General features: G+C 61.2%; 38 protein-coding genes (1 of these 38 running past the window's edge). 21 read left to right on the top strand and 17 right to left on the bottom strand.

The genetic code is table 11. The features are described 5' to 3' along the window. The first annotated feature begins 712 nt into the window (after positions 1–712). Entirely contained in the window at positions 713–1,645 is a 933-nt protein-coding gene (locus JJB74_RS23950; RefSeq protein ID WP_200596167.1) for an oxygenase MpaB family protein, read from the top strand. Between the two features lie 38 nt (positions 1,646–1,683). Here JJB74_RS23950 and JJB74_RS23945 read toward each other — a convergent pair whose 3' ends face one another. Next, the gene (locus JJB74_RS23945; protein ID WP_200596165.1) at positions 1,684–2,265 is read right to left on the bottom strand and encodes a hypothetical protein; all 582 of its coding nucleotides are present in this window, start codon (positions 2,263–2,265) and stop codon (positions 1,684–1,686) included. A gap of 1 nt (position 2,266) precedes the next feature. After that, complete coding sequence (locus JJB74_RS23940; RefSeq protein WP_200596163.1) at positions 2,267–2,512, bottom strand: hypothetical protein; 246 nt, start codon at positions 2,510–2,512, stop codon at positions 2,267–2,269. A 313-nt stretch (positions 2,513–2,825) separates the two neighbouring features. Here JJB74_RS23940 and JJB74_RS23935 point away from each other — a divergent pair, with 313 nt between their 5' ends. After that, on the top strand, positions 2,826–3,284 hold the full coding sequence (locus JJB74_RS23935; RefSeq protein ID WP_200596161.1) for a hypothetical protein: 459 nt from the start codon (positions 2,826–2,828) through the stop codon (positions 3,282–3,284). A 170-nt stretch (positions 3,285–3,454) separates the two neighbouring features. Here the strand turns inward: JJB74_RS23935 and JJB74_RS23930 are convergent, their stop codons facing one another. Both JJB74_RS23930 and JJB74_RS23925 read right to left on the bottom strand, forming a co-directional pair. Continuing rightward, the gene (locus JJB74_RS23930) at positions 3,455–3,709 is read right to left on the bottom strand and encodes a YciI family protein (protein ID WP_200596160.1); all 255 of its coding nucleotides are present in this window, start codon (positions 3,707–3,709) and stop codon (positions 3,455–3,457) included. Positions 3,710–3,914: 205 nt separating this feature from the next. After that, complete coding sequence (locus JJB74_RS23925; RefSeq protein ID WP_200596158.1) at positions 3,915–4,064, bottom strand: hypothetical protein; 150 nt, start codon at positions 4,062–4,064, stop codon at positions 3,915–3,917. Positions 4,065–4,386: 322 nt separating this feature from the next. On the opposite strand from JJB74_RS23925, the gene JJB74_RS23920 reads away from it, so the two are divergent. Continuing rightward, positions 4,387–5,079: a class I SAM-dependent methyltransferase gene (locus JJB74_RS23920; protein WP_200596156.1), complete on the top strand. Its 693-nt coding sequence runs from the start codon at positions 4,387–4,389 to the stop codon at positions 5,077–5,079. An 88-nt stretch (positions 5,080–5,167) separates the two neighbouring features. Here the strand turns inward: JJB74_RS23920 and pyk are convergent, their stop codons facing one another. Further along, positions 5,168–6,580, bottom strand: coding sequence for a pyruvate kinase (pyk, locus tag JJB74_RS23915; protein ID WP_200596154.1), 1,413 nt, complete (start codon positions 6,578–6,580; stop codon positions 5,168–5,170). Positions 6,581–7,079: 499 nt separating this feature from the next. Next, positions 7,080–9,602 (bottom strand): cation-translocating P-type ATPase, encoded by a 2,523-nt coding sequence (locus JJB74_RS23910; protein ID WP_200596152.1) that lies wholly within the window; start codon positions 9,600–9,602, stop codon positions 7,080–7,082. A 233-nt stretch (positions 9,603–9,835) separates the two neighbouring features. On the opposite strand from JJB74_RS23910, the gene JJB74_RS23905 reads away from it, so the two are divergent. Genes JJB74_RS23905 through JJB74_RS23895 form a run of 3 tightly spaced genes read left to right on the top strand, consistent with a single transcriptional unit; the run spans position 9,836 to position 12,607 of the window. Beyond that, positions 9,836–10,597 (top strand): cytochrome b/b6 domain-containing protein, encoded by a 762-nt coding sequence (locus tag JJB74_RS23905; protein ID WP_200596150.1) that lies wholly within the window; start codon positions 9,836–9,838, stop codon positions 10,595–10,597. Then, positions 10,578–11,246: a response regulator gene (locus JJB74_RS23900; protein WP_200596148.1), complete on the top strand. Its 669-nt coding sequence runs from the start codon at positions 10,578–10,580 to the stop codon at positions 11,244–11,246. Before JJB74_RS23905 ends, JJB74_RS23900 begins: the two co-directional genes overlap by 20 nt. Next, complete coding sequence (locus tag JJB74_RS23895; protein ID WP_234484799.1) at positions 11,243–12,607, top strand: ATP-binding protein; 1,365 nt, start codon at positions 11,243–11,245, stop codon at positions 12,605–12,607. The genes JJB74_RS23900 and JJB74_RS23895 overlap by 4 nt, the downstream gene beginning before the upstream one ends. A 290-nt stretch (positions 12,608–12,897) precedes the next feature. Here the strand turns inward: JJB74_RS23895 and JJB74_RS23890 are convergent, their stop codons facing one another. After that, positions 12,898–13,314 (bottom strand): hypothetical protein, encoded by a 417-nt coding sequence (locus JJB74_RS23890; protein WP_200596146.1) that lies wholly within the window; start codon positions 13,312–13,314, stop codon positions 12,898–12,900. A gap of 378 nt (positions 13,315–13,692) precedes the next feature. Here JJB74_RS23890 and JJB74_RS23885 point away from each other — a divergent pair, with 378 nt between their 5' ends. From JJB74_RS23885 to JJB74_RS23870, 4 genes are all read left to right on the top strand, one after another. Beyond that, positions 13,693–14,484 (top strand): enoyl-CoA hydratase/isomerase family protein, encoded by a 792-nt coding sequence (locus JJB74_RS23885; RefSeq protein ID WP_200596144.1) that lies wholly within the window; start codon positions 13,693–13,695, stop codon positions 14,482–14,484. A gap of 56 nt (positions 14,485–14,540) precedes the next feature. Continuing rightward, complete coding sequence (locus JJB74_RS23880; protein ID WP_200596142.1) at positions 14,541–16,106, top strand: acyl-CoA synthetase; 1,566 nt, start codon at positions 14,541–14,543, stop codon at positions 16,104–16,106. A gap of 113 nt (positions 16,107–16,219) precedes the next feature. Then, entirely contained in the window at positions 16,220–16,831 is a 612-nt protein-coding gene (locus JJB74_RS23875) for an NnrU family protein (protein WP_200596140.1), read from the top strand. Positions 16,832–17,118: 287 nt separating this feature from the next. After that, on the top strand, positions 17,119–17,775 hold the full coding sequence (locus JJB74_RS23870; protein ID WP_200596138.1) for a YiiX/YebB-like N1pC/P60 family cysteine hydrolase: 657 nt from the start codon (positions 17,119–17,121) through the stop codon (positions 17,773–17,775). A gap of 198 nt (positions 17,776–17,973) precedes the next feature. On the opposite strand, the gene JJB74_RS23865 is transcribed toward JJB74_RS23870, so the two are convergent. From JJB74_RS23865 to JJB74_RS23850, 4 genes are all read right to left on the bottom strand, one after another. Then, a complete protein-coding gene (locus tag JJB74_RS23865) occupies positions 17,974–19,302 on the bottom strand; it encodes an amidohydrolase (RefSeq protein WP_200596136.1) in 1,329 nt (442 codons plus the stop codon). A 34-nt stretch (positions 19,303–19,336) separates the two neighbouring features. Next, positions 19,337–20,752 carry an MFS transporter gene (locus JJB74_RS23860; RefSeq protein ID WP_200596191.1) on the bottom strand — a complete coding sequence of 472 codons (1,416 nt, stop codon included), beginning with the start codon at positions 20,750–20,752 and terminating at the stop codon, positions 19,337–19,339. Positions 20,753–20,955: 203 nt separating this feature from the next. After that, positions 20,956–21,816, bottom strand: coding sequence for a BKACE family enzyme (locus JJB74_RS23855; RefSeq protein ID WP_325170165.1), 861 nt, complete (start codon positions 21,814–21,816; stop codon positions 20,956–20,958). Positions 21,817–22,181: 365 nt separating this feature from the next. Continuing rightward, a complete protein-coding gene (locus JJB74_RS23850) occupies positions 22,182–23,105 on the bottom strand; it encodes a LysR substrate-binding domain-containing protein (RefSeq protein WP_200596188.1) in 924 nt (307 codons plus the stop codon). Between the two features lie 122 nt (positions 23,106–23,227). Here JJB74_RS23850 and JJB74_RS23845 point away from each other — a divergent pair, with 122 nt between their 5' ends. The 8 genes from JJB74_RS23845 to JJB74_RS23810 are packed head-to-tail and all read left to right on the top strand — an operon-like array spanning position 23,228 to position 30,583. Then, positions 23,228–24,337, top strand: a complete 1,110-nt coding sequence (locus JJB74_RS23845) for a muconate/chloromuconate family cycloisomerase (protein ID WP_200596134.1) — start codon at positions 23,228–23,230, stop codon at positions 24,335–24,337. A gap of 34 nt (positions 24,338–24,371) precedes the next feature. Next, positions 24,372–24,662, top strand: coding sequence for a muconolactone Delta-isomerase (gene catC / locus JJB74_RS23840; RefSeq protein ID WP_200596132.1), 291 nt, complete (start codon positions 24,372–24,374; stop codon positions 24,660–24,662). Positions 24,663–24,704: 42 nt separating this feature from the next. Further along, positions 24,705–25,625, top strand: a complete 921-nt coding sequence (gene catA / locus JJB74_RS23835; protein ID WP_200596131.1) for a catechol 1,2-dioxygenase — start codon at positions 24,705–24,707, stop codon at positions 25,623–25,625. 34 nt (positions 25,626–25,659) lie between these two features. Next, a complete protein-coding gene (gene benA, locus JJB74_RS23830) occupies positions 25,660–27,054 on the top strand; it encodes a benzoate 1,2-dioxygenase large subunit (RefSeq protein WP_200596130.1) in 1,395 nt (464 codons plus the stop codon). Further along, the gene (benB, locus tag JJB74_RS23825) at positions 27,051–27,542 is read left to right on the top strand and encodes a benzoate 1,2-dioxygenase small subunit (RefSeq protein WP_200596128.1); all 492 of its coding nucleotides are present in this window, start codon (positions 27,051–27,053) and stop codon (positions 27,540–27,542) included. The genes benA and benB overlap by 4 nt, the downstream gene beginning before the upstream one ends. Positions 27,543–27,596: 54 nt before the next feature. Continuing rightward, positions 27,597–28,616 carry a benzoate 1,2-dioxygenase electron transfer component BenC gene (gene benC, locus JJB74_RS23820; protein ID WP_200596126.1) on the top strand — a complete coding sequence of 340 codons (1,020 nt, stop codon included), beginning with the start codon at positions 27,597–27,599 and terminating at the stop codon, positions 28,614–28,616. 5 nt (positions 28,617–28,621) lie between these two features. Next, a complete protein-coding gene (locus tag JJB74_RS23815) occupies positions 28,622–29,404 on the top strand; it encodes a 1,6-dihydroxycyclohexa-2,4-diene-1-carboxylate dehydrogenase (protein WP_200596187.1) in 783 nt (260 codons plus the stop codon). A 3-nt stretch (positions 29,405–29,407) separates the two neighbouring features. Next, on the top strand, positions 29,408–30,583 hold the full coding sequence (locus JJB74_RS23810; protein WP_200596124.1) for a benzoate/H(+) symporter BenE family transporter: 1,176 nt from the start codon (positions 29,408–29,410) through the stop codon (positions 30,581–30,583). Between the two features lie 32 nt (positions 30,584–30,615). On the opposite strand, the gene JJB74_RS23805 is transcribed toward JJB74_RS23810, so the two are convergent. The 5 genes from JJB74_RS23805 to JJB74_RS23785 all read right to left on the bottom strand — a co-directional run bounded on the left by JJB74_RS23805 (position 30,616) and on the right by JJB74_RS23785 (position 35,464). Then, positions 30,616–31,020, bottom strand: coding sequence for a response regulator (locus JJB74_RS23805; RefSeq protein ID WP_200596122.1), 405 nt, complete (start codon positions 31,018–31,020; stop codon positions 30,616–30,618). Positions 31,021–31,028: 8 nt separating this feature from the next. Beyond that, a complete protein-coding gene (locus JJB74_RS23800; RefSeq protein WP_200596121.1) occupies positions 31,029–32,720 on the bottom strand; it encodes a sensor histidine kinase in 1,692 nt (563 codons plus the stop codon). Beyond that, the gene (locus tag JJB74_RS33990; protein WP_325170164.1) at positions 32,717–34,327 is read right to left on the bottom strand and encodes a methyl-accepting chemotaxis protein; all 1,611 of its coding nucleotides are present in this window, start codon (positions 34,325–34,327) and stop codon (positions 32,717–32,719) included. Before JJB74_RS33990 ends, JJB74_RS23800 begins: the two co-directional genes overlap by 4 nt. A 69-nt stretch (positions 34,328–34,396) precedes the next feature. Then, complete coding sequence (gene cheY, locus JJB74_RS23790) at positions 34,397–34,792, bottom strand: chemotaxis response regulator CheY (protein WP_200596120.1); 396 nt, start codon at positions 34,790–34,792, stop codon at positions 34,397–34,399. A 21-nt stretch (positions 34,793–34,813) separates the two neighbouring features. Continuing rightward, complete coding sequence (locus tag JJB74_RS23785; protein ID WP_200596119.1) at positions 34,814–35,464, bottom strand: protein phosphatase CheZ; 651 nt, start codon at positions 35,462–35,464, stop codon at positions 34,814–34,816. Between the two features lie 519 nt (positions 35,465–35,983). Here JJB74_RS23785 and JJB74_RS23780 point away from each other — a divergent pair. The 3 genes from JJB74_RS23780 to JJB74_RS23770 are packed head-to-tail and all read left to right on the top strand — an operon-like array spanning position 35,984 to position 41,038. Continuing rightward, the gene (locus JJB74_RS23780) at positions 35,984–37,057 is read left to right on the top strand and encodes an HD domain-containing phosphohydrolase (protein WP_325170163.1); all 1,074 of its coding nucleotides are present in this window, start codon (positions 35,984–35,986) and stop codon (positions 37,055–37,057) included. 49 nt (positions 37,058–37,106) lie between these two features. Further along, positions 37,107–37,973 carry a phosphate/phosphite/phosphonate ABC transporter substrate-binding protein gene (locus tag JJB74_RS23775; protein ID WP_200596182.1) on the top strand — a complete coding sequence of 289 codons (867 nt, stop codon included), beginning with the start codon at positions 37,107–37,109 and terminating at the stop codon, positions 37,971–37,973. A gap of 17 nt (positions 37,974–37,990) precedes the next feature. Further along, positions 37,991–41,038, top strand: a complete 3,048-nt coding sequence (locus JJB74_RS23770; RefSeq protein WP_200596117.1) for a hybrid sensor histidine kinase/response regulator — start codon at positions 37,991–37,993, stop codon at positions 41,036–41,038. Positions 41,039–41,062: 24 nt separating this feature from the next. On the opposite strand, the gene JJB74_RS23765 is transcribed toward JJB74_RS23770, so the two are convergent. Beyond that, a protein-coding gene (locus tag JJB74_RS23765; RefSeq protein WP_200596115.1) for an NRAMP family divalent metal transporter crosses the window boundary here: on the bottom strand, positions 41,063–41,652 show its end. It continues 709 nt past the right edge of the window; only the last 590 of its 1,299 coding nucleotides appear in the window; the start codon falls outside the window, past its right edge; it ends in the stop codon at positions 41,063–41,065.

Raw genomic sequence — 41,652 nt, 5'->3', positions numbered from 1 at the left:
AAGCCCGCACGCGCACCGCCCTCGACGAGGCGCTCAAACAAGCTATTGACCACATTACCGAGTCCGATGCCAAAAGCTGGTTCCAGCTCTGCGGTTATACCCTACATTAATTCGACAACCGCGCTAGTACGAAGGAGAGTTGTTCAGGATCGAATGCCCATAAGAAAACGCACTAACGGCAAGGCTTAAATACATTTTTGGTTCACTTTTGGATATCGCGTGAGTTTAAGCCAACGTGTTTGCGCAATTGGTGTAGGTGAACGATAAGATATATGAAAGATTCCTCATTAGCTGTTAGTACGATTTCACGGCGGCGTCTTTTAGTTTTCGTGCTCGTGAATTAAAGAAAAAAGAGGTTCTCTTTTACCTCTTAATTCAGACCCCGCGAAAGGTTACGATTCGTTGGTATCGAGCTTGTTAAACGTCGAATGCACTCACGTTGCCTGCGAAGGGGGTTTGGACATTTTTGAACTAATGCCACTGCGATTTCTCGAGTGGTAAGAAATCCGTTAGATGAATTACATTTTTTCCGGGCTGATCTATGGTGTTAGCCGAAATGATGAATCGAAGGGCACACATTTTCTACATTTGCGGCCATAAAATGTAAAACGTCGTGGCTCGTTGCTGTCACGTCGGGGGATCAGACGTTTAGACATTGTCGAGACACTATGTGAATCTGGTTCTGATATCGCTTACCTCCGGGAAAAGTTGAGTGAATAATGATCGTACTGAGTTTCGACTTTTTTCGCCTCTCCAGCGAAGAGTTGAACACATTGGAACAACTTACTTATTTGAGAGTGCATCTCAGCGCATTGACTTCACACGACCTATCGGCGCACCGGCATTTCTCGAGCCAGACTCAGTTTCCTGGAATGTCTTTAAGAATCCTTTAAGCCTGTTCATTGGTGGTGTTGCCGCTGTGATCCTGGAGCTCGCAGAGCCCAAAGTGGGTACAGCAGTATGGCGGCATACCGGTTTTAAGGAGCATCCGCTTCGACGGCTACGGAATACTGGGCTTGCTGCGATGGCCACTGTTTATGCCGCCGAGAGCCAAGCCCGGAATCTGATTCAGCGAATCAATACCATGCACAGCCGGGTGTCCGGTGTAACTGCAGAAGGTTTGGCATACAGAGCCGATGATCCTAGATTGCTCGACTGGGTATACGCCACAGCGAGTTTTGGATTTATCCAGGCGCATCATGTTTACGCGCGACAGCTTAGCTCGGAAGACTGCGATCGCTATTACAGGGAGAGCACGCTAGCTGCACATCTCTACGGGGCTTACGGCGCTCCGAAGTCACGTAGGCAACTCGATGATTTGTTCGCCTTCACTGCGCCGACCCTGGTCCCATCCAGCGCGATGTTCGAGTTTTTAAAAATCATGTCGTCGCGCCCACTACTTCCAGCACAATTGCATCGTTTGCAACCGATGCTTGTAAGAGCGGCAATCGACATCATTCCTGACGATCTTCGTATCAGGCTCCGTCTGGACCATACGCAGTGCTTACGTCCTTGGGAACGGGCATTTCTACGGCGCGCTGGAGGATTTGCCGATAGATTGGTACTCGCTGGCATGCCTCCAGTACTGGCATGCCAGCGTATGGGTTTGCCGGACCACTATCTTTACCGTTCGCAAAAAGCTTGAATATGTTTCTGTTGCGCGCTTCGGCGACTTTCAGTTCGTCAAAGCCAGACAGACCGCCCAAACGCGGATGCTCTTTCAGCAGGATATATATTGGCCTTGCGCAAGAAGGCCTTCTCGGTGCTCGGATCCTGCAAATGCAGAAGCTGCGCAGCCATCACATCGTAAACCGGTACGCCACCGGCCGGTAACACGCACAGGCGGCACCGCACCGTGCCATCCGGTCTTAGCACGTCAATGTTCGCGTTAATTTCTACACGGATGCGGTACAGATCGCCGGTACTTCCTCCAGTCACCAGAACATACCCGAGTCTTCGAAATGTCTCGCGCTGCGCTTCAGTCAGCAGACCAAGCAACAGTGTCAATGCGCGACGTTTGGCCCGACGTTCATCGCGAATCGCGCGTTCCCAAGCTAGCCGGCTCTTGCGCTGTTGCTCCTGTAACTGTTCCTCCAGTCGGAGCTGCCATCCTTGAAAGGGGCGACTCAAGCGGTCAGTTGCCGCGTTCACGCCGCTTACCCATCGGTTGAGTCCGGGCGGCCCTTCATGCCGCTCGCTGGAAGCGGCGCCGGCATGTCGGACCAGCCTTACCAGGCTGCGCCATGCATGCTCAAGCGCCGACATGCTAGCCACCTACGGTCACCGGAACCATCACCACTTCTTTCATCGTGGGATCGAAATCTCGGATGAGATGTTTTGGCTCGTTTTCCCGCGAACCGAAAGCCGAGTATCCGCGCGACACCAGCTTGTCAAAAGTCTTACGCGCTACCGCGATATCTTCCAGCTCTTCAACATTCCAATGCAATTGCTTGTGGCCGGAATGATCCATGATGTTCATCACGCCACTCGTGGTTTTGCCTGCCTTCATCATCGTCTGCTCCTTTTGTCCATCCGGACCGGTTGCCTGAAATGAGCCAGCCCCAACATCGCGGCCCAGGTATGCATAGCTGATAAATCATGCACCCATGGATTCAAAGAGTAGACCCGAGGTCCGGGCAATGCATGCGTATACCGACAACAAAGTTTGATTAGAACCAATCAGCGTGCGCCTTAAAGCGAAGGAAATCCATACCAACGACGATGTAAAGCGCTTTAGGAACCAGATGGCCTGTTGTCATATCTAAAAGTCGCCGGCGGCATGAATGAAGGTAAGAGCGTCGCCGAATCGTTGAGGAGAAAGCAAAATGAAAACGTCGTGCTGGATGCGCTGCGCTGCGCTTGTTCTGACGCTGGCTTCCTTGCATGCTGGCGCGGCCAGCGTCTACAAGTATCGGGAGCCGGGCGGGGGCATCCTGTATAGCCAAAAGCCGGTTGCCAATGCGAGATTGATCGCGGTGATGCAGGTTCAGAATCCGTCATCGGGCAGGCTTAGCGTGATGCGTGTTGAGCAGGAGCGCCAACATGCGCAACAGCTCTACCAGGAGATCATGGAAAGTCGACGTATCGAGCTTCTTGCCACGGCGTCTCGTGAATCCTCTGCTGAACGCTGCGACACATCGCAAATGTACACCTCGGTATTTGAGCCGCGGCCAGGGGAGAGAACCGGAACGGTGTCAGGCCATAGCCGCCTAAACCAGAATTATTGGAATCGTCTAGGCGTATATCCGTCACCGACAATCTGTTCCGTGCCATGTATTGATTGACGCCGAATGCGGCGTCAGGCCGGAAGCACGGTCGTGCCCGTGCCTATGTTACGTCTGGCGTCCTTAGTCATCTACGGCAATGTGAAAGCGGGTGCTTGCAGCTGTGCCTTTGAGCGGTGTGCATCGTCCGTATTCACGGGCGGGGAAACGGACGATGCGATTAGGCAATGTCAGCGCGCATCCCATTCATAAACCGTGACGGTCGCCGCGCCGAGCAAATGCATCGGATCGCGCGTTGCGATTGAACGGGCCTCATCGATGTTGCTCGCATTCAGCAGGTATGCTCCGCCACTGCCATCAGCGAAAGGGCCTGCCAAGTCGAGCAGGCCATCGGCGCGCAAGTCGCCGAGGAACGCGTAATGCTCGTCCAGCATGTCACGTTGGAAAGAGCGATTGCGTGTGGTAGTTACAAGGTACTTCGACATCACTACGAACTCCGAAAAACGAAAAAAAACGGTCGCATTTTCTCACAGAAATATGCTGACCGCAGGAAAGTCTCTGGTTTCTCGGAACGATGTGGTCCTGTACTGACACGATCTGGAACATCTTAAGGCTTACGCACAGTCCTGAAGACCAGTCCCATGCCATACCGTCCTATGTTCCGGCAGCGGTCCATGCTCCGTCTTTGCATCACGCCCCGGTGAGCGCCGCGATCACACGCAGAACCGCATTCATCGCCGCGCCTACGTCGACGAAACCGCCCACGATGGCGCCCAGCATGTCGAAAAGTGTAGTGAGGTTGGCGAATGCGTCCTGGATACCGTTGGTGATGTCGTTCATGGAAAATGGATATGCGCGGCGTGAGACCAGATGATACTTGGCTCTGCTGCAAGTAAGCGCTTCGCTTGTGCTGGAACGCAAGAAATACCATCCGCAGGAAGTGACGAGGGCATTGCCAACGGCTGATCGCTGCATTCCCAAAACCCGCCGGTTTCCGGTTATCGTTGCGCTTCCTCATCTCACTCGCGCAAGGAATACCATGCAAGCTCCCCGAGTCGCGCAACCACTGCGTGCTACGTTTTGCGCCGCGTGCCTAGTCGCCATGCTCGCCTCTTGTTCATCGGCGCCGCTGAACAGCAGCCAATCAGACAGCCCATCCGCCATGGAGAAAGGCGCAACGCTCTCGCATGCGCAGATCGACAGCCTGCTCGCCAACCCGGACCGCAAACCCTCGGACCGGGCCATGGATGCGCGGCGCAAGCCGGCCGAACTGCTGAGCTTCGTCGGCGCCAGGTCCGGCATGATTGCACTGGATCTGTCCGCGGGCGGCGGCTATACCAGCTCGCTACTGGCTCGCGCCGCTGGGCCGAGTGGCAAGGTCTATGCGCAGTCGGCGCCGCGTGGTGATGCTCCTCCACCATCTTTCCCGGTGCTCAGCGCACGCGTGGGTGCGGACGGGAACATCGTGCCGGCCCTTCGTCGCTTCGACGATCCTGTTCCGCCCGAGGTTGCGCATCAGGCGCTGGACCTTGTGACCTTCGTCGACAACTACCATGATCTCGGCCACCTCGGCGTTGATCGGGCCAAGTTGAATCGGGCCGTCCATGAAGCGCTGAAGCCGGGCGGTGTGTATGTCATCGTCGACCATGCCGGCCGGCCTGGCACCGGCATCTCGGAGTCGGCCACGCTGCACCGGGTCGAAGAAGCCTTCGTCAAACAGGAAGTTGAAAGCGCAGGATTCCGTTTCGTCGGTTCCGGCGACTTCCTGCGCAACCCGAATGATCCACGCGACAGGAATGCGCCCGAAGGCGGTCAAGCCAAGGACGGCTTTGCACTGAAGTTCGTCAAGCGCTGATTGATCAGGCCACACGGAGCGCGGAAGCAGGGTGCATACACACCATGCATACCATCATCGTGACTACATCCACCGGAACATCGTCGATTTACAGGCTGGCCAGGCGCAATAAATTCGTCGTGCCCGCCTGCCCAAACGGCATGCCGGCAGCGATCGCTATGCTTTCGCCTGGCCGGCCATACTCTTCAGCCAGCGCGGTCCTGCGGGCCGCTTCCACCATCGCATCGACGTCACTGATGTCGGGCCCCACGGTCGAATGCACACCCCAGACCACAGCAAGGCGCCTCGCGGTCGACACGTTCGGAGTAATGCTGAGTATTGGCGCCAGCGGACGCTCGCGGGCCGCACGGAGACTGGTATGACCGGAACTCGTATAGGTAACAGTCGCGACCGCGCCGATGATGCGCGTGACTTCGCGCAATGCGTGGCAGATCGCGTCGCCGCTGTTGCGCTGCGGTTCGCCCTGTGACAACTCGGCCGGTTCGAAGAAGGAAGGATCGCGTTCGGCCTGCTCGATGATTCGCGACATCATCGCCACCGCCTGTGTCGGATAGGCGCCGTTGGCCGACTCGGCCGAAAGCATCACCGCATCAGCCCCGTCATAAATCGCGCTCGCGACGTCGGAAGCCTCGGCTCTGGTTGGTACCGGCGCCACCGTCATCGACTCCAGCATCTGAGTTGCGATCACCACCGGTTTGCCACGCCGGCGGCAGGATCGCACGATGCGTTTCTGCAGCCCAGGCACGCATTCCGGCGGCAGTTCCACGCCGAGGTCGCCACGCGCAACCATGATCGAATCCGAGACTTCGACGATGTCATCGAGACGTTTCAATGCCGCCGGCTTTTCCAGCTTCGACATCAGCAGCGCGCGGGACCCAACGATTTCCCGCGCTTCAAGCACATCCTCGGGACGCTGCACAAAGGACAGGGCAACCCAGTCCGCGCCCATGTCAAGCGCGAAGGCCAGATCAGCGCGGTCCTTGGCGGTCAGGGCCGGAATTGGCAGCACGGCGTCCGGCACGTTGACGCCCTTGCGGTCGGAAAGCATGCCGCCGCTGATAACACGGGTATGGATCGCATGCTCGTCGCACTCGAGCACTTCCAGCCTGAGCTTGCCGTCGTCGAGCAGCAAGGACTGTCCGGGAGCCGTTACGGCAAACAGTTCGGGATGCGGCAAGCACACGCGAGTGGCATTGCCCGGCGCGGGATCGCGATCCAGCGTGAAACGCTCGCCAGCGCGAAGCTGTACACGCCCTTCAGCGAACTGACCGACGCGCAATTTCGGCCCTTGCAGATCGGCCAGCACCGCAATCGGCCTGCCGTGGCTGCGTTCCAGATCGCGCACGATCTCATAGCGTGCGAGATGGTCCTGCTGCGTGCCGTGACTGAAGTTGAAGCGGAAGACATCGGCGCCCGCTTCGAACAGCGCAAGTATGCTTTCCCTGCTGCTGCTCGCCGGTCCGAGCGTGGCTACGATCTTGGCTTTGCGTTGCCGTCTCATGTTTCCTCCTTGTGTAAGGCGGATCCGCACCGTCGTCGGCGCTCTCCGCGTCACATCTACTGATGAAGGCGGCCGTCATGCACCTGCGGTGCATTTGCGACGCAGCGTCGCAAGTAGACGAGGACACGGTCGCCGGGCGACGTCTTTACGAACTCCAATTCCTGCAGGCCTGCTTACCATCTTCCAGGCGTATTGAAAGACAAGGTTCGCGGGCACCCGGCGCGCGACCTGAGACGCTACTGCAATGTCACCATAGTCAGGCATTCCCAATGGCCGCCAGAGCAGCACCTGCTATCGTGGCAGACACATCGCGCTGAACGCTTGTCGATACGTAGCGCATGGTATCGACAAAGCCTGATGACGATAAGACGACAAAACATCGTTGTAATCGATACTTCGGGTATTGAACATCTCCGGATGCTCGTGTCGAACAGGAGCCAATTCAACCGTATGGCCAGGCACAAACGGGCTTGCGACTTCCGCTCGCCATGACGATGCCTTACGGCTTTTGCAGCAGGATCTTCGCAGTCCCGAACCAGAGCCAGGCCAGCAGCGAAGCAGCCAGTGCCGCAATGGCCAGTGCTGGCGTGGGCAGCGCAAACGCGAAAAGATCGCGCGCCACGGGTATGGCCACAACTGCGAGCAGCATCGTCAGCGTCGCGAGCGCGATCCACAGGAAATACGGATTGCCACGGTGCCAGGACCAGAATGCAGCGGCGCGCCAATTGCGATTCGCGCCGATCAGGCCGAGGTTGCCAATCACCAGAGCCGAAAACATCAGCGTGCGCGCCGCCTCGTCGGATACGTCGAGCTGACGCGTCAACAGGAATAAGGCAAGCAGTATCGCCAGCAAGCCGCCGCCCTGGCACAAGCCCTGAATCAACACAGTCGAATCATAAAGACGCGCGTCGGGACGGCGCGGCTTCGCATGCATGGCTTCAGCCTCGAGCGGTTCCGCTTCGAACACCAGCGAGCAGCTTGGATCAATGATCAGCTGCAGGAACAGGATATGCACCGGCATGAGCAGCATCGGCCATCCCATCAGAACCGGCGCGATCGAGAGCCCGACGATGGGGACATGGACTGCGACGATGAAGACAATGGCCTTGCGCAGATTCGCAAATACCTGGCGTCCATAGCGCACCGCGGTGACAAGGGAGGTGAAATCATCATCGAGCAGGACCAGGTCCGCCGCTTCACGCGCGACATCGGTGCCGCGCGCGCCCATTGCCACGCCTATGTGCGCCGCCTTCAATGCCGGCGCGTCGTTGATGCCATCGCCGGTCATCGCGACAATTTCACCCATATCGCGGAAGGCCTGCACCAGTCGCAACTTGTGCTCGGGCTGCACCCGGCAAAACACATTGGCCTCGCGCAGCCGCCGGCGCAGCAGGTCCGGTTCACTGGCATCGATGTCCTTGCCTGTCAGCGCCTCGCCATCGACTTGCAGTCCGGCCTGGCGGGCGATCGACACAGCGGTATGCGGATGATCTCCGGTGATCATCACGACGCGGATACCGGCGGCATGGCATTCCGCGATCGCTTGCGGCACCTTGGGTCGCAACGGATCCTCGAAAGCCACGAGGCCGATGAAACGGAACGCGAAGTCATGCTGATTCTCCGGCAGGGCACGCGCTGCAAACGCCGCCTGCGCGACCCCTAGCACGCGCAAGCCCTCACGCGCCATCCGCTCCACCTGGGCCGCGATGATGCCGCTTCGCGCCGCGTCCAGATGGCAAAGATCCATGATTGCTTCAGGTGCGCCCTTGGCAGCGATAATGCGGTCTTCCAGGTCGGGCGACTGCCACACGCGCGACATCGCCAGCATGTGGCGCGACAGCGGATAATCGTCGACCAGCGTCCAGTCGCGATGCAGATGCTCGGTATTGGCAAGCAAAGCCTGCCCCGCAGCGCCGATGGCGGTCTCCATCGGATCGAAAGCGCGCCGGTGGCTCGCGAGCACCGCGTATTCAAGCACCGGATGAAGCGCTTCAGGCACTTGCGCAAGCTGCGCCAGATCCTGTTCGCATTCCTCGGACCATAGCTTGCGCAATTGCATGCGGTTCGCAGTCAGCGTCCCAGTCTTGTCGACGCAAAGGATGGTCGTTGCGCCCAGCAATTCCACCGCCGGAACGCTGCGCGCCAGCACCCGGGCTTGCGCCAGGCGCCAGGCGCCGAGCCCAAGAAAGATACTCAGGATCACTGGCAGCTCTTCCGGGACGACAGCCATCGCAAAAGTGACCCCTGCCAGCAATCCATGCAGCCAGTCATCACGCAGCAGGCCCCAGGCAACGGCCAGCGCTGCAGCCAGCGCCAGCCCGGCGACTGCAACGCCCTTTACCACCTGCCGGGTCTGCTCCTGGACCGGCGTGCGTTCATCTGCAAGCCCCTGCATCGATGCACCGATGCGTCCAAGCGCGCTACGCGTGCCTGTCGCCGTCACCCGGCCCCGACCAGCTCCCTGTATGACAAGCGTGCCGGAATAGGCCATGCTTGCGACATCGCCACTCTCGTGCGCGTCTGCAAGCTCGAGGCTCCCGTGCTTGACGACCGGCACGGATTCCCCGGTCAGCATGGATTCATCGATGGTGAGATTCGAGGCTTCCAGGATAGTCATGTCGGCCGGGACCCGATCGCCTTCGGCCAACAGAACGATGTCATCAACGACGAGATCACGGCCGGCGATGCGACAAGTCTGACCGTCGCGAATCACCAGTGCGCGCGGACTGGAAATGCTGCGCAATGCCGCCAGTGATCGCTCGGTACGGCCCTGTTGTACCAGACTGATGCCCATGACCATGAACACGAAGGCAAGCAGCATCAATGCTTCTGCCTTGTCACCCAGCAGCAGGTAGATCGCGCCGCAGGCCAGCAGCAACAGGAACATCGGCTCGAGCACCACATCGAGCGCCATGCGCCTCAGGCTTTTCGGCCCGTCGGAAGGCACTTCATTCGCGCCGTCAACGCTGAAGCGACGGCGCGCTTCTTCGCTGGAAAGACCATGATGAGGATCGGTATGCATCGGCGAGTTTGTATGAGCTCGGGTTTGCGTTAGGAAAGCACGGCGCCTTGACGGTCATCTCATCACGATTCTGTCATCTTCGGCAAGCAGTGCGCACGCTCTGGCGTACAGCAACGCTTCAGATTTCCTTAATCCTGCTGATCCACGATAAGGACAACGCAAACACTCGGCGCCCGTATCTGGTGCCACCGACTGCCTTGCGTATCAAGCGCGAATTCATTCAAGGATTTTCCATGAATACACTATCTGAACCCGGCATCGAAGCGGCGGTGCCGGGCACCGTACAAAGGGGCGTATTGATATGGGATGCGCCTGTGCGACTGTTTCACTGGCTGCTGGTTTTATGTTTTGCGGGCGCCTATCTGACCGCAGAAAGCGACAGCTTGCGACTTGTGCATGTGACGCTCGGCTATACGATGGCAGGCCTTGTCGCTTTCCGCATCCTGTGGGGATGCATGGGTACCCACCATGCGCGTTTCACCGCCTTCGTGCGTGGTCCGCGCGCCGTCCTGGCCTATACGCATTCGCTCCGGCATGGCAAACCGCAGCACCATGCCGGGCACAATCCTGCCGGCGCCGTGGCCATCCTGGGCCTGCTCAGCCTGGCCGCATTGCTTGCAGCCAGCGGCTGGGCAACCTATCAGGGCAGAGAATGGCTGGAAGATGTGCACGAGGGGTTGGCAAACGTGATGCTGGCCCTTGTGGCGATCCATGTCGCCGCAGTAGTGCTCTCAAGCTGGTTACATCATGAAAACCTGGTCGCAGCAATGATTCACGGCCGCAAGCCTGCGCCGGCTGCGGAGGGCATCCGCTCCTCGTGGCGCTCAGTCGCGGCACTGCTGCTGGCGGCGGTGCTCGCCTTCTGGTGGTGGCAATGGCGCACCGCGCCGGAAGCGCGTGTCGAGCGGCATGCCGTTGCAGCGCAGCGGATCGAACAAGGCGCGACCGGGCGCGTCGCCATGCGAGAATGCGGCCATGCGCATACTCCTTGCTGAAGATGATCCCCTGCTGGGCGACGGCCTGCGTGCCGGTTTGCGCCAGGCCGGATTCCAGGTGGACTGGGTACGCGACGGCGTTGCCGCCGTTTCCGAGCTGCGCGCCCAGCCCTATGCCGCAGCGGTGCTCGACCTTGGCCTGCCGCGCATGGATGGCATCGATGTGCTTGTCGCCGTTCGCCGCGCCGGGGTCAAGCTGCCCATCCTGGTACTGACTGCGCGCGATGCCATCGACGACCGGATACGTGGACTTGACGTCGGCGCGGATGATTATGTGATCAAGCCGGTGGACCTGCACGAGCTTGCGGCACGCTTGCGCGCCCTGATTCGCCGGGCCCATGGACAGCCGCAGGAAAGATTGACGGCGCAAGACGTGGAGCTCGATCCGGCCGCGCGCATGGTATGGAAAGCGGGAGAAACGGTGAACCTGTCGGCGCGCGAATTCGATTTGCTGCAGGCGCTGATGCTCAGCGCCGGCCGCGTGCTGAGTCGGGAACAGATCGAGCAGCAGGTATACGGCTGGGGGCAGGAGGTTGAAAGCAACGCGGTCGAAGTGCATGTGTCGAATCTGCGGCGCAAGCTTGGCAGCGGCCTGATACAGACCGTGCGCGGCGTCGGCTACCTGCTGCTGCGTGACGAAGCCGCATGAGCCGCATGGGCCACATCAACCCGCCTTCGCTGCAACGCCGCCTGCTGATCCTGGTGCTCTCCGTGGTGACGATCGGCTGGATCCTGGCCGGCGCTGCAACTTGGCTGGATGCGCGCCATGAGCTCGACGAACTGCTCGACAGCCATCTCGCCCAGGCCGCCGCGATACTGGTCGTGCAGCAGACGCATGAGATGGCCGAGCATGCCGGCATGCTCGATAACGCGCCGGTCGTTCATCGTTATGCGCCGAAGGTCGCCTTTCAGGTGTATCACCAGGGACGCCTCGTGCTGCGCTCGGAAAATGCGCCGGGACAACCTCTGTTGCCCGAGCCGTCGAGGCTGCGTACCGGCTTCGATACGGTGAGTGTCGATGGCGTCAGCTGGCGGCTATACGCGGATCATGGGCCGGAGGATATCCAGGTCTTCGTCGGGGAGCGCATGGCGTCGCGCTCGGAAATCTTGGCCGCGATCCTGCGCGGCTCGTTCATTCCGCTGATTGTGACCCTGCCGCTTCTTGCCTTTGCCATCTGGTGGGCCGTGCGTACCGGACTTGCGCCGCTGCGGCAATTTGGCGGCGCACTGGCCCGGCGCCGTCCGGAGGCACTGCATCCACTGGAAACGAAGGACATGCCGGAAGAAATGGTGGCGATGGTCATGGCCTTGAACGGCTTGTTTGCCCGCATCGGCGACCTGCTCGATTCCGAGCGCCGCTTCACCGCCGACGCCGCGCATGAATTGCGCACGCCGATTGCCGCGATCCGCACCCAGGCCCAGGTTGCGCTGCAGGAAAGCGATGATGGGATGCGCAATGCGGCGCTGAAACAGACCATGGCCGGATGCGACCGCGCAGCCAGGTTGATCGAGCAATTGCTTATTCTTGCGCGGCTGGAGGCACAGGCCGCGCCTTCGGAACGGCGTTGCGATCTGGCCGTGATCGTGCGGCAGGTAGTGGCCGATCTGGCGCCCAGGGCGATCGCAAGCGGGCAGGCGCTTGCCGTGCTTGGTAGCGCGCATTGTCCCGTGGCTGGCGATGAGACCCTGCTTGCAGTGCTGGTGCGCAACTTGCTGGAAAACGCTGTGCGCTACAGTCCGAACGGCGCGAGCATCGACATCGAAGTGAGCCAGGACGGCGACCGCTTCATGCTGGTCGTGGAGGACAGCGGTCCAGGCTTGCCCGCAGAGACGATAGGAAGGCTGGGCCAACGCTTCTTTCGCGCGGCAGGGCAATCGCAGAGTGGCAGCGGACTAGGCTGGTCCATCGTGCGACGCATCGCCCAAGTGCATGGCATGCGCATCGAGGTCATGCGCTCGCAGAAGCTTGGCGGGCTGCGGGTTTGCGTCACTGGCGTAGCGCAGACCTGATGCCGGGTAATAGGGGAGGGCGCAGGGCAGCGTAGGGTTGCACGCCACTCCAAGCGTATGGCAATCGTTGCACAAGCTTGCCAAGCGAGGGATCGAGGCTGCAAGCGCATGGCATCCAATCGCAGGCGATCCGGTTGCCACGCATTCTCGGAAAAATCGCAGCAAACTGCGCCTTCCCCGAGAATGCACACGGTCCGGCTCTCCACTTGCAGGCACACCGCAGTGCCGTGCTTCAACCGCCGGACGTCCGCAGCGAGACGTCGTATTTGGCGCGCACGGCGCCGATCAGATCAGGCGGTGACCCGGGCCGATTGCACAGCCGATTTGCCAGCGAACTGCACGGTCGCATCGACAAAGGCGCGCGCATCGAATTCCACGTCGCCCACTTCTTCATCGACGATCAGCGGAAGCGTAGCCGCTGCCTGCCACACCGGAAACGCGACGTCCACCGCGCCGCCATCAAGCACGGCAACCACATGTTCCGGCAAGGCGCCGGTAGCGACGATGTTGGCCATCGCGGTCAGCCGTGCTTCGACTGCTGCGCCTTTCTCTCGATGACCGCCGAATACTCCAGCCAATGTGTGCAAGCGTGCTTCCACCTCGGCCGACTTGGGGCAGACCCTGTGCACCTCGTGCACGGCGGCATGCAAATCATTGACAGTAACTGGAACGGCATTGAGCATGCCTTCGAAATCGAGAGTAGTCATGGTGTGCAGGTTGCCAGTGGCGTTGAGTAAGAGACGCAAGCATGATGACCAATGCATCCCCAGGCCGCAAGCCGGCTAACGTCGACACTTCGCCTAAGAGGAATCCTACAAGCCTGCCCCAACTCGGCAGTGGACAATCATTCGTGCTAACCGCCGCTGCGCCAACGGCTCGGCTGTTGCGACCGGCAAGGGGCATCGGTAGCAAAGCACGTTTGACTCCCGATACGCGTCCTTTTCCGCTCCTGAGTGGCGCCGCGGGATGCGATCCCTGGATGGCCCGGAAGCGTTACACTTCCCCGTGCTTGCGCTCAAGTCGTCTGGCGACACATTGCGCGATTAGCTCCATCAGCCCTGTCAGCTCATTCCCCGGGAGGAAACATGAGCGCTTCCGATACGGATACTCCGCTTCACTATTGGCGCGACGGCAGCGTGGCCCATATTCGCTTCAACCGTCCCTCGGTCCTGAACGCCATTGACATACCAACCGCTCACGCTTTCCTCGACGCCTGCCGATCTGCTCATGATGATGCCAGTGTAAGAGCCGTCGTAATCAGCGGGGAAGGGCGTGCCTTCGTCGCGGGTGGCGACCTTGCGGCACTTGCACATGATCCGGTCGAAACGGCACGCGAGATCATCGCCGCCATGCATGGCGGCATCGCGCTGCTTGCGGCAATGCAGGCGCCGGTGCTGGCGAGCCTCCATGGTGTGGTAGCCGGCGGAGGCCTGGGTATCGCACTGGCCTGCGATCTCGCCATCGCCGCCGAGGGAACGCGCTTCAAGCTTGCCTACGTGAATATCGGCGCAAGCGCCGACTGTGGCACCTCATGGGCCTTGCCGCGCCTGGTCGGCATGCGCAAGGCCATGGAGATCGCGCTGCTGGGGGAGACTTTCGATGCCGAGGAGGCGCTGCGTCTCGGGCTGGTGAACCGCGTGGTGCCAGCCGAGCGACTACAGGAAGAGACCGCCAGGCTCGTCCAGCGCCTGGCAGACGGCCCGACTCTGGCTCTGGGCCGGCTCAAGCACGCCATTCGCGCCTCGCACAATCGCGACCTGGAGGCGCAGCTCGACGCGGAAGCGGCCGATTTCATCGCTTGCGCATCAAGCCGCGATTTTGTCGAAGGCGTTTCCGCCTTCCGTGACAAGCGGTTGGCAGGTTTCGAAGGACGGTGAACGCGAAGCGAAGACAAGGCTCGGCCGAGCTCAACATAACTACAAGGAGACACGCCATGAACGAAACCGTCGATGCCATACGCCAGCACAGCCTCGGCGATGTGCTGCGACGAACCGCGCGACGCATGCCGAACAAGACCGCCATTGTCTGCGGCACGGTGGCCTGGACCTATGCCGAATTCGATGCCATCTGCTCCCGGCTCGCAGGGGCACTAATGGCGCGAGGCGTCGCCACAGGCGACCGGGTCGCGATCCTGTCGCGCAATTCACATGCCTTCGCGGCGATGCGCTTCGCGCTGGCGCGCACAGGCGCGGTAATGGTCCCGATCAACTTCATGCTCAATGCCGATGAGGTCGCCTACATACTCCGGAGCTCGGGCGCGGGCATGCTGCTCGTCGGCGAGGGACTGGAGGCGCTCGCAGCTGCTGCCGTGCAGAAGCAGACCGCCGTTACGGAGTGCATCTGGTTACCCGGTGAGGATGGCGGCACTGCCGCGCCGCAAGGCATGACCGGATTCGTCGACCTGCTCGATGCGCAAATCAAGGAGGCCACGCTGCCCGCAGTCGATGCGCGTACGCTGCTGCAGATCATCTATACCAGCGGCACCGAGTCGCTGCCCAAGGGCGCAATGCTCACGCATGAAGCGGTGCTGTGGGAATACGCCACCTGCATCATTGAAGGCAGCATGGCAGCGACCGATATCATGCTGCATGCCTTGCCGCTCTATCACTGCGCGCAGCTCGATGTATTTCTTGGGCCGGCAATCTACCTTGGCGCCACCAGCATCATCACTGGGCAACCGCGCCCGGACACCATCCTTCCGCTGATCGAGCGGCACAAGGTGAATTCCTTCTTCGCGCCGCCATCGGTCTGGATCGCGCTGCTGCGCTCGCCGCAATTCGACATGACGGATCTGTCATCGCTGGAGAAGGGATATTACGGCGCCTCCATCATGCCGGTCGAAGTGCTCAGGGAAATGCAGCAGCGCATGCCACGCGTGCGGCTGTGGAATTTCTATGGACAGACCGAGATCGCGCCGCTGGCCACGGTGCTTTATCCGGAAGACCAGCTGCGCAAGGCCGGATCGGCCGGCAAACCCGCGCTCAACGTCGAGACGCGTGTGGTGGATGAGAACATGAACGATGTCCCACCCGGGACGATTGGTGAGATCGTGCATCGTTCCCCGCAGCTGCTCACGGGTTATTACCAGGACCCCGAGAAGACAGCAGCAGCCTTCAGCGGCGGCTGGTTTCACAGTGGCGACCTGGCCATGCTTGACGAGGAGGGGTATATCACCGTCGTCGATCGCAAGAAGGACATGATCAAGAGCGGCGGTGAAAACGTCGCGAGCCGCGAGGTCGAAGAAGTGATATTTCGCATTGCTGCCGTGTCGGAAGTGGCGGTCATTGGCTTGCCGGATCCGTATTGGGTGGAGGCGGTCACCGCGGTCGTCGTGTTGCGCCACGGGCAGACGACGAGCGAGGAAGACGTGATTGCGTTCTGCAAGGCCAACATGGCGCACTTCAAGGTGCCCAAGCGAGTCATCTTTGCGGATGCCTTGCCCAAGAATCCGAGCGGCAAACTGCTGAAGCGTGAACTGCGCAAACGATATGCTGGCTGAGTCGCGCGCTCCTTCGGTCACTCCGGGCTGCACCTTCGTCGACATGAGCCTGCGCGGCTAACACGCCGTGATCTCCCATGCCACGCTGATCGCCGCCTGGGCGCGGCAATACAGTGGATCGCGAGTTGGAACATTCTGTTCAGTTAATGGAGCAAATCATGACGATGCTTGTTCTCGGTCTGCTGGCCTTTTTTGGCATACATCTTGTTCCGGTCTTGGATGGCATGCGAGGCGCACTGTTGCGCAGCCTCGGCGAGAAAGGCTACAAGGGAATGTTTTCACTCGTCTCCGCGCTCGGACTAGTCCTTATCGTAGTCGGCTATGCCCGCGCTCCCATGGGAACGCGTCTGTTCGATCCATTCCCGGGCGCGATAGCGATCGCGCCCTTTGCCATGATCGTCAGCTTCATATTGCTGGCGGCTGCGAACATGCGCACGCACATACGTCGGACTCTCAGGCATCCGATGCTGATCGGTATAGGCATCTGGGCCAGCGTGCATCTGCTTGCCAACGGGGATGCGAAGGGCAGCCTGCTGTTCGGGGCCTTCCTTGCCTATGCGGTCCTTGACATCCTCTCTGCAAGCAGCCGGCATGCGGTAAAGCGTTTCGTGCCCGTTGGCAGGCAGGATGTGATCGCTGTTCTCTCTGGAGCGTTACTTGCCATATTGGTGATGCTGTTTCATGGCCAACTGTTCGGCGTCAAGGCGGTGTCCTGGGGCCTTTAGCATGTTGTTGAAAGACCTGGGGCGATGGACACCGAGGGCAGGGTGCATTTCACGGTACCGCCAGCCTATTCGTCTGCCGGCGCCATATGCAACCGTTCTTCGAGGCTGTTCCAGGGATGGCACTGAACACCGTTTGACGTCCATCAACATGGCATGCGCCCGAACATTTTCACTTGTGGGTGAAGATCAGCCGATAAGGCTGTTCAGCTGAATTAGCTTATGGGGCTCCATGCAGAGTGACCGGCGTGCCCACATTCACACCAACCAAACGCTACTCAGGAACACCGATGCCCATTCAAACATTAGCTCCCGCAGAGCAGAAATTCGCCTCGGACCGTGTCACGCGGGACAGCTATTCAAACCTGAGAAGGCAGATACGGACCGGCGATCTGCTCTTTGCGGCGGGTAACTACCCGGTCAGCAGGATGATTGAACACTTCTCCAATTCCATGTTCAGTCACGTCGGATTCCTGTTTCGGTGGAACGATCGTGTGCTTCTCCTGGAAAGCGTAGAGGACGACGGAGTGCGCGCCGTGCCGCTGAGTCAATATGTGTCGGACTATGAAAACTCCGGTGAGCCCTATGATGGACGCCTGTTCCTGGCGCGCTATAACGGCGACATCGACGCACAAAAAGTAACGGCGATGCTTGGCGAGGCGGCGGATCTTCTCAACCGAAAGTACAACAAGGAAGAAGTGGGAATGATCCTGGCGCGCCTCACGATAGGCTTCGGACATCCCGTGGAAAACAATACCTATATCTGTTCAGAGTTCGTTGACGAATGCTTCAGGAAAATCGATATCGTGTTTCCGCGCGCGGAAAGCGGCTTCATTTTCCCGGAACAAATCGCAGCGGATCCCAGAGTCCAACCGATGTATGAGATTGCGTTGTCCACGCAGGATGTAGCCAGTACTCATCTCGGCGGTATGAACATGATCGGATAAGAAGGCGCGTTGGCAACCCTGAGCTCTTGCTGGAGATGCGACATTCAAAACATTTGCGGAAGGTAGCTAGCTCGGGACCTCGTTTGACATAAGGCAGATTATGCAGCTGCCGGCGGTGTGCGGCGGGCAGGGTGGCCATGCTCTGTCCATGGACGACCCCTCCCATCCACCCGGTTGTGCTGAGGTCCTGGCAGGAACTCAGTCGCGTCCCAGGTAGTCCAGCGCCAGCGCCGTCATGGTTCGCGCACCTACTGCAAGAGCCGCCTCGTCGATTTCGAATTTCGGCGAATGATTGGGCGCAGCGGTGGCCGGGTTCCTTCCCGGACCGGTCGCCCCCAGGAAGAAAAACATTCCCGGCACTTTCTTCTGGTACTCGGAAAAGTCCTCCGACGCGCTGAGCTTGGGCGCCAATACCGCCTTGCCATCAGTGACCCGTTTCAGCGTCGGCAGCATTTGAGCAGTCAGCGCTTCATCATTGATCGTCGGCGCATATCCGGGCTGCTGAAAGCGTACTTCGGCGCTTGCGCCACTGGCCCGCGCAATCGACTCGGCGGTCGTGCGCATGCGCTCGAGCGTGTCCGCCCGCATGCCGTCATCGAAGGTCCGCACCGTACCCAGCATCTCGACGCTGTCCGGGATGATGTTCTCCCGGTTGCCGCCTCGAATCGCGCCTATTGACAGCACTGCTGGCTCTCTGGACAGATCCAGCTGCCGGCTGACGATGGTCTGCATGCCCATCACGATCTGCGCAGCGCTCACGATCGGATCGATGCCATTCCACGGAAACCCGCCGTGCGTCTGCTTGCCGGACACCTTGATGCTGAAAGAGTCCCCCGATGCAAGTATCGGCCCCGGACGATAAGCCACCGTCCCCACCGGAAACCCGGGCATCAGATGCAAACCGAACACGGCGTCGACCCTGGGATTGTCGAGCACGCCGGCATCGACCATTGCCAATGCGCCGATGTGCTCGCCTTCGTGCTGCGAGGCTTCCGATGGCCCTTCTTCCGCGGGCTGAAAGATGAACTTGACCGTTCCATGTATCCGGTCCTTCATGCCCGACAACACCTCGGCGGTCGCCATCAGTATGGCCGTATGCCCGTCATGGCCGCAAGCATGCATGACATCGACTTCCCTGCCCATGTGCTTGCCCTTGGCCCTGGATGCGAACGGCAAGTCGACCAGTTCCTTCACCGGCAAGGCATCCATGTCCGCGCGCAGCGCAACGACCTTGCCGGGATGCGCGCCTCGGAGCACGCCCACGATGCCGGTGCCGCCGACATTGGTCCGTACTTCAAGACCCAGCCTGCGCAGATGCTCGGCGACCAGCGCCGCGGTGCGATGTTCCTGATTCGATAGTTCAGGGTGCTGGTGTATATCACGGCGCCAGCCGATCATCTTCGTTTCCATTGCGCCGACACGTGCCTGTATGTCCGCGAGCACAGGACTATCAATGGCATGCGCTGTGGTTGCGAGGGTCGCAAGAAGAAAGGCTGGCATGAGCAGCAGGGATTTCGAGTTCATCATTCGTCTCCATGTCGTGATTTTTTTGGGTTCGTATTCATCCATGTTCCGGCTCGGCTTGTGCAGGCTTTTCACGCACCATGCCTTGTCCGGAACGATCCGGTGCCGCGGAACCGGACGGTGCAGCACCCCTTCCATCGTGGTGCGCCGAAGCTGAGCGCTTGTGATCAATGAGAGAAACAGCGACCGTCGCTATGACGGCGGGAATGGCGATCGCCATGAAGTTCATTTCTAGCGGCAAGGCCATGCCGACCAGGGTGCCGATCAGGATCGGCGCGAGAATCGCTCCGCTGCGCCCAACGCCCGATGCCCAGCCTATGCCGGTCGAGCGCACCGCCATCGGATAGAACTGGCCGGCATAGGCATACGTGACGATCTGGGTGCCGATGGTCGAGGCGCCAGCCATGCCGACGAGCAGAAACAGCAGCGCCGTCGGCATCTCGTGGCCCAGCAGCGTGATCGACACCGCGGCCAGGGCATACATGCCGACCAGTACATGCTTGATATGAAAGTGGTCCGCCAGCCACCCGCCTCCGACGGCGCCGATCATTGCGCCGAAGTTCAGCACCAGCACAAAGGTGAGCGCCGACCCGAGGCTGTAGCCGGCGGCGGCCATCAGCTTGGTGAGCCAGGAGCTCAGCGCGTACACCATGAAGAGACACATGAAGAACGCGATCCAGAACATCACTGTGCTGAAGCCCCTGCCGTCCTGAAACAGCTTGCCGATCGGAGCGCTTGCCGCCGTGTCCGCGGCCGGCAGCGCAAAGCGGTCATTGGCATCGGCCCGGTAGCCTGGGTCGATGTGGGACACGATGCTCTTGAGCTCGGCGATCCGATTCTGCCTGATCAGAAACGGCATCGACTCTGGCATGGTTTTCAGGATGAACGGGATGAGAACCACCGGCGCCCCGGCAGCGAGGAACACCGAGGCCCAGCCATAGGTTTCAATCAGTCCCTTGCCCAGCAGCGCGGCAAGCATGCCACCGACCGCATAACCGCTGAACATCAGCGTGGTCAGCGTCGCGCGTATTCGCTTCGGCGCATATTCCGTCATTTGCGCCACCACATTCGGCATCACGCCGCCTATGCCCAGACCCGCCAGAAAGCGCATCGCGCTGAAGCTGTAAGGATCGCGGCACAAGCCTGCGGTGGCGGTGAATACGCTGAACAGGCCTATGCAAAGGGCGATGGTCTTGTTGCGGCCTATCCTGTCGGCAAGGGTGCCCAGGAAAATGGCGCCGAACATCATGCCGAACAGCGCTGAGCTGACCATGAAGCCGGCATTCTGCGCGGTGACGCCCATCTCCTTCATGATGGACGGCAGCGCAATGCCAGCCACCGCCAGGTCATAACCATCGAAGATGATGATCAGCGCGCACCACAACAGAATGCGGCGGTGGAACCCATTGAAGCGCGCCTCGTCGGCATGCTTGTGTATATCGATTTGTCGCATGGTCTTGTCTTCCTCTACAGATGGATCGTGGTCGGGCAGGATGTGACTGCCCTTTCTCATGTTTTTCTGAACGAACAAGCTCTTATGACGGGGCGGCTTGCTGCCCGCGCGGCTCGAGCGCGTGCGCCTCGAACGCGTGCGCCTCGAACCGTGCAAGGACGAAGGTGAGCAAGGTGTCGCCAGAGCGGCTTTGCCGCAGACTGCTAAGCGAAGCGCACGTCCGCTCTCGTATGTGTCACTGCCGGCAGGCCCAGCAGGTGTCTCGCTTCAGCGGCTGTTGCCGGGCGCGCGCCATGCCGGGCGCAAAGCTCTGCGGCAATGCGCACCAGTTCGGCATTGCTGCCGGCCAGCGTGTCGCGGTCGATGCGCACGTTGTCTTCGAGGCCGGTGCGCACTGCGTCGCCCTGTCTTTGCAGTACCCATTGGATGACGTCGTTCTGATGACGACCGATGCCGGCCGCGGTCCAGGTCGCCTTTGGCGCCACGCGACGCAACTCTGCCAGCAGCAGATCGAGCAGATGCTCCTGTACCGGCAAGGCATTCCTGATGCCCATGACAAATTGCACATGCGGCCTGTCGTTGATCAATCCGGCATCCATGAGCCTGCGCATGCCGTACAGATGCGACAGATCGAAGACCTCGATTTCCGGAAGCACCGCATGCTCTTTCATGGAAGCCGCCAATTGATCCACGAGCGCGGGCGCATTCTCGTAAATGATGCTGGGGAAATTGACGGTGCCGGTAGCCAGCGAGGCCATGTCCGGCTCCAGATGCAGCGCAGCGCCGCGGGCATTCTGGTCGCGGCCGCGCCCTCCGGTGGAGAACTGGACGATCATGCCCGGGCAGTGCCGACGTATGCCTTCCATGGCCGCGGCAAACAACTGCGGGGATGAGGAAGCGCTTTCATCGGGATTACGCACATGCAGATGGACCAGGCTGGCGCCCGCTTCATAGGCTTCATGGGTGGATTCGACTTGCTCAGCAACCGTGATCGGCACGGCGGGATTGTCTTTCTTGCGCGGAACGGATCCGGTAATGGCAACGGCAATGACCACGGGTCTCACGAACATCTCCTTGTTTATTGACATCGACTCGGCGCGCCACGCGCTGCTGCAGTCGTGACACGTGAATTTCGGCTCGATCAGGCGCCAGTGGTCCAGGCAGGTGCGGTATGAAGGCTCTTCCGACGCATGCGTAATCTGCGTCGAAGCGACGGAGCACTAACGAGGTTCCGGTTTCCGGGCGGCTGATACTTAAAGGTATCGCCAGCGATTAAAGGCGTCCAAGACCGATGAAGCATGGCTTCCATGCTTCAAAGGTATAAATCCGTGTTTCTGACGTCAGGAGTTTGCCGCGTGCTCGCGGTTTTCTGCACTAACAGGAGGACACGTGGCGGCGCGGCAGCTGGCAGGCCCGCCCCTGCGCAAAGTCATTGCGTGTAGAGGGATTCCTCGGTGTGCGGAATGCCTTCAGACCGATACAGCCCGTAAGTCAGCTCCAGGAACGACTTGATGTCCGCGGAATGGTCCTGCGCCCGTATGCTCATGATGATCGGCGACACCAGATTGACCTCGTCCAGTAACTTGTAGCAGACATCGGCCCGCTTCAGGCCGAGCACGCTTTTCGGAACGACGGTCACGCCCATTCCCGCGGCGACGAGCCCCATCGCCACCTGCAGTTCCCGCACCTCGATGATGGCCGCGGGTTCCAGCCCCCGGTCATGAAAACCGGACAGCACCTGGTCCGCGAAACTCGGACGCGGCGTCTTCGGGAATACGATCAGCGTTTCATTGACCAGCTCCCTCAGGTGCAAGCCGCGGTCGAGGAAAGCCAGCGGATGCCCCATGGGAAGGCCAGCAATCAGCTTTTCCTCGCGCAGCAGGATGCGCCGTATGTTCGGATCCTCCCGCCGGATGCGGCCGATGCCGACATCGATGACGCCATCCTTCAGTGCCTGGATCTGCTCGACCGTGGTCATCTCGTGCAGCGTCACCTCCATGTCCGGATGCTCGGCCTTGAATCGCCTTACGATTTCAGGCAACAAGCCGTACAGGGTCGAGCCGACAAAGCCGATGCCGAACTTGCGTTCGATCTTGGCAATGCGCCGTGTCATGGAAACGATGTCCGAGGATTGCGCCAGCAACTGGACCGCGTGGCCGTAGAAAAAGCGCCCGGCCTCGGTCAGCTCCAGGGAGCGCGTGGTGCGCTGCAGAAGCTCGACCTGCAGCAGCTCTTCCAGTTGCTGTATCTGCCTGCTCAGCGCCGGCTGCGCGATATGCAGACGCTCCGCCGCGCGACTGAAGTTGCGCTCCTCGGCAACCATCGCGAAATAGCGCAGGTGACGCAGCTCCAGGCTCATGTTTTCGAGTAATGCCTTAAAGGTATGAATCCGATGCTTAATCGGTCTTGGACCGGACTTAAGAAGATATCTATTGTGCGAATACCGGCTAATCACTTGCGTTATACCCGACTACCATGATTCAAGCAATCGAGACCTTTCTGGTCGATGTACCCACCATCCGAGCGCACAAGCTGTCCGTGGCGACGATGCAATCTCAAACCCTGGTCCTGGTGCGCATCCGCTGCGCCGATGACATCGAGGGATGGGGCGAAGCCACCACCATCGGCGGCCTGAGCTACGGCGAAGAGAGTCCGGAGAGCATCAAGGCCAATATCGAAGCCCATATCGCGCCGCAGCTGCTGCGCATGGATGCACGCAATCCCGCCGCCTGCATGGCGCGGTTGCGCAAGACCGTCCAGGGCAACCGCTTCGCCAAATGCGCGATCGAAACCGCCCTGCTCGATGCCCAGGCCCGGCGCCTCGGTATCCCGCTGTCCGAACTGCTCGGCGGCCGCCTGCGCGACGCCCTACCCGTCGCATGGACCCTGGCCAGCGGCGACACCGCCCGCGACATCGCGGAGGCAGAAGCGATGCTGGAGCGCCGGCGCCACCGCATCTTCAAGCTCAAGATCGGCGCGCGCAGCGTGGAGGAAGACGTGGCGCATGTGCTCGCAATCAAAAAGGCGCTGGGCGACGAAGTCAGCGTGCGGGTCGATGTCAACATGGCCTGGAGCGAGCTTGATGCCATGCGTGGCATCGCCGCGCTGCAGGATGGCGGCATCGACCTGATCGAGCAGCCGGTGCGCGCGGAACTGCCCGGCGCGCTGGCGCGGCTGTCCGCCCGATTCGCGGTGCCGGTCATGGCCGACGAGGCGCTGAAGGGCCCGCACGATGGACTGGCGCTTGCCCGCAATGAGGCCGCCGATGTATTCGCCATCAAGATCTGCCAGGCCGGCGGCCTGATCCCGGCGCGGCAGCTGGCCGACGTGGCGCAGTTGTCCGGCGTCGCGCTGTACGGCGGCACCATGCTCGAAGGCGCGGTCGGCACCGCGGCCTCGGCCCACCTCTTCTCCACCTTCGCGAGCCTGGAGTTCGGCACCGAACTGTTCGGCCCGCTGCTGCTGACCGAAGAGCTGCTGCGGGAGCCGCTGGTCTACAGGGATTTCATGCTGCAGGTGCCTGACGGTCCGGGCCTGGGCATTCGTTTCGACATGGGCCGGCTCGAGGCGCTGCGCCGCCGCTGAGCACGCCACTTACCCCACGCAAAGGAGACCCATCATGCTGTTTCATGTCCGTATGGACGTTCGCCTGCCGCATGGCATGCCGCAGGACCAGGCCGCCGAGCTCAAGCGCGTCGAGCGTGCGCGCGCCGAGGAACTGCAACGCGCCGGCACCTGGCGCCACCTGTGGCGCATCGCCGGACAGTATTCCAATGTCAGCGTCTTCGACGTGGCCAGCACCGATGAGCTGCACACGGTGCTGTCCACCCTGCCGCTGTTCCCCTTCATGGAAATCGCGGTGACGCCGCTGCTGCGCCATCCCTCTTCCATTCATTCCGACGATCGCTGAACCCGTCATCGTCGTTCCATGCATATCAACGAGGAGATCCAAATGAACCATTCCGATATCGAAAAGCTGGTCAACAACTTCGTGGTCGACACCGCCCGCGGCCCGGTCGATGCCCGCGTGCGGCAAGTCGTCGTGCGACTGCTAGGCGACGTCTTCAAGGCGATCGAAGATCTCGACCTCAGCGCCACCGAAGTGTGGAAAGGCATCGAATACCTGGCCGAAGCGGGCGCCACGCATGAACTCGGCCTGCTGGCCGCGGGCCTGGGCCTGGAGCGCTTCCTGGACATCCGCGCCGACGAAGCCGAGGCCGCGCTCGGCCTGACCGGCGGCACGCCGCGCACCATCGAAGGTCCGCTCTACGTCGCCGGTGCGCCCGAATCCCGCGGATATGCGCGGCTCGACGATGGCAGCGAAGAAAAGGAAGCCGAGATCCTGTTCATGCAGGGCACCGTCTTTGGTTCTGACGGCAAGCCGCTGCCGAACGCGAAAGTGGAGGTCTGGCATGCCAACCTGATGGGCAACTACTCCTTCTTCGACAAGAGCCAGTCGGACTTCAACCTGCGCCGCACCATCATCACCGACGAGCAGGGCCGCTACCGGTTCCGCAGCATCATGCCCGTGGGCTATGGCTGTCCGCCGGAAGGCACCACGCAGCGCCTGCTCGACATGCTTGGCCGCCATGGCCGCCGCCCCGCGCACATCCATTTCTTCGTATCGGCGCACGGCCACCGCAAGCTGACCACCCAGATCAACATCGACGGCGACGCCTACCTGTGGGACGACTTCGCCTTCGCCAGCCGCGAAGGCCTGGTTCCGGGAATTACCCGCGTATCCGACCCGAAAGAACTGGCGACGCGCGAACTGCCGCGGCCATTCGCAAGCATCGACTTCGATTTCCGCCTGCTGACCGACAAGCCGAACGCGCCAGCCGCCGAGGTCGAGCGCATCCGCGCCGCCGCCTGATCGCAGCCTGAGACGCAACACGGAGGAAGACGACATGATTCCCATCTATCCCGACAGGCCCGCCTCGGGCAAGAGCCTGGACGCCCTGCTGGTCGAAGACAGACAGACCGGTGATTACCGCCTGAGCCGCAGCGCATTCACCGATGAAGCGCTGTTCGAGCTGGAGATGAAGCACATCTTCGAAGGCAACTGGATCTACCTGGCGCACGAGAGCCAGATCCCTGCCAACAACGACTACTACACGACCCACATCGGCCGCCAGCCTGTCGTCATCGCCCGCAACCGGCAGGGCCAGCTGAACGCTTTCATCAACGCCTGCAGCCACCGCGGCGCGATGCTGTGCCGCTACAAGCGCGGCAACAAGGCAACCTATACCTGCCCGTTCCATGGCTGGACCTTCAACAACAGCGGCAAGCTGCTGAAGGTAAAGGACCCGGAGGACGCCGGCTACCCGGAGTGCTTCAACAAGGAAGGCTCGCATGACCTGAAGAAGGTAGCGCGCTTCGAAAGCTACCGCGGCTTCCTGTTCGGCAGCATCAATCCCGATGTCCCGCCGCTGGACGAGTTCCTGGGCGAGGCGGCGAAGATCATCGACATGATCGTCGACCAGTCCGCCGACGGCCTGGAAGTGCTGCGCGGCGCATCGACCTACACCTTCGAAGGCAACTGGAAGCTGCAGGCCGAGAATGGCGCCGACGGCTATCACGTATCCGCGGTGCACTGGAATTACGCGGCCACCACCAGCCAGCGCAAGCAGCGCAATGCCGAAGACGGTATCCGCGCGATGGATGCCGGCAAGTGGGGCCAGCAGGGCGGCGGTTTCTATGCCTTCGATCATGGCCACATGCTGCTGTGGACCCGGTGGGCCAATCCGGAAGACCGGCCCAATTTCGCGCGGCGCGAGGAATTCGTGGCCAGGTTCGGCGAAGCCCGGGCCGACTGGATGATCCGGCACTCACGCAATCTCTGCCTGTATCCGAACGTCTACCTGATGGACCAGTTCGGCTCGCAGATCCGGGTGCTGCGGCCGCTATCGGTCGACAGGACCGAGGTCACCATCTATTGCATCGCGCCCAAGGGCGAGCCGGCCGAAGCCCGCGCCCGCCGCATCCGCCAGTACGAGGATTTCTTCAACGTCAGCGGCATGGCCACGCCGGACGACCTCGAGGAATTCCGCGCCTGCCAGCAGGGCTTCGCCGGCCGGGCGCTGGAATGGAACGACATGTCGCGCGGATGCGCGCACTGGATCGACGGCCCGGACGACGCGGCGCAGGCCATCGACCTGCACCCGGTGATGAGTGGCGTGAAAACCGAGGACGAAGGCCTGTACACCGTGCAGCACCGGTACTGGCTGGATGAAATGAAGAAGGCTCTGGTTGCCGAAGGCGCTGCAAGTGCATCAGGCACGCCGCAGGGAGAACGGCAATGAGCACCGTGCACAAGGACCGTATCTGCGACTTCCTGTACCGTGAAGCGCGCCTCCTGGACGATGAACAGTGGGACGAGTGGCTCTCCTGCTATCACCAGGACGCGAAATTCTGGATGCCGGCCTGGGATGACAATGACACCCTGGTCGAAGACCCGGAGCGGGAAATCTCGCTGATCTACTACCCGAACCGCCAGGGCCTGGAAGACCGGGTATTCAGGATCAAGACCGAGCGTTCCAGCGCCACCATGCCGAACACCAGGACCAGCCACAACATCAGCAACGTGGAGGTCGAAAACGCAGATGGCGGCGTAGTCACCGTGCGCTTCAACTGGCACACGCTGAGCCACCGCTACAAGACCGATTACGCCTATTTCGGCATGTCGCGCTATGCGATCGATTTCAGCGGCGAACGGCCGCAGATCCTGAACAAGTATGTGGTCCTGAAGAACGACTACATCCACCAGGTCATCGACATCTATCACATCTGAAGCGCTTTCCATCCCATTGACCATGCCCCGCCCCGCCGGGGCGAGAGGCCTGCCATGACTTACCAGATTGCCCTGCAGTTCGAGGACGGCGTGACCCGCTTCATCGACTGCTCACCCGACGAGACCATCACCGACGCCGCATACCGGCAAATGATCAACATCCCGCTCGACTGCCGCGACGGCGCCTGCGGCACCTGCCGCTGCCATTGTGAGTCGGGCAATTACGATTTGCCCGAGTCCAGCTACATCGATGACGCGCTGACCGCGGAGGAAGCCGCCGGGCGCATGATCCTTGCCTGCCAGACCCGGCCCCGATCCGACTGCGTGGTGCAGGTGCCAGCCGCTTCCGCTGCCTGCAAGACCGGCGTATCGGCGTATTCCGGCACGCTCGTCGACATCGATCGCCTCTCCGATTCCACCATCGTTTTTTCTGCCGACCTCGACAATGGCGACGGCATCGGCTTTCTGCCGGGCCAGTATGTGAATGTCGCGGTGCCCGGCACGCAGTTGACACGCTCGTATTCCTTCAGCTCGCCGCCGGGCGCAAGCCGCGTGTCCTTCCTGGTGCGCAATGTGCCGGGCGGGCGCATGAGCGGCTACCTGGTCGAGCAGGCCAAGCCGGGCCAGCGCATTGCCTTCACCGGCCCCTACGGCAGCTTCTACCTGCGCAAGGTGGTGCGCCCGGTGCTGATGCTGGCCGGCGGCACCGGCATCGCGCCATTTCTGTCCATGCTGGACGCCCTGGCGCAGCAGGATTGCATGCATCCGGTTCGGCTCGTCTTTGGTGTGACCAACGATGAAGACCTGGTGGCGCTGGACCAGCTTGAGGTTGCCAAGACAAAGCTTCCCGGCTTTGAATACCGCACCTGCGTGGTCAGCGAGAGCAGCAGTCATCCGCGCAAGGGTTATGTCACCGCGCACATCGAGCCCGAATGGATCAACGGCGGCGATGTCGATGTCTACCTGTGCGGACCGGTCGCAATGGTGGAAGCGGTGCGTGTGTGGCTGGAAGCCTCCGGCCAGCAGCCGGCGAACTTCCATTACGAAAAATTTTCGGCAAGCATCGGGGCGTGACTACCATGACCAACGATCGTTTCAAGGACAAGGTCGTCATCGTTACCGGCGCGGCGCAGGGCATAGGACGCGGCGTCGCGCTCGATGCCGCCGGCGAAGGAGCGCTGCTGGTCCTGGCGGACCGCTCCGAGCTCATTCATGAAGTGGCGGCCGAGGTGAGGCAGGCCGGCGGCCGGGAAACCGTCGTGCTCGCGGACCTGGAGACATACGCTGGCGCGCAGGCCGTGATGGGGGCCGCGATGGCGGCGTATGGCCGCATCGATGTGCTGGTCAACAATGTCGGCGGCACCATCTGGGCGAAGCCGTACCAGGAATACGAGGAAGCGCAGATCGAAGCCGAGATCCGGCGCTCGCTGTTCCCTACCCTGTGGTGCTGCCGGGCCGCGCTGCCGCAGATGATCGCGCAGAAAAGCGGCGTGATCGTCAACATCTCATCGATCGCCACCCGCAGCATCTACCGCATCCCGTATGCCGCGGCCAAGGGCGGCGTGAACGCGCTGACGGCGAGCCTGGCCTTCGAGCATGCGGCGGATGGCATACGGGTCAACGCGGTCGCCACCGGCGGCACCGAAGCGCCGCCGCGCCGGGTGCCGCGCAATGCGTCGAGATTGAGCCCGCAGGAAGAACAGTGGTACCAGGGCATCGTCGACCAGACCCGCGCCAGCAGCCTGATGCATCGCTACGGCACCATCGAGGAACAGGTGCGGGCGATCCTGTTCCTCGCCTCGGACGAGGCTTCCTATATCACCGGCACCGTGCTGCCTGTAGGCGGCGGCGATCAGGGATAGCCGATGCGCACGGCCGACTGGTCTCTTTCCGCCGTCACCGCCGGTTTCCTTGCGGTGCTGGTGTCCTATTCGGGGCCGCTGGTGATCTTTTACCAGGCCGCGCAGGCCGGCCACATGTCCAACGACATGTTCGCGTCCTGGGTATGGGGCATTTCGATCGGCGCGGCGTTGTCCGGGACGTATCTCAGCTGGAAGCTGCGCATCCCGGTGATCACGGCCTGGTCCGCACCGGGCACGGCGCTGCTGCTCTCGCTGTTTCCTTCGATTTCGATGCAGGAGGTGGTCGGCGCCTACATCACCGCGGCCGTGCTCATCCTGGCCCTCGGTGCGACGGGCGGCTTCGAACGGCTGATGGCGCTCATTCCGAAAGGCGTGGCCAGCGGCATGATGGCCGGCATCCTGTTCCCGTTCGGGCTGAACGCATTCAAGGCGGTGAGCACGCTTCCCTTGCTGGCGCTCGCAATGATCGTCGCCTATCTCGTCTTCAAGCGCCTGTTCCCGCGCTACTGCATCGTGTTGCTGCTGCTGTTCGGCAGCGTCCTGGCGGTGCTGACGGGGAGCACCCACTTCTCGGAAGTGCGGCTGCAACTGGTCGTTCCGCATCTCATCATGCCCGCCTGGTCATGGACCAGCACGTTCAGCCTTGCGCTGCCGCTGGTGCTGGTCACGCTCACCGGGCAATACCTTCCCGGCATGACGGTGCTGAAGATGTCCGGCTATCAAAGCCCTGCACGCCCGATCATCACGGCCAACAGCCTGGCCTCGGTGCTGGTGGCGCCATTTGGCGGCATCACGATCGCCATCGCAGCCATCACCGCCGCTGTCTGCACCGGCGACGAAGCCCATCACGACCCGGCGAAACGGTATGTCGCCGGCATCGCCAACGGCCTCTTCTATCTTGTCGGTGGCATGTTCGGCGGCACGCTGGTGCTGCTCTTCGCGGCGTTGCCCAGGGAATTGATCGCCGTGCTCGCCGGCATGGCGCTGCTGGGCGCGATCATGGTCAACCTGGCCGGCATCGTCGCCGCACAAGACCATCGTGAAGCCGCGCTGATCAGCTTCGCGGCTACCGCTTCCGGCATGACTTTTCTGGGCCTGGGTTCGGCATTCTGGGGCATCGTGGTCGGCATGATCGCCCACCTGCTCCTGCACCGGAAAGGCCACGCAAGCGCGTCGTGAGCGCACGGCAGCGCCGGCGACATTCGACGCTTTTACTGCACGAGTCCCGCAGCCGCCGCCTTTTCCAGCGCCTCGCGTATGGCGGCCAACTGCGTTGGCTTTGCGACATGCGCGTCCATGCCGACCGAGAAGCAGCGCGCGATGTCCTCGTCCATGGCGCTGGCGGACAGCGCGATGATGTACAGACGGAGCGCGCCGCCATGCTCGACGCTCCGGATCCGGCGCGTCATCTCATAGCCGTCCATCACCGGCATCTGGCAATCGGTGACGATGATGTCGCAGCGATGCTGCCGCAGCCAGTCGAGCGCTTCCTGCCCGTTGGTTACCGTGGCAATCTGCGTGCAGCCCACGCGCCGCAACTGGCGCTCGACAATGTCGCGATTCATCCGGTTGTCTTCCACGACGAGTATCCTGACTGCGGCAAAAAATGCTTCCATGGCTTGCTCTACTGATGTTCGCGGACGGTTTCCGCTTCGCCCTCGCGCGGCTTGTCGGCGGCAGCGAGGGGCAGCGTCACGGTGAATGTGGAACCCTGGCCGCGCGCGGAGCGCACGTCGACCCGGCCGCCCAGGATGCTCGCGAGTTCACGCACGATCGCCAGCCCCAGTCCTGTTCCTTCGGCGGCGCGAACGTTGCTCGAGTCGGCCTGGTAAAAGGTTTCAAAGATGTGCTGCACCGCGTCCGCGGACATGCCGCAACCGGTATCCGCGACAGTGAAATGCAGCTCCCGTCCCTGCGCCGCCAGCATGAACCGCACGCTGCCGGCGTCGGTGAACTTGATGGCGTTGTGCAGCAGGTTGTTGAGAATCTGCAGCATCTTTCCGCGGTCGCCGCGCACGAGGCCGGGCACATCTTCGGCGACTTCCATTTCCATGTGCAGGCCCTTGACCTCGGCGCTGCTGCGATGCGCGAGGAATGCCTGCCGCGCCAGGTCGCGCGGGTCGAAGTCGCTGAGCGCCACCCTGACTTGCCGCGCCTCGATCCTGCTCATGTCCAGCACCGTATTCACCAGTGAGAGCAGGTGAGAACCGCTGTCATAGATGTTGTTTGCGAATTCCCTGAGCTCCCCCGGCGGCAAGTCTTCGCGCAGAAACTCGGCATAACCGAGGATGCCATTGAGCGGGGTGCGCAGCTCATGCGACATGTTCGACAGGAATTGCGTCTTCGCAGCGCTGGCGATCAGCGCCTGTTCACGGCTGCGGATGAGGCGGACCGTGAAGAACAGCAACATGCCGCACAGGAGCAGCACCACCGCGGTCGTCAGGACTGTCTGGCGGAGGGCCTGGTCGCGCACCCGCATGTAGGGCCGCAGCAGTTCTTCCATGTCCAGGCCAACGACGACATAAAGCGAACGTCCATGGATCCGGCGCCAGGCATAGAGGCGGTCGCGGCCATCCAGCGAGCTGACGGCCCGCGAAACGCCCTGCTCATGTTTTCTGATGCGCGCGAACAGTTCGCTGTTGGAAATATCCTGCCCGAGAGTGCCCTCCTCGCTCGTACGCCATGCACGCACGATGCCATCTTCGCCGACCAGCTTGATGGCGCTGTGTTCGCCGATATTGGCCGATTCATAGGTATGAGTGAAGTAGTACGGATCCATCGACACCACGACGACGCCGCCATAGCTGCCATCGGCGTTGGCGATGCGCCGCGTCAGCTGGATCGACCATTTGCCGGACACCTTGCCGAGCACCGGCTTGCTGACGAACAGCCCCTGCACCAGGCCATCGCGGTGCACGCTGATGTGCTCCCGAAAGCTCAGGTTCATCGGCGCGAATGGCTTGCTGGACAGGATGACATCGCCTTTCGCATCGACGATGGTGAACAGATTGAAGATATCGCCAAGGATCACGCCCGAATCGACCAGCTTCGCAATATCGAGAGCCATGCCCTGCTTCGCATATTCGAACGCAAGAAACTGCACGGCCTGGTCGGCGGCCTGAATCGTGCGCACGGTATGCGCCTCGAAGATTTGCGCCAGGCTGGCGGCATCCGATTCCCCTTCGCTCAGGAAGTGCTGCCTTGTCCGGGACAGTTCGCGTTGCGTCGTCAGCCAAATGCCCGCGACGAGCAGCAGGCTCAGCAGCGCGATCGAATACGCCAGCCAGTACTTGCCGAAGCGGCCCGGGATTTTCATCGCGATCCCTGGTATGCGATCTGCGGCGTCGGCGCAGATACCGCATCGGCGCGGCCGATGTGGAACACGGCGACCAGGCCGCGCAGGTCTGCAGCCTGCTGCCGCAGCGATCCGGCAGCCGCCGCTGCTTCCTCGACCAGGGCAGCATTCTGTTGCGTGACCTGATCGAGATGGCTGACTGCCTTGCCGACCTGCTCGATGCCTGCGCTTTGCTCGTTGCTGGCGGTGGTGATGCCGACCATGATGTCATGCACCTGCTCGATGCTGGTGATCACATCCTGCATCGTGGTTCCCGCCTGCCGCGCGAGCTGGCTGCCGCTTTGGACCTGGCTGACCGAGTTTCCGATAAGGGATTTGATCTCCTTTGCCGCGCTGGCGCAGCGCTGGGCCAGGTTGCGCACTTCGCTGGCCACGACGGCGAAGCCGCGTCCCTGCTCGCCGGCGCGCGCCGCTTCCACGGCGGCGTTCAATGCGAGGATATTCGTCTGAAAGGCGATGCCGTCGATCACGCCGGTGATATCACTGACCTGTGTCGAGCAGGCATGGATGGACGCCATCGTCGTCACCACCTGCGACACGATATTCCCGCCGTTTTGCGCAACGCTCACAGCCGACTCCGCCAGCCGGTTCGCCGCCTCGGCATTTGCCGCGTTCTGCCTGACTGTTGCAGTGAGCTCTTCCATCGCCGAGGCGGTTTGTTCGAGCGAGCTGGCCTGCTCCTCGGTGCGATTGGAAAAGTCCAGGTTGCCGCTGGCGATCTGGCTGGACGCCGCCGCAATGGCGTCGGTGCTGTTGTGGACGTTGCCGACGATGCGAACGAGGCTGTCATTCATCTCCTTCAGCGCGCGCATCAGTTGCCCGGTTTCGGATTGCGAACTCACGTCGATCGTGCTGGTCAGGTCGCCCTTGGCCACGCGTTGCGCCACATCGATGGCTTCGCCGATAGGACGGGTGATGGAACGGGCGATCGTTAAACCAATCCCGAACAGGGCGCCGCCGATACCGGCAGCCATCAGCAACGCCATCTTCGTCTGCTGCCATACCGTTGTGTTCACCTTGTCCAGGTACACGCCCGAGCCAATGACCCAGCCCCAGGGCGCGAAGCCCTTCACATACGACACCTTCGGCACCGGCGCTTCGCTGCCGGGCTTGGGCCACATATAGCGCTCGAAGCCGGCGCCGCTCTTCTTCACCAGTTCAAGCATGTTTGCGAAGATGCGGGCGCCGGTCGGGTCCTGGATATTGGAGATATCGGTGTTGTCGAGCTCCGGCTTGACTGGATGCATCAGCATCCTGAGCGTCATGTCGTTGACCCAGAAGTACTCGCCATCGCCGTAGCGCATCTTGCGAATCGCGCCGAGCGCGCGCCGCTGCGCCTCCGCGAGCGTCAGCTCGTTACCGATGACCTTTTCATGGTAGTAGGCCAGCGTGCCATGCACGGTCTCCACCGCTTCCTTCACGCCGTTCTGGCGCTCTGCGAGCACCAGCTCGCGTTCCTGGTAAAGGACGAAGGCGGTCATCAGGATGATGCCGACGAGCGCATTCATCGTCAGAAAGAGCAGCCTGCTGGCGATTGTCGTCTTTGAAAGCAAACGGGAGATATTCAAAATATTCCTTTGTTCATTACGTTGCAGGTCCATCGGCGGATCCGATATCCGTCGACGCCTTTACGAGATTCAAACCGCGCTTGCCAGCTTGTCGAAAATCTTTGTGAGCTTCTCCTGCAGCGTGCCCGCGGTGAACGGCTTGACGACATAGCCGCTGGCTCCGGCTTGCGCCGCGGCGATGATGTTCTCCTTCTTCGCTTCAGCGGTCACCATGAGCACCGGCAAGTGCCGCAAGCTGTCGTCGGCGCGGATATGCTTCAGCAGGCTCAGGCCATCCATCACCGGCATGTTCCAGTCTGAAAGCACGAAGTCGATCCCTCCGCCCCGGATACGGGACAGTGCTTCCTCGCCGTTCTCGGCCTCGACAAAATTCGAGTAGCCAAGCTCCTTCAGAAGCCCGGTGATGATGCGCCGCATCGTGGGAAAGTCATCGACGATCAGAAAGCATTTGCTATTGGCGGTCATTGCGTAGAGAAGGAAAGGTAATCAAAACCCGAGGTCGGCGAGCAGGTCATCGACATCGTTCTGTGCCATTGCCTCTGCCGGAACATCGGGGCCGGCAAGCAGGTCCATGGGCTTGTGGTGTTCGCGGCCGCTACGCGGCGCATTGTCGGCCAGAAGCTGCGCGAGCTCGCGCTCCAGCTTTTGCGTGATGCCCACCACTTTCTTGATGATCTGCCCGGTGATGTCCTGGAAGTCCTGCGCCATCATGATGCGCATCAGCCTTGCCTTCTCGGCCTCTGCCGTCGCGCCGGTTTCCCTGACAAAACGCCGCATATCCGCAGCCAGCAGTTTGAACGCGTCGACATCGCCCTCTCCGCCTTCGAGCTTCTGCCAGCGCTTCTCGATGGCGCACGCATCGGCAATAAGCGCCTCCTGCACAGGCATGGCTTCGTCCACCGTGTTGAGCACGGTGTTGGCGGCCTTTTCGGTCAGGGTTGCGATGTACTGCAGCCGATCGGAAGCATCGGCGACTTCGGTGACCACTGCAGTCAGGCTGCGGTCATATCCCAATTCGCGCAGGGAATCATGCAATTGACGGACGATGTGTCCGAGGCGGTCATACATGCTTCCCTTCGGGTCCACCTCTGCGGAGGCGAGGGAATTGGTGTGGTCATCGGACGTATGCGAGCTCATGCCTGTGAAATTTTCGGGTTAAGTGTCCGGGTTGGGTGTGACAGGCGCAGGGCCTGAAATACATGAGAAGGTCCGCGTAACCGGAATGGGGAGAAGCAAGCAAGACGGCCGCTGCTCCGGGCTGCCAGCGCCCGGTTTCTCATCCCCGTTGACGGTCGCCACAGCCGCGTCCCACCCAACCAGAAGTCAAACATTTCGCTGAACGCTGGGGTCCGCTTGATCGCCTTTGCGACTTTTGCTTACCGAAGATCAGCATCATTTACGTTTCTATGGAGAAATAATATATGATATGATCCAACGAAATCAACAAATTTTCGCGATTCTTTTATTTTATTTGTGAAAAAATGGATTTGAGAAGATGCTGCAGACCCCGTGCCGACCGCATTTTTATTTCCACAATAAAACTTTTTGTGAGACTTGGTGTTTTGCGCCGTGAAGCTATTGGGAAATTCACCGATAACCAACGGTAGAAGACCATCTCCAGAAGAAACCGAATCGCGAAGGAACAGGAGTGAGCAAATGATGAAGATAGTGATCGTCGACGACACGCCAATGTCGTTGACCATGCTGCAGTATCTGGTGCGCAAGCTCCCCGACTGCGAAGCGATCTGTTTCACCGATCCGCAGGAAGGCCTGGCGTGGTGCGGCGCGAATCAGCCGGACCTGCTGATCGTCGATTTCATGATGCCCGACCTCGACGGAACAACGCTGGTAGCACGCTTCCGCGAGAGGCACCACGACGTGCCGGTGCTGATGGTTACGGCAAATCATGACGTCGCCCTGCGACACGAAGCCCTGCAGAAGGGCGTCACCGATTTCCTCAACAAGCCGCTCGACAATGTGGAATTCATCGCCCGCGCCAGGAACATGCTCGCGCTCAGGAAGAACCAGAAGCTCAGTTACGACCGCATTTCATGGCTGGACGAGGAGGTGCGCAAGGCAACGCGCCAGATCGTCGAGCAGGAGCGCAGCACGATCTTCTGTCTGGCCAAGGCGGCGGAATACCGCGACCCGGAAACCGGATCGCATATCCTGCGCATGGCGCACTACTCGCGGCACATTGCCCGTGTGCTCGCGCTTTCGAATGCGGACCAGGAACTGCTGCTGGAAGCCGCGCCGATGCACGATATCGGCAAGGTCGGCACGCCCGATGCGATCCTGCTGAAACCGGGCCGTCTGACTCCCGAAGAGTTCGAGATCATGAAGCAGCACGCAGAGATCGGCTACAAGGTATTGAGCCAGATGCGTTCCCCGCTGCTCGCAGCCGCTGCGCAAATCGCTTATACCCACCACGAAAAATTCGACGGCAGCGGCTATCCGCGCGGCCTCACGGCAGATGAGATCCCGATATTCGGGCGCATCGTCGCGGTCGCCGATGTATTCGATGCGCTGACTTCGGCGCGCCCGTACAAGAAAGCATGGAGCGTGGAAAGCGCGATCCAGTTCCTGATCGACGGCAAGGGCAAGCATTTCGATCCCTCCTGTGTCGACGCTTTTCTCAGCGACTGGGATGAAGTGATCGCCATCCGCGAGCGCTTTGCCGATGATGAAAGCGCCAACGAAACCTCCATGGCTCTTGAGGTTCACGCCTGAGATTCACACTCAAGTCAACGAACAACCCTGACAACGAAACGACATGATCATGAAACTACGCCGCACCCTGCTCCTCTGCCTTGCCTTCTCCACAGCCGCCGCGTTGTCCGCGCCAGCACGCCAGGCCATTGCCGCCGAGCCTGGCAGGGTCTACCAGTTCTCGCCGGTCAATCAGTACGGCATCGAGCTGACCGCCAGCTACTGGAATCCAATCATCAACTACGTCTCCGAAAAAACCGGCTTGCAGCTGCGCCTGAAGATCGGCCGGACCTCGGCGGACACGACTGCCTATGTGCTGGCCAAGGAAGTCGATTTCGTTTTCACCAATCATCTGTTCAGCCCGGAACGCGACAAGCTCGGCTGGCGCACCCTGGCGCGTCGCAATACCCCGCCGATCTACGGGCAAATCGTGGTGCTGGCTGACTCGCCCATCAGGAAACTCGAGCAGCTCGCCGATCAATCGGTGGCCTTTCCCGGCCCCGAGGCGCTCGTCGCGTACAAATACACCTATGCCCATCTGCTGAATGAAAAGGTGCCGGTCCAGGTGAATTTCAGCGGCAACCATGACGGCGCTTTCGCCCAGCTTCTCAGCGGCAAGGCGCAAGCGGTGGGCGCCAACTCGCAACTCGCGGAGGGGTGGTCCAAGCGTGAAGGCAAGCCATTGCGCGTGCTGTGGCAGTCCGAGGCGCTGCACGACCTCGCCCTCATGGTCGCCAAGCATGTCCCGGAGGAAGACGCCAAGGCCATCCAGCGTGCCTTCGTCGGCATGGCCCAGGATCCCAAGGGCATCAAGGTGCTGCACTCCGCTTCCGAGCTGGTGAAGCTTCCCGCATCGACGGTTTTCATCTCTTCGAACGGGTCCGAATACGCGGCGTATCGCAACTTCTATCAAACCGCGCCGGTAAGCCTGCGCTGAAGCCAATGCGATACACCATGCGCATGCTGCGACGGCTGGAGAGTGTGCTTCCCGCCTCCCTGATCAACCGCGTCTTCCTTCTCTATGGGTTGACTCTGCTCAGCTTTGTTGCGGGCGGACTGGCGGGGTTTCTTCAATTCCAGTTCGATCGCGAAATTGAAAACACCCAGGTGGCATCGGTCATGGTGGTGGAAGTGGCTGCGCAGGCCATCAAGGACAGCGCAGTCATCGGCGACTATGACACGGTGTTCAAAACACTGGACCGCGCGGTGCAGGCGTCGATGTTCAGGTCCGCCGCCTTCATCGACATGCAGGATGCGCGCGTGGTCGCCAACTCGCGCACGGCTCCCAACCACAGCGCGCCCGCGTGGCTGGAGCAGCTCATCGCCGCCAAGCTCTATGACGTGAACCGCACGGTGACCGCCGGCGGAAGAGATTACGGCGTCATGCGCCTGCAGTACGACACGCAGGCCATTGCCTCGCAATTCTGGTCGCTCGCCGTCGTGGCGCTGAGCACGAGCGCGATGGCATTGCTGGCCGGGCTGCTACTGATCCGCGTGATGCTGCTGCACTGGCTGGGTGGACTGGAGCGCTTGCGCGATGTGGTGGAAGACCTGGGCACTGGCGCCATCGTCGCCGAATCGATCGATGCCAGCAATGAGCCGCTCGAAATCCGCCGCGTGGTAGACATGTTCAACCAGACCGCGGTGCTCGTTCGGGAACGCGAAGCCACGCGGCGCGCGCTGGATGATCAGAAATTCGCGCTGGACCAGCACGCCATCGTCAGCATCACCGACGCTGCCGGGAACATCACCTATGCGAACGATTTGTTCTGCCAGATCAGCGGCTACACCCGAGAGGACCTGATCGGCAAGAACCATCGCATCATCGGCTCCGGAATGATGCCAAAGGCGTTCTTCGAGAATCTTTGGCGCACGATTACCAGCGGCAAGGTGTGGAACGGCGAGATCTGCAATCGCAATCGCAGCGGCGTGCTGTACTGGGTCAATGCGACGATCGTGCCGCTGCTTGACGAGCATGGCCAGCCCAAGCAATACATCGCCATTCGGACGGACATCACGGCGCGCAAGGAAGTCGAAGCAGAGATGTTGCGCGCCAAGGACGCGGCGGAACAGGCAAACCGGATCAAGAGCGATTTCCTCGCCAACATGAGCCATGAGATCCGCACACCGATGAACGGCATCATTGGCATGACCGAACTGGCACTGGACACAGAGCTGAGCGCCGAACAGGCGGATTACCTGCGCATGGTCAAGCTGTCGGCGAACTCGCTGCTGCAGGTCATCAACGATATCCTTGACTTCTCCAAGCTCGAAGCCGGCCGGCTGGATGTGGAAAAAATCGGCTTCTCGCTGGAAGCGACAATGCATGAAGTCATGCGGGCCCAAGCGGTTCAGGCCCATGAGAAAAAGCTGGAGCTGTTGCTGCATGTCGCGCCCGAGGTGCCGTCGCGCGTCGTTTCCGACCCCGGGCGGCTGCGGCAGATTCTCGTCAACCTCATCGGCAATGCAATCAAATTTACGCATGCGGGTGAAGTCGAGGTTGCCGTTACCAGGACCAATGGAATCGCCGAGCCCATCGCCGAGCTGTGCATCAGCGTGCGGGATACCGGAATCGGCATACCGGCGGACAAGTTCAGCGCCATCTTCGATGCATTTTCCCAGGTTGATACGTCCACCACCCGGAAATACGGCGGCACCGGGCTCGGTCTGTCGATTTCCTCGCAGCTCGCCAGCCTGCTGGGCGGTAAGTTGCGCCTGGAAAGCGAACTCGGCAAGGGCAGCACCTTTTACCTCGATTTACGGGTGCCGGTTGCCACGCCCATGGAGGCTCCGGGCCCGCAATCGCTGCCAGCTCTGCAGGGCTTACGGGTGCTGGTGGCGGATGACAATGCGACCAACCGCAGCATTCTCATTGGTGCGCTCAAGCGTCTGCAGATGCAGCCGCATGCGGTGCCAAGCGGAGAGGAAGCCCTGGCGGAACTCGAGCGCGCCCGGGCGGATGGATCGCCCTACGCGCTAGCCCTGCTCGACGTGCAGATGCCGCACATGGATGGTTTCGAACTGGCGCAGCACATCCAGGAGCGCCCCGAACTCACCGGCGCCACCGTGATGATGCTCACTTCCGAAGGGCGTCGCGGCGATGCCAGCCGGTGTCGCGATCTTGGCGTGTCCAGCTACCTGGTCAAGCCGATATCTCACGTGGAATTGCAACGTGCCATTCAGAAAGCGCTGAGCCTGCCGGACAACGCGGACACGCCGCTGGTCACGCGGCACCTGCTGCGCGAATCGACCCGTCAGCTCAGGCTGCTGGTGGCGGAAGACAATCAGGTCAACCGCGCGCTCGCGCAGCGGTTGCTGGAAAAGCAGGGGCACAAGGTCGTGCTTGCGGGGAACGGCAATGAAGCCATTGCACTGTGGCGGCAAGGCGGATTCGACGCGATCCTGATGGACGTTGATATGCCCGAGATGAACGGCTACGAAGCCACCGAGCTGATTCGCCTGCGGGAACGCGAGACGGGACGGCGCATCCCCATCCTGGCTCTGACGGCGCATGCCATGCGTGGCACCCGGGAGAGCTGCCTGAAGCACGGCATGGATGGCTATCTCGCCAAGCCGATCGACACCGCCTTGCTCTGGCGCGAACTCGAAGCGCTGGGCGCTGCATCGGACCACGCGACCGAGCCGAAGGAGAAGACCGATACCACTGCGGCGATCATCGATTTCGCCAAGGTGCGCAGCGCGATGGACGATTGCGCCGAGATGTTCGAAGACATCCGCGAAATCTTCCTGCGCGACCTTCCCGATGAGATGGCGCGCCTGCGCGCCGGCATCGGCGCAGGCGACGCCGCCGTGATCGCCCACCAGGCGCACACGATACGCGGCATGGTCGGCGTCTTCCATGCGAAGAGGGCGCATGACGCCGTCGCCGCGATCGAGCAGCTCGCCGGAAAGGAAGCGCTCGATGAAGAGTTCGCCGAACTCGAGGCGGCGCTGGCTGAAATGCTTGCCGAGCTTGGCGAATATCGCTGGGAGCAGGCGTAAAGCTGGACGGGATGGGCGCGCGCCTCAGGCTGAGGGCATGACGAACATGGCCAGCGCTGCGCTCGCCATCACGCCAGTGGCGAGCCAGCCGAGTATCTTCAGGCGGCGCGTGATCACGAGCTTGCCCATGATGTCCGTTCGCGCCGCCATCAGCATCATGACCACCATGATCGGCACCGAGATGATGCCGTTGATGACCGCGCTCCAGTACAGCGCGCGTATCGGATCGATGGGCATGAAGCCGAGCGCGATGCCAGCCAAGGTGGAGACGATGATGATGCCGTAGAAGCGTGGCGCCGTCGCCAGCTCATGCTCCAGGCTGCTGCGCCAGTGGAAAGCGCCTGCCATCGCATAGGCAGCGGAACCGGCGAGAACCGGAATGGCGAGCAGGCCGGTGCCGACTATGCCCATGCCAAAGAGCATGAAGGCGAAATCGCCGGCAATGGGCTTGAGCGCCTGCGCGGCCTGTGCCGAAGTCTGCACATCGGTCACGCCATGGGCATTCAGCGTCACGGCCGTGGTCAGCATGATGAAAAAGGCCACCAGGTTGGAAAAGCCCATGCCGATGTAGGTGTCCGTCTTGATGCGGCTGAAGTCGGCGCGCGCCTGGCCCG

The sequence above is a fragment of the Noviherbaspirillum pedocola genome (assembly GCF_016632335.1).
Classification (GTDB): Bacteria; Pseudomonadota; Gammaproteobacteria; order Burkholderiales; family Burkholderiaceae_D; genus Noviherbaspirillum_A; species Noviherbaspirillum_A pedocola.
This window is presented reverse-complemented; position numbering and strand designations above follow the sequence as displayed.

Coding starts and splice junctions, on each gene's coding strand:
- JJB74_RS23920 (WP_200596156.1), top strand. CDS start 4,387: ATGGAGAAAGGCGCAACGCTCTCGCATGCGCAGATCGACAGCCTGCTC.
- JJB74_RS23940 (WP_200596163.1), bottom strand. CDS start 2,512: ATGATGAAGGCAGGCAAAACCACGAGTGGCGTGATGAACATCATGGAT.
- JJB74_RS23905 (WP_200596150.1), top strand. CDS start 9,836: ATGAATACACTATCTGAACCCGGCATCGAAGCGGCGGTGCCGGGCACC.
- JJB74_RS23770 (WP_200596117.1), top strand. CDS start 37,991: ATGCGCATGCTGCGACGGCTGGAGAGTGTGCTTCCCGCCTCCCTGATC.
- JJB74_RS23870 (WP_200596138.1), top strand. CDS start 17,119: ATGCCCATTCAAACATTAGCTCCCGCAGAGCAGAAATTCGCCTCGGAC.
- JJB74_RS23910 (WP_200596152.1), bottom strand. CDS start 9,602: ATGCATACCGATCCTCATCATGGTCTTTCCAGCGAAGAAGCGCGCCGT.
- JJB74_RS23865 (WP_200596136.1), bottom strand. CDS start 19,302: ATGATGAACTCGAAATCCCTGCTGCTCATGCCAGCCTTTCTTCTTGCG.
- catA (WP_200596131.1), top strand. CDS start 24,705: ATGAACCATTCCGATATCGAAAAGCTGGTCAACAACTTCGTGGTCGAC.
- JJB74_RS23935 (WP_200596161.1), top strand. CDS start 2,826: ATGAAAACGTCGTGCTGGATGCGCTGCGCTGCGCTTGTTCTGACGCTG.
- JJB74_RS23890 (WP_200596146.1), bottom strand. CDS start 13,314: ATGACTACTCTCGATTTCGAAGGCATGCTCAATGCCGTTCCAGTTACT.
- JJB74_RS23895 (WP_234484799.1), top strand. CDS start 11,243: ATGAGCCGCATGGGCCACATCAACCCGCCTTCGCTGCAACGCCGCCTG.
- JJB74_RS23880 (WP_200596142.1), top strand. CDS start 14,541: ATGAACGAAACCGTCGATGCCATACGCCAGCACAGCCTCGGCGATGTG.
- benA (WP_200596130.1), top strand. CDS start 25,660: ATGATTCCCATCTATCCCGACAGGCCCGCCTCGGGCAAGAGCCTGGAC.
- JJB74_RS23930 (WP_200596160.1), bottom strand. CDS start 3,709: ATGTCGAAGTACCTTGTAACTACCACACGCAATCGCTCTTTCCAACGT.
- benC (WP_200596126.1), top strand. CDS start 27,597: ATGACTTACCAGATTGCCCTGCAGTTCGAGGACGGCGTGACCCGCTTC.
- JJB74_RS23945 (WP_200596165.1), bottom strand. CDS start 2,265: ATGTCGGCGCTTGAGCATGCATGGCGCAGCCTGGTAAGGCTGGTCCGA.
- JJB74_RS23860 (WP_200596191.1), bottom strand. CDS start 20,752: ATGCGACAAATCGATATACACAAGCATGCCGACGAGGCGCGCTTCAAT.
- JJB74_RS23800 (WP_200596121.1), bottom strand. CDS start 32,720: ATGAAAATCCCGGGCCGCTTCGGCAAGTACTGGCTGGCGTATTCGATC.
- pyk (WP_200596154.1), bottom strand. CDS start 6,580: ATGAGACGGCAACGCAAAGCCAAGATCGTAGCCACGCTCGGACCGGCG.
- benB (WP_200596128.1), top strand. CDS start 27,051: ATGAGCACCGTGCACAAGGACCGTATCTGCGACTTCCTGTACCGTGAA.
- JJB74_RS23900 (WP_200596148.1), top strand. CDS start 10,578: ATGCGCATACTCCTTGCTGAAGATGATCCCCTGCTGGGCGACGGCCTG.
- JJB74_RS23885 (WP_200596144.1), top strand. CDS start 13,693: ATGAGCGCTTCCGATACGGATACTCCGCTTCACTATTGGCGCGACGGC.
- JJB74_RS23845 (WP_200596134.1), top strand. CDS start 23,228: ATGATTCAAGCAATCGAGACCTTTCTGGTCGATGTACCCACCATCCGA.
- JJB74_RS23785 (WP_200596119.1), bottom strand. CDS start 35,464: ATGAGCTCGCATACGTCCGATGACCACACCAATTCCCTCGCCTCCGCA.
- JJB74_RS23815 (WP_200596187.1), top strand. CDS start 28,622: ATGACCAACGATCGTTTCAAGGACAAGGTCGTCATCGTTACCGGCGCG.
- cheY (WP_200596120.1), bottom strand. CDS start 34,792: ATGACCGCCAATAGCAAATGCTTTCTGATCGTCGATGACTTTCCCACG.
- JJB74_RS23810 (WP_200596124.1), top strand. CDS start 29,408: ATGCGCACGGCCGACTGGTCTCTTTCCGCCGTCACCGCCGGTTTCCTT.
- JJB74_RS23805 (WP_200596122.1), bottom strand. CDS start 31,020: ATGGAAGCATTTTTTGCCGCAGTCAGGATACTCGTCGTGGAAGACAAC.
- JJB74_RS23925 (WP_200596158.1), bottom strand. CDS start 4,064: ATGAACGACATCACCAACGGTATCCAGGACGCATTCGCCAACCTCACT.
- JJB74_RS23775 (WP_200596182.1), top strand. CDS start 37,107: ATGAAACTACGCCGCACCCTGCTCCTCTGCCTTGCCTTCTCCACAGCC.
- catC (WP_200596132.1), top strand. CDS start 24,372: ATGCTGTTTCATGTCCGTATGGACGTTCGCCTGCCGCATGGCATGCCG.
- JJB74_RS23780 (WP_325170163.1), top strand. CDS start 35,984: ATGATGAAGATAGTGATCGTCGACGACACGCCAATGTCGTTGACCATG.